Consider the following 55,194-nt stretch of genomic DNA (forward strand, 5'->3'; position numbering starts at 1 on the left):
CTGGGCCGGATCACCCTGCGCAGCGCCGAGCCGCTGCCGCTGGACGCCTACGCGGTCTCCCGCCGTACCGGCGCCTTCATCCTGATCGACCCGGCGGACGGCGCGACGCTGACCGCGGGGATGGTCGAGTTCGGCTGACCCCTCCTGCTGCGGAAGAGCCCCCGGAAACCGGGGGCTTTTTCGTATGTGCCGCGTCACAAGGTCACGGCGCGTCAATAACGCGGTAACAGCGGAGCCGGACGTGGGAGACGGGCCCATCGGCGGGGTAAGCCACCCGTTACCGGGACGAAGGTCCCGTCAGGGGGGCGCCGACAGCGTCCGGGACGGGACCCGTACCATTCCTACAGTTGAAAGCAGGACAAGCAGTGATCGCCTGCGCCATGAACGGAATCGCCGTGTACGAACCACCTTCCGCCGCCTCGTGGCGTATCGCGCTGCCGCACACCGTCGCGGCCGTGCCGGTCGCCCGTGCCCTGGTGCGCTCGGCGATGGAGGAGGCGGACCACGCGGCCGACCCCGACACCGCCGAACTGCTCACGGCGGAACTGGTCGCCAACGCCGTGGAGCACACCGCCGGCAAGGGACCGATAGAGCTGGTCGTCGAACTGGTGCCGGGGGGCTGCAAGGTCGAGGTGCACGACCCGGACCCGGCGCCGCCCGGCCATCTCACCCGTCCGGTGATCGAGGAGCCCGACCCCATGCAGGAGGGCGGGCGCGGCCTGCTGCTGATCCGCGCCCTGAGCTCGTCCTGCGGGCACCGCCCCACCGAGTCCGGCAAGGCGGTGTGGTTCAGGCTTCCTGCAGTACCGCGTCAGTGGCGGCCGGCGTAGCCGGCTCGGCGGTGGCCAGCGTGGAGTTCCGGCGTCCGTAGCCGACGTAGACCAGCAGGCCCACGGCCAGGAAGACGGCGAACTGGATCCAGGTCGTCCACCCGGTCTCGTACATCAGGTAGAGACAGAAGCCGACGCCCAGCAGCGGGGCGACCGGGTAGAGCGGCACCCGGAAGGTGCGGGCGAGGGCCGGTTCGCGGCGGCGCAGGGCGATCACCGCGATGTTCACCACGGCCATGATCGCGAGAGTGCCGATGGTACACAGGTTCATCACCGCGTCCAGCGAGGCGAAGGCCGCCGGCAGTGCGAAGACGGCCGCGACGATCAGGGTGCCCGCGACGGGCGCGGCGGTCTTCGGGGAGACCTTCTCGAAGACGCGCGGGATCAGGCCGTCCCGGGACATGGACATGAGGATGCGGGTCTGGCCGTACATCACCGCGAGGACGACCGAGGCGATGGCGACGACCGCGCCGAAGGCGATCACACCGCCGCCGATCGTGGACCCGGTGACCTGGTTGACGACGTAGGAGAGCGCGGCGGGGCGGCCCGCGACCCGGTCGCCGCCGATGGCGCCGATGGCGGCCAGCGCGACCGCGCAGTACAGCAGGGTGACCACGCCCATGCAGACGAGGATGGCGACCGGGATGTCCCGGCGCGGGTTCTTCGCCTCCTCGCCGGCCGTGGTGATCGCGTCGAAGCCGATGTAGGAGAAGAACGCGGCGGTGGTGCCCGCGCCGATGCCGCCGAGGCCCGCCGGGGAGAACGGGACGAGGTTGCCGTCCTTGAAGGCGCTGAAGCCGATCGCACAGAACGCGAGCAGGATGACCAGCTTCACGGCCGCCATCGCGGCAGTGGCCCGGGCGCTCTCCCGGACCCCGCGCACCAGCAGGACGGCGGCCATCGCGATGACGATCACGGCGGGCAGGTTCACGACACCGCCGTCGCCGGGGCCCGCGGACAGGGCGTGCGGGAGCTGGAGGCCGGTGAGGCTGTGCAGCAGCTCGTTGACGTACTGGCTCCAGCCGACCGCGACGGCCGAGATCGAGATGCCGTACTCCAGGAGCAGGCACCAGCCGACCAGGAACGCGGTGGACTCGCCGAGTCCGGCGTAGGCGAAGGAGTACGACGATCCGGAGACCGGGATCGCGCCGCCCAGCTCGGCGAAGGACAGGGCGGTGAAGACGCAGGTGACCGCGGCGAGGACGAAGGAGACGACCACGGCCGGGCCGGCCTGGGCGACCGAGTCGGAGAGGCCGACGAAGATGCCGGTGCCGACGATCGCTCCGATGCCGAAGCAGATCAGCTGGAAGAGGCCCATGGTACGGCGGAGGCCGTGGCCCTCCCGGTCGGCGCCTGATTCGGCCACCAGGAGGTGGGGGGACTTGATGCGGGGCATGCGGGTGGTGCTCGTTTCTGGTGGTGCGGGTGCGATCCGGGGTCGGTCGCGGCGGCGGCCTCGGCGAGGGGTGGTGCCGGGCCGCCGCACAGCATAGGGGCAATGAACAGGGCTGGTCAGGCGAGTGTGGCCACCAGCACGGCCTTGATGGTGTGCATCCGGTTCTCGGCCTCGTCGAAGACGACCGAGTGCTCGGACTCGAACACCTCGTCGGTGACCTCCAGTTCGGTCAGCCCGTGCCGCTCGTGGATCTCGCGGCCGACGACGGTACCGAGGTCGTGGAAGGCCGGCAGGCAGTGCAGGAACTTCACGTCGGGGTTGCCGGTGGCACGGAGCACGTCCATGGTGACGGCGTACGGTCCGAGCAGCGCGATGCGCTCGTCCCAGACCTCCTTGGGCTCGCCCATCGACACCCAGACGTCGGTGGCGACGAAGTCGGTGTCACGCACCCCGTCCTTCACGTTCTCGGTGAGCGTGATCCGGGCGCCGGACGCGCCGGCCAGCTGCTGGGCCAGCTCGACGATGGTGTCGTCCGGCCACAGCAGACGGGGCGCGACGATCCGGACGTCCATGCCGAGCAGGGCGCCGGTGACGAGGTAGGAGTTGCCCATGTTGTAGCGGGCGTCGCCGAGGTAGGCGAAGGCGAGGTCGGTGAGCGGCTTGTCGCTGTGCTCGGTCATGGTGAGCACGTCGGCGAGCATCTGGGTGGGGTGCCACTCGTCGGTGAGACCGTTGTAGACGGGCACGCCGGCGAACGCGGCCAGCTCCTCGACGACGCCCTGGCCGTGCCCGCGGTACTCGATCGCGTCGTACATGCGGCCGAGGACCCGGGCGGTGTCCTTCACCGACTCCTTGTGCCCGAGCTGCGAGCCGGCCGGGTCGAGGTAGGTGGTGGCGGCCCCCTGGTCGGCGGCGGCGACCTCGAAGGCGCAGCGGGTGCGGGTGGAGGTCTTCTCGAAGACCAGCGCGATGCTCTTCCCGCGCAGGTACTGGGTCTCGGCCCCGGCCTTCTTCGCCGCCTTCAGTTCGGCGGCCAGCTCGACCAGCCCCCGAAACTCCTCCTGGGTGAAGTCCAGCTCCTTGAGGAAGTGGCGGCCGGCGAGGGCGGTCGGGACAGTCGCCATGGGGGCGCTCCAGCGGTTGGGGTCGGCTTCGGGGACGTTGGAAGTCTATACGATGTTCCACATTTCTATACAGGGCCGTCGGGTCATCCCGCTCGGCACGTTTTCATACTGCGCCCCCTGCGCGGCCGTACATGGCTTTGAGCGCCGCGCACCGTCGGCATCGCACCGCCCGCAAGGGCGCCGAAGCCTCCGCGCGACTCGGCCGACACCGTGGGCACCACCGGTCAGCGGCCCGTCGGACCACCGCCGGATCGGACCACCACTCCGACAGCGCGCCCGCGCACCGCGTGATGCGACCGGCCGGCGGGAACGGCATCGCCCGCCGGGCGGCCTCCTCCCGGACCGCGAGGTCCCGCCACGAGGAAAGGCGTCTTATGCGGCGCTCCTCACACGGCATCCCGCTCCACCGGGCAGCTCATGCACCGCGGCCCGCCCCTCCCCCGCCCCAGTTCGCTCCCCGGGATCTCGATCACCTCGATGCCCTGCTTGCGCAGATGGGTGTTGGTGGTGGAGTTGCGTTCGTAGGCGACCACGACCCCGGGTTCGACGGCGAGGACGTTGCAGCCGTCGTCCCACTGCTCGCGCTCGGCCGCGTGCACGTCCTGGGTGGCGGTCAGGACCCTGATCTCGCTGAGGCCGAGGGCGGCGGCGACGGCCCGGTGCATGTGCTCCGGCGGGTGGTCGGTGACCTTGAGCTCCTTGTCGCCGGCGCCCGGTTCGATGGTGTACGAGCGGAGCATGCCGAGCCCGGCGTACTGGGTGAAGGTGTCGCCGTCGACCATCGTCATCACGGTGTCGAGGTGCATGAAGGCGCGCCGCTTCGGCATGTCCAGGGCGACGATGGTCTGCGCCGAGCCGGCCGCGAACAGCTTGTGCGCGAGCATCTCGACGGCCTGCGGGGTGGTGCGCTCGCTCATGCCGATCAGGACCGCGCCGTTGCCGATCACCAGGACGTCGCCGCCCTCGATGGTGGACGGGTAGGCGGCCTGCCCCTCCGACCACACGTGGAACGTTTCGCCGCGGAAGAGCGGGTGGTGCCGGTAGATCGCCTCGAAGTGCACGGTCTCGCGCTGCCGGGCGGGCCAGCGCATGGCGTTGATGGAGACGCCGTCGTAGACCCAGGCGGAGGTGTCGCGGGTGAAGAGGTGGTTGGGAAGCGGTTCGAGGAGGAAGTCGTCGAGGTCCATGACATGGAAGCGGACCGAGGTGGGCTCCTCGTGGGCGGCCAGGAACTCCCGCTTGGTCATGCCGCCGACCAGCGCCTCGGCCAGTTCGGCCGCCGGCAGTTTCCCGAAGGCGGTGCGCAGGTGGTCGGTGGCGAGGGGGCCGTACTCCTTCTCGTCGAAGACCCGGTCCAGGACGAGGGTGCGGGCGGCCTGGATCTCCAGCGCCTCTTCGAGCAGGTCGCCGAAGAGGTGGACGGCGACCCCGCGGTCGCGCAGCACGTCGGCGAAGCCGTCGTGCTCGGCCCGGGCCCGGCGCACCCAGAGGACGTCGTCGAAGAGGAGGGCGTCCTTGTTGCTCGGGGTGAGCCTTTTGAGCTCCAGATCCGGCCGGTGGAGTATGACGCGGCGCAGCCGCCCGGCCTCGGAGTCGACGTGGAATCCCATGCCTCCATCCTGACCATCGGCGACCGTGTTCACCCCCTGCTCGACCGTTTCTTGTTCTCGTCCCCTTGACGACAAACAGGGTCCAGGATTATGGTCAACTTGACTCTAAAAGCGAGGGGGCGGATCCGATGGCCGACATCACCCGGCGCCTGGGCTGGCGCCATCTGCGCGGCGCGCCGACGGCGCACGTCAGACACCACCGGGGCGAGAAGCTGCTGCACGACGGGCCGGGGCTCAGCTTCTGGTTCCGCGCGCTCACCGCGGCGATCTCCGAAATACCGGTCGACGACCGTGAACTGGCGATGACCTTCCACGCCCGTACGGCCGACTTCCAGGACGTGGCGGTCCAGGCGACCGTCACCTACCGCGTCGGAGACCCGGCCGTCGCGGCCGCCCGTCTCGACTTCTCCATCGACCCGGACACCGGTGTCTGGCGCGGCACCCCCCTCGAACAGCTCGGCACCCTGCTGACGGAGACGGCCCAGCAGCACGCGCTGGACGCGCTGGCCCGCACCCCGCTCGCGGAGGCGCTGGTCGACGGGGTGGCGGTGGTCCGGGAGCGGATCGCGGCCGGCCTGGCCGCGGAACCGCGGCTGCCCGCAACCGGCATCGAGGTGGTGGCCGTCCGCGTGATGGCCCTGCGGCCGGAGCCCGAGGTGGAGCGGGCGCTGCGCACCCCGGCCCGCGAGCAGATCCAGCAGGAGGCCGACCGGGCGACGTACGAGCGGCGCGCGGTGGCCGTCGAGCGGGAGCGGGCGATCGCCGAGAACGAGCTGGCGAGCCAGATCGAACTGGCCCGCCGCGAGGAACAGCTGGTCGAGCAGCGGGGCACCAACACGCGGCGGGAGGCGGAGGAGCACGCGGCGGCCGACGCGGTCCGGGCAGAGGCGGAGGCCACCCGCACGGTGAAGCTGGCGGAGGCGGAGGCCGCCAGGTCCGTGAAGCTGGCGGACGCGGAGGCGGCGCGCACGGTACGGCTGGCGGAGGCGGAGGCGTCGCGCTCCGCGAAGCTGGGCGAGGCGGAGGCGGCCCGGGCGGTCACGCTGGCGCGGGCCGAGGCCGCGGCGGCCCGGGAGGTCGGTGAGGCGCGGGCCGCGGCGCAGGCTGCCTGGCTGCGGGTGCACGGCGAGGCGGACGTGGCCACGCTGCACGCCCTCACCGGCGCCCGGCTCGCCGAGAACCTGCCGCGCATCGACAGCGTGACCGTGTCGCCCGACGTGCTGACCGGGCTGCTCGCCAGGCTGGGCGGGGAGCGGGAGTGAGCCTCGCGCCGCGGGCCGTGCTCGTCCACCGGACCACGGAGTACGAGGAGCTGGTGGCCCGGCACGGCACGCACGGCCAGGCCGCCTTCTTCCTCGCCTCCCGGGGCCGGGACATGGCCGAGGTCGCCGAACGCCACCGGCGCACCCGGCGGGCGCTCGCGGAGGTGACCTCGGCGGTGCCGCTGGCCTGGCGCCAGGCCCGGGTCGAGCGGGCCGACCTGGACCGCTTCCTGTTCGCGCCGGAGGACGTGGTCGTGGTGGTCGGCCAGGACGGGCTGGTGGCGAACGTGGCCAAGTACCTGGACGGCCAGCCGGTGATCGGCGTCGACACCGACCCCGGCCGCAACCCGGGGGTGCTGGTACGGCATCGCCCGGAGCAGGCACCCGTCCTGCTGGCCTCCGTCGCGGCCACGGCCACGGGCGCCGACGAGCTGACGATGGTCGAGGCGGTCGCCGACGACACCCAGCGGCTCGTGGCGCTCAACGAGATCTACTTCGGTGCCGCCGGTCATCAGACCGCCCGATACCGCCTGGGCCTCGAGAACGACGGGGGTGTCGTCGAGGCCCAGGCCTCTTCCGGAGTGCTGGTGGGCACCGGCACGGGGGCCACCGGCTGGCTGGGCTCGGTGTGGCGGGAGCGCGGCGCCCGGCTCCCGCTGCCCGCCCCCGCGGAGGACCGCCTCCTCTGGTTCGTCCGCGAGGCCTGGCCCTCGCCGGCGACCGGGACCTCCCTGGTCGCCGGCGAGCTGACGGCCTCGGCGGCCCTGACCCTCACGGTCGAGTCGGACCGCCTGATCGCCTTCGGCGACGGCATCGAGACCGACTCCCTGGAGCTGACCTGGGGCCAGACCGTACGGGTGGGGGCGTGCTCGCGGCGGCTGCGGCTGGTCGGCTGACCGGCAGGCCGGAGCCGCCGCGGTTCACAGCCGCGGGTCCACCGGCTCCGACTCCAGGGCCAGCACCCCGAACACCGCCTCGTGCACCCGCCACAGCGGCTCGCCGTCCGCGAGGCGGTCCAGGGCCTCCAGGCCGAGGGCGTACTCGCGGATCGCCAGGGACCGCTTGTGGTTGAGGAAGCGGCCCCGCAGGCGGGTGAGGTTGTCGGGGCGGGTGTACTCGGGGCCGTAGATGATCCGCAGGTACTCCCGGCCGCGGCACTTGATGCCGGGCTGGACCAGCCGGCCCTGCGGGTCGCGGACCAGCGCGTCAGCCGGTTTGACGACCATGCCCTCGCCGCCCCGGCCGGTCATCTCCAGCCACCAGTCGACGCCTGCCCGCACCGACTCCGGGTCGCCGGTGTCGACGTGCAGGCGCCGGGTGGTCTGCAGCAGGCCGGTGGGGTCGTGCTCGACCAGCCGGTCCAGGAGCGCGAGCTGCTCGTCGTGCGGGAGCGCGGCGAGGCTGCGGCCCTGGACGGCGAGGATCTGGAAGGGGGCGAGGCGCACCCCGTCCAGGCCCTCGGTGGTCCAGCAGTAGCGGCGGTAGGCGTCGGTGAACGCGGCCGCGTCGGCGGCGCGTTCACGCTGCCGGGTCAGCAGGTCGGTCACCGCCACGCTCCGGCCCGCCGCACGCTCCAGGGCGGCCAGCGCGCCCGGGAAGACCGCGCCGGAGGCGGCGCCGACGGCCGCGTACTGGGTGCGCAGCAGGCCGGAGGCCTTGAGCGACCAGGGCAGCAGTTCGGCGTCCAACAGCAGCCAGTCGGTGGCGAGTTCGTCCCAGAGGCCGGCCGCGTCGACCGAGGCGCGGATGCGGCCGAGGATCTCCTCGGTCACCGACTCGTCGGCGAAGAACGGGCGCCCGGTGCGGGTGTACAGGGAGCCGGTCGGGCCGGGGGCGACGCCGAAGCGCTTGTGCGCGACCTCCGCGTCCCGGCACACCAGCGCCACCGCTCGCGAGCCCATGTGCTTCTCCTCGCACACCACGCGGGCGACCCCGTCCGCGGCGTACTGGGCGAAGGCCTCCGCCGGGTGCTCCAGGTAGCCGTCGACGTGACTCGTGGCCGTCGGGGCCATGGTCGGCGGCAGGTACGGCAGCAGGCGGGGGTCGATCGCGAAGCGGCTCATCACCTCCAGGGCGGCCGCCGCGTTCTCCTCGCGGACCGCGATCCGGCCCTGGTGACGGGTCTCGACGGCGCGGCGCCCGTGGACGTCCGCCAGGTCCAGCGGGCGTCCGTCCTGGCCGCCCGGCGCCTCGGTGAGCAGCGGGCGGGCCGGTTCGTACCAGACCCGCTCGGCCGGTACGTCGACCAGCTCCCGCTCCGGCCAGCGCAGCGCGGTCAGCTTGCCGCCGAAGACCGCACCGGTGTCCAGGCAGATGGTGTTGTTCAGCCAGGTCGCCTCCGGGACCGGGGTGTGGCCGTAGACGACGGCCGCGCGGCCCCGGTAGTCCTCGGCCCACGGGTAGCGCACGGGCAGGCCGAACTCGTCGGTCTCGCCCGTGGTCTCGCCGTACAGGGCGTGCGAGCGGACCCGGCCGGAGGTGCGGCCGTGGTACTTCTCGGGCAGCCCGGCGTGGCAGACGACCAGCTTCCCGCCGTCGAGGACGTAGTGGCTGACCAGTCCGTCGATGAACTCCCGTACCTGCGCCCGGAACTCCTCGCTCTCGCCGGCCATCTGCTCGATGGTCTCGGCGAGTCCGTGGGTGTGCTGGACCTTGCGGCCCTTGAGGTGACGGCCGTACTTGTTCTCGTGGTTGCCGGGCACGCACAGGGCGTTGCCCGAGCCGACCATCGACATCACCCGGCGCAGTACGCCCGGGCTGTCGGGGCCGCGGTCGACGAGGTCGCCGACGAAGACGGCCGTACGGCCCTCGGGGTGCACGCCGTCCTGGTAGCCCAACTTGACGAGCAGGGACTCCAGTTCGTTCGCGCAGCCGTGGATGTCGCCGACGATGTCGAAGGGGCCGGTGAGGTGGGTGAGGTCGTTGAACCGCTTCTCGGTGACGACGGTCGCCGACTCGATCTCCTCGGTACCGCGCAGGACGTGCACCTTGCGGAAGCCCTCGCGCTCCAGGTGGCGCAGGGAGCGGCGGAGTTCGCGGATGTGGCGCTGGACGACCCGGCGGGGCATGTCGGCCCGGTCGGTGCGGGCCTTGTTGCGTTCGGCGCACACCTCCTCGGGCACGTCGAGGACGATGACGACGGGCAGCACGTCGTACCGCTTGGCCAGGTCGATCAGCTGGCGCCGGGACTCCTGCTGGACGCTGGTCGCGTCGACGACCGTGCGGCGGCCGGCGGCGAGCCGCTTGCCGGCGATGTAGTGGAGGACGTCGAAGGCGTCCTTCGTGGCGCTCTGGTCGTTCTCGTCGTCGGAGACCAGACCGCGGCAGAAGTCGGAGGAGATGACCTCGGTCGGCTTGAAGTGGCGCCGGGCGAAGGTGGACTTGCCGGAGCCGGAGGCGCCGACGAGGACGACGAGGGAGAGGTCGGTGACGGGGAGGACCCGTCCGGTGCGCTGTGTCCCGGTCATGCCGCCTTCGCCTCCTTCGCGGCGCGTTCGGTGGCCGTGCGTAGTTCGAAGACGGCCATCTGGGTGGGTGGGCCGACCTCGGGGTCGTCCGGGCCCACGGGGGTGAACTCGACGTCGTAGCCGTGGAGTTCGGCGACCCGGTGGGCCCAGGCGCGGAACTCCTCGCGGGTCCACTCGAAGCGGTGGTCGCCGTGCCGGGTGTGGCCGGCGGGGAGGGTCTCCCAGCGGACGTTGTACTCGACGTTCGGGGTGGTGACGAGGACCGTGCGCGGGCGGGCGGCGCCGAACACGGCGTACTCCAGGGCGGGCAGCCGTGGCAGGTCGAGGTGTTCGATCACCTCGCTGAGCACGGCGGCGTCGTACCCCTTCAGCCGCTTGTCGGTGTAGGCGAGCGAGCCCTGGAAGAGGTTGACGCGGGCGGCCTGCCGCTCCCCCATGCGGTCCAGCTTGAGCCGCCGGGAGGCGATGGTGAGCGCCCGCATCGACACGTCGACGCCGACGATCTCGGTGAAGGACGGGTCCTTCAGCAGCGCCTGCACCAACTGGCCCTGACCGCAGCCGAGGTCGAGGACCCGGGCGGCGCCGGAGCGCCGGAGCGCGTCGAGGATCGCCTCCCGGCGCTGCACGGCGAGCGGGGTCGGCTTCTCTTCGGTCTCCGTCTCCTCCTCGACCGCGTTGTCGATCTCCTCGACCTCGCTGTCGTCGGTCTCGGCGAGCCGCACCAGCTCCAGCCGTTCCATCGCCTGCCGGGTCAGCGACCAGCGGCGGGAGAGATAGCGGCTGGTGATGAGCTTCTGCTCGGGGTGGCCGGACAGCCAGCCCTCGCCCGCGCGCAGCAGCTTGTCGACCTCCTCGGAGGAGACCCAGTAGTGCTTGGCGTCGTCGAGGACGGGGAGCAGGACGTAGAGGTGCCGCAGCGCCTCGGAGAGGGTCAGCGCCTCGGACTCCAGGACCAGTCCGACGTACCGCGACTCGCCCCACTCCGGGAACCGGGCGTCCAGGGCGACCGGTTCGGCGGTCACCGTCCAGCCGAGCGGCTCGAAGAGGTGCCGTACCAGGCCGGGGCCGCCGCGGGCGGGCAGCGCGGGTACCTCCACGCGCAACGGCCGCGGCTGCGCCGGGGCATCGGGGCGGGCCTTGCAGACGCCGCGCATCGCGCTGGAGAAGACGTTGCCGATCGCCACGGCGAGCAGCGAGGAGGCCGCGTAGGGGCGGTCGTTGACGTACTGCGCGAGCGCCGCGTCGGGTGCGCCGCCGCGGCCCTTGCCCTTGCCGCGCCGGACCAGCGCCACCGCGTCCACCTCCAGGAGCAGCGCCGCCGTGCAGCGCTCGGCATCCGCCTCGGGGTAGAAGACGTGCGCGATGCCGTGCGAGGTGGTGAAGGTCTGCGCGTTGTCGGGGTGCTTGTGCAGCAGGAACCCGAGGTCGGTCGCGGGACGTTCGGGGGTGCCGGTGGTGGTGATCGTCAGGAACACGGTGGGTCGCCTCGAAAAGGGTCAGGAAAGGGTGCGAAAGCGCTGGTCGCGCGGTTGTTCGCGGTTCCAACGTACCTAGGGACGCGAGTGGGTGCGCGGAATTTCTCCGGGGCTGGGGGAGGAACTGCGCGACCAGCCACGACGGCGCCGCGGACGAACAACGACGCGACGCATCTCGGCTCTTCGAGCGGAACGCTCAGCCGTCGGCCCGCTTCCACGCGCCGACGCCGAGCTTGCCCGTGGTCCCGAGATCGAGGCCCGGGGTGACCGTCACGGGCGCGGCGCCCGGCTTCGCCAGGACCCGGACGTAGGGCACGTTCACGGCCGTGCCCGCCAGCGTCGTGTTGCGCCAGACCAGGCCGGAGAGGGCGGTCTCACCGGGTTTCAGGACCAGCGGGCCCGGCGGCTCGTCGAAGCCGGTTCCGGTGGCGACGGCGGCGCCGCCGTGCAGGATGCGGATGCCGTCGACGGGCTTACGGTCGTCGTCCAGCAGGCTCAGCGCCGGGTAGCCGTCGAGCGTGTAGTCCCGCTTTCCACAGTTCTCCAGGTGGAGTCCGACGACCCGCAGGCCCATCGCGGCGTCGCCGTCGTCGGCCCACAGCCGCACACCGGAGGCGGGGCAGGCGCCCGTCCGGGACGGTGCCTCGTCGGCGGGAACCTTGGTGACCTTGGCCACCTTCACCCGCGTCACCGGGGAGGCACCGGGGACGAGCACACCCAACTCGACGGTTCCGCCGGCGCTGTGGCCCGGCCGGACCCCGGGCACGGTCACCTCCTTGTTGGCCATGACCGCGCCGGTGTCCGTCGTGAAGTCGAAGAGCACGGTGTAGGTCATGGCCTGGTCGCCGTCGTTGCCGACCTGGTAGGCGGCGGAGATGCCGGAGTCGCCGGGCAGCCGGTCCGCGTGCACCGAGCCCGGGGTGGCGGACGGGGTCGGGGAGGCGGAGGGGATGGTGACCGAGGTGATCCGGACGCCGTCCACCGGGGGGTCGGTGACGGTGGCGCGGGGTGCCGGGACGGCCGCGCCGGCTCCGCCACCGGCGGCCGAGTGCTCCGTGCCACAGGCCGTGGCCAGGAGGAGGACGGCGGCGGGGGCGAGGAGACGAGGGCGGGGTCTGCGCATCCGGCCACCTCATCAGGGCGGACGCCGGACGACTGTGACGGAAGCCATAGCTCCGGTCACAGCCGTGTCACAGCCGACCGGATGCGCGACCCCGGCCGGTTACGACAGCTGCGACTGGACCTGCGTGGAGATCAGCTCCAGGTGGTCGAGGTCGGAGAGGTCGAGGATCTGGAGGTAGAAGCGGCGGGAGCCGATCTCGGCGTAGCGGCCGATCTTCTCGACGACCTCGGCGGGGGTGCCGGCCAGGCCGTTCTCCTTCAGTTCGGCGACCTCGCGGCCGATGGCGGCGGCACGGCGGGCGACCTCCTGGTCGTCCTTGCCGACGCAGACCACGAGGGCGTTGGAGTACGTCAGCTCGTCCGCCCCGCGGCCCGCCGCCTCGACGGCGGCCCGCACCCGGCCGAACTGCTGCTCGCTGTCCTCGACGGAGGCGAACGGCATGTTGAACTCGTCGGCGTACCGCGCGGTCAGCTTCGGGGTGCGGCTGGCGCCGTGGCCGCCGATCAGCACCGGGATCCGCGCCTGGGCGGGCTTGGGCAGCGCGGGCGAGCCGGTGAGGTCGTAGTAGGTGCCGTGGAAGTCGAAGGTGTCGCCGAGCTTGGTCTCCCAGAGCCCGGTGACGATCGCCAGCTGCTCCTCCAGGCGGCCGAACTTCTCCTTCGGGAAGGGGATGCCGTACGCCTTGTGCTCCTCCTCGAACCAGCCCGCGCCGAGGCCGAGTTCGACCCGGCCGCCGGACATCTGGTCGACCTGGGCGACCTGGATGGCGAGCACGCCGGGCAGCCGGAAGGTTCCTGCTGTCATCAGGGTGCCGAGGCGGATCCGCTTGGTCTCGCGGGCGAGTCCGGCGAGGGTGACCCAGGCGTCGGTGGGGCCGGGCAGGCCGTCCACGTCGCCCATCTTCAGATAGTGGTCGGAGCGAAAGAAGGCGTCGAATCCGAGGTCTTCGGTGGCCTTGGCGACGGTGAGGAGGGTGTCGTAGCTCGCGCCCTGCTGGGGCTCGGTGAAGATACGAAGGTCCATACACCTATCCTGCACGGCCGCCGCCCCGTCAACCGCATCGGCACCGCCCGTCACGGGCGTCCACCCCCGGGTGAATGTCGTCAACGGCGGGGCCTCGGGGCTGCGCGGGCCAGTGACCGGGCTGTGCGGTGATCGTTGGGTGGGGGGAGCCGGGCCGTCCGGCACCCGCGCCGGACGGTCGCCGTCGCCGCGCGTCGTTCGTGGCCCGCAGCAGACGGCGGGCCGGGGGGCCGAGGAGGCCGTCTTGTCCGAAGAGTCCGTTCCACCACAGGGTGGCCCCTCCTCCGGTCAGCCCAAGGGGCTGCTCCAGCAGATGGAGGAACTCATGGCGGCATTGAACGCGGACCTGCAGCGGCTCGCCAGGGATGAGGCCGGCCTCGGCCAGGAGGCACGTCCGAGGCCCTAGCGCTGCCGGCCGAGCCGAGCGGGGGCCGGTGCGTCGGTCGGGTGCGGGCCGGTGGGGGCCGGTCGCGCCCACGCGGCGGAGCCGCACATTGATACGGCCCCGCGCCCCTGAAGGGGCGGTCACCCCGGTGTTTTCAGGGGCGCTGCGGGTACCCCCGGCCGAAGGCCGGGGGAGGAACCGCGCGACCAGCCACGACGGCGCCGCAGACACAGACGGCAGACGGCAGACGGCAGACGGCAGACGGCACATCCCGGCTCTTCGAGCGGAACGCTCAACCGTCGCGGACCTCCTCCCTGGCCGCCAGCTTGCGGAGCATCTCCAGGACCCTGTCCCGGGACTCGTCGGCCGCGTCGATGGCCTCCATGCACTGCCAGTACGTCGCCTCGTCGGCCGCGGCGCTGGCCATGCCGACCAGCGCGATGCCGGCCTCGGCGAGGAGGCCGCCGAGACTCAGCAGGGTCTGGCGGGCGTCGTCCAGTTCGGTGAGCTGGGCGGCGCGCAGGGTGCCGGGGTCCAGGTCGGGGGTGCCCAGCACGCCGCAGCCCCGGCCCGCCAGCTCGGTCAGGCCGAGGGCCTCGCCGCGCAGCTCGGGCGGGCCGGAGACGGCCAGCCGGCTGCCGATCGCCTGGGCCAGGGCCTGGGCCTGCCACACCTCGGTCATCATCTCCGGAACGCCCGCGCCGTGCGCCAGCGCCTGTCTGCTCGCCACGATGAGCCGCATCGCGTCCATCCGTCGCCCCGTCCCCGTCGGTCCGAACTGCCCTGCCGCACTCAGTAGTTCACTACCCAGAGTGAGGGTTCCCGAGACGTGTAACCAGAGGAAGACGGAAATCTGTGGACAACAATTCGGATTCGGGCGGGGTGATGGCTACTGAGCGTTAAACCGGAGCGCCGAACTCCTTGCCCACGCCGTCCCGACAGCCCGTCAGGCGGGCGGGAACCGCTTCTCGTTGCGGTCGATCTTCGCGGCGAGCGCGGCCAGCGGGTCGATGTCCAGGACGTCGCAGAGCTGGAGGAGATAGGAGAGGACGTCGGCGACCTCGTCCGTGACCCGGTGGGCGGTGCCGGGGTCGGCCATCACCCGGGCGGACTCCTCCGGGGTCAACCACTGGAAGATCTCCACCAGTTCGGACGCCTCCACACTGAGCGCGGAGGCCAGGTTCTTGGGGGTGTGGTACTGCCGCCAGTCGCGGACGGCGGCGAACTCGGCCAGCCGGCGCTGGAGTCCCACCACGTCGAGGGGTTCATCGGTCACGCGTCCAGGTGTACCACTGTGATCGCCTCCGCTCCCTCGGCCCATGAGGCGTCGCTCACCGCGCCGACGAGCCGGATGTGGCCGCGCTCGCCCATCAGGACGGCCGTGCGCAGCAGTGCGGCGCGCTGGCCCGGGTCCAGGCTGCGGTCGAAGCCGTCGGCGAGGACGGTGAGGCCGCGCATGGCGTCGGGGACCTCGCCGGGTGCGTCGACCGCGAGGACGCCGGGTCCGGTGAAGAGGACCAGGGCGAGGGCGAGGTAGCGCAGTTCGCCGTCGCCGAGCCGCTCCAGCTCCGTGCGGTGGCCGTCGCCGCGGTCGAGGAGCGCCCGTACCGTGCCGTCGCCGAGCGGCTCGGCGAACAGGTCGACGACGGGGCCGGCACAGCCGGTGCGCACCGCGTCGACGAGCAGGCCGTGCCGGCGGCCGCATTCGGTGCGGGTGCGCCACAGGACGTCGGCGAGGTTGCCGCAGGCGCGCAGCAGCCGGCCGGAGCCGGTGCGGACGCTGGTGCGCATGTCCTCGGGCCGCGGGTCGCAGGGGAACACCGACCGCAGCGCGACGACCATCTGCTCGGCGGCGGCGAGGACCTGCCGCTGCCCGTCCGTCTTCCCGGCGACGCGCAGCGGCAGCAGGGCGGTGCCGAGGCGGTCGTCGGGGAGCGGGGCCCGGGTCACCGGTGCGGAGCCCGCGGTGTGCCAGGCGGCCTGCACGGCCGGGCGGCTCGGGTCGCGCAGCGCGGTCTCCAGGAGCACCAGGTCGCCCGCGGTCAGTCGTTCGCCGACGACGCGCAGTTCGGGCTCGGCCTGGACGGCGAGGTCGAGCCGCACCGGCCCTTCGGCACCGTCGGCCGTACACCCGATGCGGAACCCCCGGCGCCGCTGCGCGTCGGGCCGGGCCCGTTCCGGCACCAGCGCGCCCGGGTCCGGGAACACGTCCGCGAGCGCGGCCCCGCCCCCGAGCCGGGCGAGCGCCTCGTAGGCGGCGAGCGCCGCGCTCTTCCCGCTCCCGCTGCGCCCGGCGAACAGGGTGACCTGCCCGACGGGAAAGGTCGCGCCACGATGCCGGGCGAAGGCGGAGAGGCGGAGCTCGGTGACGCGGGGGCGGGGGTCACGACGCGGGGCGGGGGCAGGTGCCGGGCGGGGAGCCGGTGCGGCGGCAGACGGTGCGCCCCGGCCGCCCGCGCGGGCGCGCGGGACGGTCTCCGACGGCCCGGCGGGCGCGCCCGAGCCTGCCGGGCGGGGCCGCCCGGGGGCCGAACCGCCAGGCCCCGTCGGCGCGTTCGGCGCCACCGACGGCACCCTGTCGTCGGGCGACGGCGGCAGCGGCGGCAACGGCGACGCGGCCGACGACGGCGACGGCGACGGGGCCGACGTATCGCCCGAGGCGGAACCGGCGAAGGGCGAAGGGCGGGACGCGGACGAGGCAGAGGGCACGGCCATATGCGGACCGTAGGCCTCCGGCCGCCCGGCGAACCGTTCCGCCCACCTGCCCTTCCTTCGATCGGGGGATGTCCGGCCGTCCCGCCGATCTGCCCGGCCTCTGCGCCGGACCGGTCGTCAGCCCCCGGAGACCCCCGCGCCCTCCATCAGCCCGCCGACCTCCGTGCCGGGCGGGGTGAGGAGGAAGACGTTGCGGTCGACCCGGTGCATTCCGCTGGCCAGGCCGAAGACCACGCCCGTGCTGAAGTCGAGGACGCGTTTGGCGACCTCCGTCTCGGCGCCGGTGAGGTCGAGCAGGACCGGTATCCCGGCCATCAGCGTCTCGGCGACGTCACGCGCGTCGGCGAAGACGTTGACCCGCAGGACGACGAAACGGCGGCGCGTCTCGGTCTCCGCGTCCGGCAGCGCCCGGTGGTCCACCGCCGACGGCCAGGCGTCGCGGCCACGCAGCGGCACCACCTGGGCGAGCCCCTCCCACTGTTCATCGGTGACGTCGTAACGGCTCACCGGCTCCCCCTGACCTGACTCGCACTCGATGCCTGCACCAGCCAATTCTTACGCCAAGTCACCCGTTCGGCCCAACAGCGACACGAAGCGCGAGCGTTTCCGGGTACCCGGACAGGAAAGAAGTGATCTTGTCACTATTCAGCCGATTGCCGCGCATTGGGGGCCTCTTACCGCCCTCACACCGGACTCTTCTCCTCCTGTGACGCCGTGCTCACCGCCCGCGATTACCGTCCGGTCCGTGCGCTTGGCAGAAACACAACAGGTGACACCCGACCGGCGGACACAGTCGGCGGTGTCCGCCGCTCCGGGCGATGCCGGAGCCCCCGCCCCCTGGCACCGCGTGCTGACCCTCCTCGCCGACATCGGCCTGTTCATCGGCACCCGGTCGGTGTGGACGCAGGCGGTGACGCACCACCAGGTCCTGGCGGCCCTGATCTCCCTCTGCTACGTCTCGATCCTGGTGACCGGCGTGCTGACGCTGACAGTCCGCAGCACCCGGTCGCTGGCCCGCCTCGACCTGGTGGTCCTGGTCACGGCGGTGGCGCTGGCGCTGTGCGCGTGGGTGCTGAACCACAACGGCGGCGACGAGGGCGTCCTCACCACCCAGGCCGCCAGGGAACTCGTAGCCGGCCACCCGGTGTACGGACAGCCCTGGCCGTGGCTGTTCGGCGGCAAGGGGGTCGCCCTCACGCCGACGATAGGCGGCAGCTACGACTACACCTACGGCTATCCACCGCTGGCCCCGCTGCTGACCGTCCCGCTGCTGTGGCTCGGCCACCACGGCGCCCCCGCGACGGCGGTGTGCGCGGGCGCCCTGATCGCCGGCACGGTCGTGCTGTGGCGGATGCTCCCGGTGCCGTGGCGCTCGGCGGCGACGCTGAGCTGCCTGGGTTTCGGTTTCCTCTCCACCTACTCCCGGGTCGGCTACCCGGCCGTCATCGCCCTGGCGCTGCTGATCCCGGTGGTGGTGCGCTGGCCGCGGATCGGGCAGGGCGGGCGGCTGGGGACGGCCGGGATCGCGCGGGCCGCGTGCCTCGGGGCCGCCTGCGCGGCACAGCAACTGCCGTGGTTCGTCGCGCCGTTCCTGCTGGCCGGCATCTACGCGGTGCGGCGCGGGGAGCTCGGCGGCCGGGCCGCCGCCCTGGTGGTCCTGCGGATCACCGGGGTGGCCGTCACGGTGTGGCTGCTGATCAACACGTACTTCATCGTGTCCGAGCCCGGCCGCTGGCTGCGCGGGATCGCGCTGCCGCTCACCCAGGGTGCCGTGGTGCACGGCCAGGGCCTGGTGGACATCACGCTCTACTACACGAACGGCAGCGACCGCATCGACTGGTACTCGCACGCGAGCATGCTCCTCGCGGCGGCCCTGCTGGCCCTGTTCGTGCTCTTCGTACGCCGGCTCGGGCCGGCCGCGACCGTGCTGCCGTGGCTCGCCTTCTTCCTGGCGACCCGCTCCCAGGACGGCTACTACCTGCTGATGACCCCGTTGTGGCTGGCGGCGGCCGTCACCGCCCCGCTGTCCGAGTTCGAGCACGCCTGGCAGCCGCGTCCGGCCCTGCTGACCGGACCCCGCCGCCGTCCCGCCCTGATCGTGACGGTCGTCCTGCTGCTCGCCCCGGCGCTGGTGAGCGCGGCGCTCGCGGTGTCCGGCCGGCCGCCGCTGCGGATGGAGATCACCGCTCTGCGGCGGGACGGGCACCAGGCCGCGGTGGTGCGGGCGATGACGCTGAAGGTGGTCAACACGGGGAGCGCCCCGCTCACCCCGCACTACACGCTCACGACGGGCCAGGGCATGAGCAAGTACTGGCTGCTGGTACGGGGTCCTGCGACGATCCCCGGGCACGGCACGGCGAGCGTCGAACTCAGGCCGTCGAACGGCAGGTTCGGCATCCCCGTCAAGCCGAGCACCCGGATCCGGCTGCGCGCCTTCACCGCGGATCCGCAGACGTTGTCCAGCCGGGACGTGAAGATCAGCCGTACGGTCCGCTAGACGCTCCGCCGGAATCGCCGTGATCCGTCGACCGCGGCGCCGTCGTGGCTGGTCACGCAGTTCCTCCCCCAGCCTTCGGCCGGGGGTACCCCCAGCGCCCCTTACGGGGCGCTTCAGGCCCCCGTGCGGGTGAAGCGCAGGGTGGCGGTCACCGTGGTGGGGCCGCCCATCATGCGCATCTGGTTGACGGTGATGCCGAACTCCTCGCGAACCACCTGGAACTCGGCCTCCAGCGTGAGCCCGTCGGCGTCCGCCGAGACCAGCTTCGCGGTGGCCTGCTGCGGCCTGCTGATGCCCCGGACGGTCAGCTGGCCGTCGACCTTCACCTCGTCACCGGTGCGCCGGGCGCTGCGCACCGCGAAGGTGATCTCCGGGTGGTTGTCGGCGTCGAAGAAGTCGGCCGAGCGCAGGTGGTCGTCGCGCTTCTTGTTCTTGGTGTCCAGCGAGGTCGCGTCGATCGAGACCGTGCCGCTGGCGGTGCCGTCGGCGGCCACCTCGCCCCGGCCGGTGACGCCCGCGAAGGTGCCCTTGACGGTGACCATGCCCCAGAAGGTCTTGTGCCCGACGGCGACGGTGGAGGCGGTCGGGTCGAGCTGCCAGAGGCCGGTTGCCACGGTGACGGTCATGGCCGTACTCCGATTCCTTGGTGGTTCAAATTTGGATGACTGCGGTACGGCTGCACGCTAACCCAATATCCAAATTTGGACAACAGGTAGACTCGATGCCATGGCCGCCGCCCAGGAACACCCCGCAGAGCTGCCCGAATGTCCGTCCCACGCGGGCGGCGGGCTGCTCCCGGCCGAACTGCGCGCCTGGATGCTGCTGCTGGCCGCGACCGGTGCGGTGGAGCAGCGGCTGCGGTCGGTCGTGAAGGAGACTCTGGACGTCTCGCACGACGAGTTCCTGATCCTGTGCCTGCTGGCCGAGCAGCCCCGCGAGGGTCTGCGCATGACCCGCATCGCCGAGCTCCTGGGCCGCCCCAAGACCCGCCTCACCTACCAGATCGCCTGCCTCCAGCACGCCGGCCTCGTCACCCGCAAGGCCGCCTGCGGCGACAAGCGGGGCATCGAGGTCGCCCTCACCGACAAGGCCCGCCGCCAGATCCAGGACGCCTCCGCCGCCCTCGCCGAGACGGTCGGCCAGGCGGTCGGCCACGTCATCGGCCCGGCGCAGCGCGAGGCGCTGTGCGCGCTGATCCCGGAGTTCGCCGACGACACGCCCTGACCGTACGAATCCGGCCACTTCACCCCCGGGAGGCGCAGGTCACAGCCACGGCGAGGGCAAGGTCACAGCCCTGCCACCCGTGCACCTTTGGCGCTCTGCCCTAGCATCCGAGCATGACGGTCCTGCCTGACGACGGGCTCTCACTGGCCGCCGAGTTCCCTGACGCGACGCAAGAGCAGTGGCAACGCCTGGTCGAAGGCGTGCTGCGCAAGTCCGGCAGGGAAGTCTCGGGCGAGGCCGCCGAGGACGCCCTGTCCACGACGCTGGAGGACGGGCTGCGCACCCGTCCCCTGTACACCGCGCGCGACACCGCACCCGACCCCGGTCTGCCCGGCTTCGCGCCGTACGTGCGTGGCGGCCGTCCGGAGGGCGGCACCGCGGGCGGCTGGGACGTACGGCAGCGGCACGCGGCGGCTCCCGACGGCGCGGTCCTGGCCGACCTGGAGAACGGCGTCACCTCGCTCTGGCTGCTCGTGGGCCGGGGCGGCATCCCCGTGCCCGGACTCGCCCGCGCCCTCGACGGCGTCTACCTGGACCTGGCCCCGGTGGTCCTGGACGGCGGCCGGGACACCGAGGCGGCGGCGGCCGAGCTGTTCCGGCTGTACGACGAGAAGGGCGTCGCCCCCGAGGCGGTGCGCGGCAACCTGGGCGCCGACCCGCTGGGGTACGAGGCGCGCACCGGCACCGCCCTGCCCTTCGCTCCCGTCGCCGATCTGGCGAGGCACTGCGCCGGGGAGTTCCCGGGCCTGCGCGCGCTGACCGTGGACGCGCTGCCCTACCACGAGGCGGGCGGCTCGGCCGCACAGGAGCTGGGTGCCTCGCTGGCCACCGGGGTGGCCTACCTGCGCGAGCTGACCGAGGCCGGTCTCGGCATCGAGCAGGCCCTCGGGCAGCTGGAGTTCCGGTACGCGGCGACCGCCGACCAGTTCCTGACGACCGCCAAGCTGCGCGCGGCCCGCCGGCTGTGGGCGCGGGTCGCCGAGGTCAGCGGTGCGGCCGACGCGGGCGCGCAGGTGCAGCACGCCGTCACCTCACCGGTGATGATGAGCCGCCGCGACCCGTGGGTGAACATGCTCCGTACGACGGTCGCGACGCTGGCCGCCGGGGTGGGCGGCGCCGACTCCGTCACCGTGCTGCCGTTCGACCACGCGATCGGCCTGCCGGACGGGTTCGCCCGCCGGATCGCCCGCAACACCTCGACGATCCTCGTCGAGGAGTCCCACCTGGCCCGGGTCATCGACCCGGCGGGCGGCTCCTGGTACGTCGAGCAGCTCACCGACGAACTCGCCCACGCGGCCTGGGAGTTCTTCCGGACCGTCGAGCGCGACGGCGGCCAGGCGGCCGTCCTGCGCTCCGGCCGCCTGCGCACCGACCTCGCGACCACCTGGGCCGAGCGCTCCAAGAAGCTCGCCAAGCGCCGCGAGCCCGTCACCGGGGTCAGCGAGTTCCCGTTCCTCGCCGAGAAGCCGGTGGTGCGCGAGCCCGCCCCCGAGCCGCCGTCGGGCGGCCTCCCCCGGGTCCGCCGTGACGAGGCCTTCGAGGAGCTGCGCGCCCGCTCGGACGCCCACCTCGCGGCGACCGGCAGCCGCCCCCGGATCTACCTGGCCACGCTGGGCCCCGCCGCCGCGTACACCGCGCGCGCCGGCTTCGCCGCCAACCTCTTCCAGGCCGGCGGCATCGAACCCGTCACCGAGGGCACCTTCGAGGAGAGCGGCGCCACCGAGGCGGTGCTCTGCTCCAGCGACGCGCTCTACGCCGAACAGGCCCCACAGGCCGCCGAGTCGCTGAAGGCGGCCGGTGCCCGGCACGTGGTCCTCGCGGGCCGGGGCGAGTTCACCGGCGTCGACTCGTACGTCTTCGCGGGCTGCGACGCCGTCGCCGTGCTGTCCGAGACCCTCGACCGCATGGGAGTGTCCTGATGGGAATCCCCGACTTCTCCGGCATCGAGCTGGGCACCCCCCTCACCGCGGGCAGCGCCGACCAGTGGCGGGCCGCCGCGGGTGACCCGCCCGTGTGGGAGACCCCGGAGGGCATCGGGGTCAAGCCGCTCTACACCGGCCGTGACCTGGAGGGCCTGGACTTCCTGGGCACCTACCCGGGCATCGCGCCGTACCTGCGCGGCCCCTACCCGACGATGTACGTCAACCAGCCCTGGACCATCCGCCAGTACGCGGGCTTCTCCACCGCCGAGGAGTCCAACGCGTTCTACCGGCGCAACCTGGCGGCCGGCCAGAAGGGCCTGTCGGTCGCCTTCGACCTGCCCACGCACCGGGGCTACGACAGCGACCACCCGCGAGTGACCGGTGACGTCGGCATGGCGGGCGTGGCCATCGACTCGATTCTCGACATGCGCCAGCTCTTCGACGGCATCCCGCTGGACCGGATGACCGTGTCGATGACGATGAACGGCGCGGTGCTGCCCGTGCTGGCGCTGTACATCGTGGCGGCGGAGGAGCAGGGCGTCGCGCCCGAGAAGCTGGCCGGGACCATCCAGAACGACATCCTCAAGGAGTTCATGGTCCGCAACACCTACATCTATCCGCCGAAGCCGTCGATGCGGATCATCTCCGACATCTTCGCCTACACCTCGCAGCGGATGCCCCGCTACAACTCGATCTCCATCTCCGGCTACCACATCCAGGAGGCGGGCGCGACGGCCGACCTGGAGCTGGCGTACACGCTCGCCGACGGCGTCGAGTACATCCGGGCGGGCCGGGAGGCGGGCCTGGACGTGGACGCGTTCGCGCCCCGGCTCTCCTTCTTCTGGGCGATCGGCATGAACTTCTTCATGGAGATCGCCAAGCTGCGGGCGGCCCGGCTCCTGTGGGCGAAGCTGGTCGCGCAGTTCGAGCCGCAGAACACCAAGTCCCTCTCGCTGCGCACCCATTCGCAGACCTCGGGCTGGTCGCTGACCGCGCAGGACGTCTTCAACAACGTCACGCGCACGTGCGTCGAGGCGATGGCGGCGACCCAGGGCCACACCCAGTCGCTGCACACCAACGCCCTGGACGAGGCCCTCGCGCTCCCGACGGACTTCTCGGCGCGGATCGCCCGCAACACCCAGCTGCTCATCCAGCAGGAGTCGGGCACCACCCGGGTCATCGACCCCTGGGGCGGCAGCGCCTACGTCGAGAAGCTCACCTACGACCTCGCGCGCAAGGCCTGGGCGCACATCCAGGAGGTCGAGGCGGCGGGCGGCATGGCCAAGGCGATCGACGCCGGCATTCCCAAGCTGCGCATCGAGGAGGCCGCGGCCCGCACCCAGGCCCGGATCGACTCCGGCCGCCAGCCCGTGATCGGCGTCAACAAGTACCGGGTGGACAGCGACGAGCAGATCGAGGTCCTCAAGGTCGACAACTCCTCCGTGCGCGCCCAGCAGATCGCCAAGCTGCGGCGGCTGCGCGCGGAGCGGGACGAGACGGCGTGCCGGGACGCGCTCGACGCGCTGACCCGGGCGGCGGACGGCGACGGCAACCTGCTGGAGCTGGCCGTGCACGCGGCCCGCGCCAAGGCGACCGTCGGTGAGATCTCGGACGCCCTGGAGAAGGTGTACGGCCGGCACGCGAGCCAGATCCGTACGATCTCCGGTGTGTACCGCAACGAAGCAGGCGAGTCCCCGGACGTGGACCGCACCCGGGCCCTGGTCGACGCCTTCGACGAGGCCGAGGGGCGCCGCCCGCGCATTCTGGTCGCCAAGATGGGCCAGGACGGTCACGACCGCGGCCAGAAGGTGATCGCGACCGCCTTCGCCGACCTCGGCTTCGACGTCGACGTCGGCCCGCTCTTCCAGACCCCCCAGGAGGTCGCCCGCCAGGCGGTGGAGGCGGACGTCCACGTGGTCGGCGTGTCCTCGCTGGCGGCCGGCCACCTCACCCTCGTACCGGCGCTGCGCGAGCAGCTCGCCGAGGAGGGCCGGGCGGACATCATGATCGTGGTCGGCGGTGTCATCCCGCCCCAGGACGTGCCGGCCCTCCTGGAGATGGGTGCCACGGCCGTGTTCCCGCCCGGGACGGTGATCCCGGACGCGGCCTACGACCTGGTGAAGCGGCTGTCGGCGGAACTCGGGCACGACCTGTGATCGATGTCGACGCCTATGTGAAGGGTGTGCTCGACCAGAAGCGCGCGGTCGTCGCCCGCGCCATCACCCTCGTCGAGTCCACCCGGCCACAGCACCGGGTGCTGGCGCAGGAGTTGCTCACCGAGCTGCTCCCGCACAGCGGCCGGGCCCGGCGGATCGGCATCAGCGGGGTGCCGGGCGTGGGCAAGTCGACGTTCATCGACGCGTTCGGCACGCTGCTGACGGGACTGGGGTACCGGGTCGCGGTCCTGGCCGTGGACCCGTCGTCGACGCGGACCGGGGGATCGATCCTCGGTGACAAGACACGCATGGAGCGGCTGGCGGTCGACCCGAACGCCTTCGTCCGCCCCTCCCCCAGCGCGGGCACGCTGGGCGGGGTCGCCAAGGCGACCCGCGAGTCGATGGTGGTCATGGAGGCGGCCGGATACGACGTGGTCCTCGTCGAGACCGTCGGCGTCGGCCAGTCGGAGACCGCGGTCGCCGACATGGTCGACTCCTTCCTGCTGCTCAGCCTTGCCCGTACCGGCGACCAGCTCCAGGGCATCAAGAAGGGCGTCCTGGAGCTGGCCGACGTGATCGCCGTCAACAAGGCGGACGGCCCGCACGAGCGCGACGCCCGTTCCGCGGCGCGGGAACTGGCGGGCGCGCTGCGCCTGATGCACGGCAAGGACGCCTTCTGGACTCCCCCTGTGCTGAGCTGCAGCGCGCGGGAGTCGACCGGCCTGGAGCTGGTCTGGGAGCGCCTGGAGCAGCACCGGGCACTGCTCGACTCCACCGGGCGACTCGCCGACAAGCGGCGGGAGCAGCAGGTGGGGTGGACCTGGTCGATGGTCCGGGACGAGCTGCTCGGGCGGCTCTCCGCCCACCCCGCGGTGCGCGCGGCCGCCCCCGACCTCGAACGGCAGGTCAGGGACGGCACGTTGACGGCGACGCTGGCCGCCGAACACATCCTCAAGGCCTTCGAGGAACCTCAGGCCAACTGATCCTGGAGCGCCTCGCGGGCCCGGGCCACCCGGGAGCGGACCGTGCCGACGGGACAGTCGCTGACCTCGGCGGCCTCGGCGTACGGCAGCCCGACGAGCTGGGTGAGGACGAACGCCTCGCGCCGCTCGTCGGGCAGCGCCGCCAGCAGATCCATGAGCGCGACCCCGTCGTCGAACCCGGGCAGCCCGTGCGGCTGGGCCCGCTCGACGGCCTGTTGCCAGTCGGGGACGTCCGCCGCGCGCGGCCTGGCGGCGGCGTACCGATGGCTGTCCACGACGGCCCGGCGGGCGATCGACAGCAGCCAGGAACGGGCCGAGCCGTGGCCTTCGAAACGGTGCAGGCTGCCCAGCGCGCGCAGGAACGTGTCCTGCGCGAGGTCGTCGACCGCCTGCGGGTCGGCGCAGAGATGGGCGACGTACCGGAGGACGTCGCGGTGCAGGGCCCGTACGAACGCGTCCACGGCGGCCGTGTCCCCGGACCGGGCGGCGAGGGCCCAGGCCGTGATCGACGCGTCGCGTTTCTCCGTCGCCTCGGCGCATGCGGGCAGGACAGAAGTGATCACTCGGTGTCCTTGTGAGAAAGGTGAAGGGGGAGACGGCCCGGTGGCGCTCGCGGTGCTCAAGCGGGCGTACGGCCGCCGTGTTGGTCCGGGGCGCGCTTGGGCGGCTCCGGAACACCAGCTGTCGTCAGGCGACAGCCGTCCGCACGGGCGGACCCCTGGAAGTGATCGCGTGGACGAGGAGGAGAAGCCGCGGCGCCCGGTCCGAACGGCGGCGGCGCGGCCGGGGCCGAGGGCGCTCGGGGGTGGCCGGCAGAGCGAGCAGCAGCCGGAGCGGCGCGACGAGCCGGCCGGCGACGGCCCGGACGATGCGGAACGCTGCGCGTTCGCCGTGGCCGAGCCAGAGGCCGCACAGCAGCGCGGCGAGGAGGTGGGCGGCGAACATGCCGGTGGATGCGGTGCCGCCGGTACCGAAGCCCAGGTATTCGACGGGGTCGGTGTGGGCGGCGGCCATGTGCATCGACCCCATGTTCATGGCGGCCATGTCCCCGGCCATGTCCATGTGCATGGATCCCATGGGCGCGGTGTGGGTGCTCCACACCTGAGCCGCGGAGAAGCCGGAGTGCAGGGCCGTCTGGGCGCCGACCGCGGCGGACACGACCAGGGGCAGCCCGCGTTCGCGGCCGGACAGGGCCCAGCCGAGGGCGCCGGTGAGCGCCAGGGCGGCGGCCAGGGTCCAGGCGGGCACCCGGCTGCCGGACATCAGGACGTGGCCCAGGGCGGCGAGCAGCACGCAGACGGCCGCGAACACCGCGGACCGTATCGTGCGCGCACACCATCCTGCCGTCATGGCGCATCATCCTTGCAGCCGGTGCGGACCTGTCGGGGAGTGGTACGGCGATCCACAGCCAGTGCGCTCAACTCACAGGCGAGGTGAGGTGGTTCACAGAGTCGTTCGGCTGCGGCCCGGCGGGGGCTGGCCGCGCAGTTCCTCCCCCAGCCTTCGACCGGGGGTACCCCCAGCGCCCCTTGCGGGGCGCTGCCCAGCCGCGGGCAGGCGTGCCGCAGGGCGGCACGGGTGGGCGCGGCGGCACCCTGCCGGCGCCGGTAAGCGTCCCCATGCCCCCAGCCCACCTCAGCTCTTCGCCCACGGCCCCTCCGGCACGCCCGGCCGTACCCGCGCCCCCGTCACGTCCACCACGATCGTGCGGTCGTCGTCCAGGTCCTCCCTGACCCGGCGCAGGCGCCCGGCGGCGTCGATCCAGTACTTCAGCGGTGCGTCACCGGCGGAGATGACGTCGTAGCGGCGGCCGTCGATCCGGTCCGTGCCGAGGTGGCGTCGGCCGGACCGGGCGATCCGGCGCGCGTCGTCCGGGCGGGCGGCGGCGAGGGAGAGCGTCAGCCGCAGGGCCGTGTCCAGCGAAGCGGGCCCGTAGCGGCGGCGGATCCACGCCGTCGGCTTCAGCCGCGCGGCGTCCCGTACCGCCTCCGCCGTCGACGCCGGTCTCGCCAGCGGGCCCGCGCTGCCGTCCGCCTTGGGGCGGGCGACCTCCAGCCCGGCCCCGTCCCACGCCAGCAGCCCCCGCTCCGCCGCGTCCCCCGTGTCGAACCAGCCCACCGCCCGGTGCCGGTGCTCGTCGACCACCGCGCGGACCACGGCCGTACCGCCGGGCAGCGGTGCCCGTACCGTCACCTCGGCGGGGCTGTCCCGGTAGGCGCGGAGCGGGGTGAGGGCCATGCGCCGGGCCTCGGCCGCGGAGAGCGGGCGCGGCCCGGCGCCGCCGGCGAGGAGGAACGGCAGGGTCGCGGACACGCCCGTGACGGCGGCGAGGGCCGTCCAGGTCCAGGGGGATCGCATCCGTGCTCGTACCTTCGTCGCCGCTGTCCGCATGACATGTACCTACATGCGGACGGGCCGCGCCCGGTCTGCACCGGTGCGCGGCCCGCTCGGCATCACCCTTGCGGGGTGCGCCGTTTACTCCGTACCGAGGCTCCGGACGGCCTCGCGGATCAGGTCCGCGACCTTCTCGGGGTGCGCGAGCATGACCAGGTGGGAGGAGTCGACCTCGACCGTGGTCATGCCGGCGCGCTCGTAGCCGTAGCGCTCGACGTCCGGGTTGATGGTGCGGTCGGAGGACGACACCAGGCCCCAGGACGGCTTGGTCTTCCAGGCCGCGACCGGGGCCGCCTCGGCGAAGGCCGCGCCGGCCAGCGGGCGCTGGGAGACGGCGAGCACCCGGGCGAGGTCCGGGTCGACGTCGGCGGCGAAGATCGCGGGGAACCTGTCGGTCTCGACGGTGACGTCGGTGCCCGGCTCGTCCGAGCCCTCGACCGGGAACGGCGTGTACACCAGGGCAGAGGCGAGCTCGGAGTCCGGGAACCGGCCCTGGAGCTCGCCGAGGCTCTCGCCCTCCTCCAGGGCGTAGCCGGCCAGGTAGACCAGGGCCCGCACGTTGTCCTCGGCGCCCGCGACGGTGATGACGGCACCGCCGTAGGAGTGGCCCACCAGGACGACGGGGCCGTCGACCGCGCGGACCACCGAGGCGATGTACGCGGAGTCGCCGGTGAGGCTGCGGTTGGGCACGGCCGGGACGAGCACCTTCAGGCCGTCGGCCAGCAGTTCGGGGACGACCCGGGCGAAGCTGGACGCGTCGGCGAAGGCACCGTGCACCAGGACGACGGTGGGTGTGGAGTCGGTCATGGGAGTTCCTTGTCGGCGGGTCGGGGCAGGGCTGACGGAGGGGGCTAGCGCGGGTCGACCCCGAGGTCCGTGTCGACGTCGTAGGCGGCTTCCGCGTGGTCCGGGGCGGGGTGCGCGATGTCGGTCCCCAGGTCGAAGGCCGCCGTCCCGACGGCCTCCTCCAGCTCGGCTTCCTCGCGCTCGGCCCTGCTCCGGCGACGGTGCTCGGTGAGCTGTTCCTTGAGGTGCCTCAGGCGCGGGTGGCCGTCGGGCGCGGACGGGTCGCCGGGCGCGGACGGGGCGTCGGGCGCGGACGGGTCGTCGGTGGTCACGCCGGTCACCCCTGGCTCAGGCGGTGTGGAGGGCGGTGTGCAGGGTGCGTGCGGCCAGGGAGATGGCGGCTTCGGCGGCGTGGGTCTCGCGCAGGGCGTTGAGCATCACGAAGTCGTGGATGATGCCCTGGAAGCGGACGGCGGTGACGGGTACGCCGGCTTCGCGGAGCTTGTTGGCGTAGGCCTCGCCCTCGTCGCGCAGGACGTCGGCCTCGGCGACGATGACGAGGGCGGGGGGCAGGCCGGTGAGCTGTTCGGTGGTGGCGCGCAGCGGGGAGGCGGTGATCTGGGCGCGTTCGGCCTCGTCGGTCGTGTACTGGTCCCAGAACCAGAACATGCCGTCGCGGCGCAGGAAGTAGCCCTCGGCGAACTGGTGGTAGGAGGCGGTGTCGAAGCTCGCGTCCGTGACCGGGTAGAAGAGGACCTGCTGGAGCAGGGGCACGTCCCCGCGTTCCTTGGCCATCAGGGTGAGGGCGGCGGTCATGTTGCCGCCGACGGAGTCGCCGGCGACCGCGATGCGGGTGGGGTCGAGGTCCTTGGTCGCGCCCTGGGTGACGACCCACTGGGCGACGGCGTAGTTCTGCTCGATGGCGACGGGGTAGCGGGCCTCGGGCGAGAGGTCGTACTCGGGGAAGACGACGGCGGCGTTCGCGCCGACGGCGAGTTCGCGGACCAGGCGGTCGTGGGTGTGGGCGTTGCCGAAGACCCAGCCGGCGCCGTGGATGTAGATGATGACGGGGAGGGTGGCTGTGGTGCCGGCGGGCTTGACGATGCGGGCGCGGACGGTGCCGGTGGGGCCGCCCTGGACGGTGATCCATTCCTCGTCGACGGCCGGCTTGGCGATCTCGCCGGACTGCACCTCGTCGACGGCCTTGCGGCCCTCGGCGGGGGCGAGGTCGAAGAGGTAGGGCGGGTTGGCGGTGGCCTCGACGAAGGCCTGCGCGGCGGGCTCGAGCACCGGCGTGACGGGCGTGAAGGCTTCGGACATGCGAGTCTCCTGGGATTGCGTGAGCCACACCGGGCGTTCCGGCGCGGCCGCGGTTCACCGTAGGAGCCCGGTGTGCCGTGCAGTTGTCCCCGAGTGCACGGCCACCCGCCCCGCAGCGCACGCGCGGCCCCGGGGCGCCGGTCCTCAAGGGCGGGGCCCGGCCACGGTGATCTGCTGTCGAGATGACTGACATCCCGAACCATCGCCGTGAGGAGGGAAGCACGGCGGGCGGCGGAGCGCTGCTGAATGACGAGAGCAACGCCTCCTGTGAGGAAGGTCCCGTGTCCCAGATGTCGTCGTCCGAAATACGCCCCCCGCGCGAGACGGCCCCCGAGGCCGCCCACGGGGTGCCCGGCTGGCTGATCGCGCTGTTCGCCGTCGCCTCCGGCATGACGGTCGCCAACCTGTACTACGCCCAGCCCCTGCTGTCCGAGCTGCGCGGTGTCTTCCACATCGGCGAGGCAACCGCGGGCCTGCTGATCACGCTCACCCAGGTCGGCTACGTGATCGGCATGATCTTCCTGGTCCCGCTCGGCGACCGGCTGGAGAAGCGGAGCCTGATCACCGCCCTGCTGACGGTCACCACGCTCGCCCTGGTGGCGGCCGGTCTGGCGACCGGGTTCCCGATGCTGCTGATCGCCTCACTGATCAGCGGGGCCACCTCCGTGGTGGCGCAGATCCTCGTCCCCTTCGCCGCGAGCCTGGCGCCGGACCACGCCCGGGGCCGGGTGGTGGGCCGGGTGATGAGCGGCCTGCTCACCGGCATCCTGCTGTCCCGCACGCTCAGCAGCCTGGTCTCCGGCGTGGCAGGCTGGCGGGTCGTCTACCTCGGCTCCGCCGTCCTGATGGCCCTGCTGGGCGTGGCCCTGCGGCTGGCCCTCCCCCAGCATGCGCCGACCACCTCCGTGCCGTACCACCGCGTGCTGCGCTCCACGGCGGCGCTGGTGCGCACGCACCCCGCGCTGGTGCGCCGCGGCCTCTACCAGGCGGCCATGTTCGGGGCCTTCAGCGCCTTCTGGACCACCGTCTCCTACGTCCTGACCGGACCGCACTTCCACTACTCCGCCGTCGGGGTCGGGGTGTTCGCGCTGGTCGGCGCGGCCGGTGCGGCCGTCGCCCCGTTCGCCGGGCACTGGGCCGACCGCGGTCTGACCCGCCGGATGACCGGTGCCGCGTTCGGGGTCGCCGCGCTGGCCTTCGCCATAGCCGGGTTCGGCGGGCACAGTGTCGTCCTGATCGGGCTCGCGGCCGTCGCCCTCGACATGGCCGTCCAGACCAGCCTGATCCTCGGCCAGCACACCGTCTACCAACTCGATCCCCTTGCCCGGGCCCGCCTGAACAGCGCCTTCATCGCGATCTTCTTCATCGGTGGCGCCCTCGGCTCCCAGCTCGGCTCGATCGCCTACCGGTCCGGCGGCTGGAGCGCGGTCAGCATGTTCGGGGCCGCCCTGCCGGTGCTGGCGCTGCTGTACTGGCTGACCGAGCGCGACACGAGCGCGCCGCACTCGGCATAGGGAGCAGTGGGCCCGGTTCCTGGCGGAGCACCCCGCCGACACTCCGCCGGTCCGCGCCCGGGACGGGAGCTGCGCCTGCCTAGGATGCAGTGGAGACCGCCGCCCGGCCGAGGCGGGCGCTGCGCCACCGGGAGCGGATGATGGACCTGCGGCAGATGGAAGTCGTCGTCGCCGTGGCGGACGCGGGCGGGTTCACGGCGGCGGCGCGGCGGCTGCACGTGGTCCAGTCGGCCGTCTCCGGCACGGTCCGCGCCCTGGAACGCGAGCTGGGTACGGCGCTGTTCACCCGGACCACGCACCGGGTCCGGCTCACGCCGGCCGGTGAGGCGTTCGTCCCGGCGGCCCGGCAGGCCCTGCGCGCCGCCGAACTGGCCCGCGAGGCGGTCGACGCGGCGAAGGGGGAGCTGAGCGGCCGGGTGACGGTCGGCACGATGCAGGGGGTCTGGGCGGACCTGCACCTCGCGCTGGCCGCGCTGCGGGCGGAACACCCGCGCGTGGTCGTGCAGTTGCGGCAGGCGGCGGTCACCGACCTGCGGCAGGCGCTGCGCGAGGGCACGGTGGACCTGGCGGTGGTGGCGCTGGACCGGCAGCAGCAGCGCGGGCTGGTGAGCAGGCTGCTGTCCCGGGAGGAGATGGTCCTGGTCGCCTCGCCCCGCCGGAGCCTCACCGCGAGCGGCCCCGAGGACACCGTGGAGCTGGCGGACATCGCCGGGCTGCCGCAGGTGGAGTTCCCGCCCGGCTGGGCCATCCGGGACGCGGCCGACCGCTCGTTCCGGGCGGCCGGCGTCGAACGGGCCGCGACCTTCGAGGTCAACGACATCGTGGCCGCCTCCGAACTGGTCCGCAACGACCTCGGCGTCTGCATCATGCCGCCGACCATCGCCGGCCGGTTCCCGGACCTGACGGCCTACCGGATCGCCCGGCACGCACCGAGCTGGAAGGTGATGGTGGTCCGGCCGCCGGGCGAGCCCCCGGCGGCCGTCGCGGCGCTGCTGCGCCACATCACCTGAGCGGAAGTCGTCGGGTTCCGGGTCGTCAGAAGTCGTCGGACTCCGGGATCACGTGCATCGCGGCCTCCTCCGCCGACGCCCCCGCGCCGTCCAGACCCCGGTCGGAGGCGAACAGGTCGGAGTCGGTGACCTCGTGCGCTCCCTCGTCGGGGGCGAGGAGCCGTCCGGCGCGGCCGTCGCCGACCTCGTCGTCGAGGAGTTCGCCGTCCGTGTCCCAGGTGTCGCCGAGGCCGTCGCCGTCCGGGACGCCGATGTCCGGCACCTCCTCGGCGAGACGCTCGTCCAGGGTCTCCCCGCGCAGTCCCTCCGCCGCCGTCACGCCCGTGTGCTCCACGGCCCAGGGCCGCTCCGGCGGCGAGTAGCCCTCGTCCAGGGCCTCCTCGCCGGCCCGGTAGTCCAGGGTGTCCGAGGCGTCCAGCAGCCCGGCGTCGTCCTGCACCTCCGAACCGTCCGGCTGGTAGACCTCGTCACCCATCGCCTCGTCGGTCATGCGCGCTCCATCGTCACTCGGGCCGTCAGTTCGATCCGGCCGTCAACCGGAAAGGGTAGGAGGTCGTGGCCACGGTCGGGGGGCCGCGGTCGCGAAAGCGGGGCGGGAAGGGCGGGGCGGCCGGCGGGCATGCGGCCGCCCTGGCCGGCGCCCGCCGCCCGCCGCCACTGCGCCGGCGACATCCCGTACGTCTCGCGGAACGCCCGGCTGAAGTGGGAGGGGCTGGTGAAGCCCCAGCGGGCGGCCACGGCGGCGATCGACCGGTGGGCGGCGCCGGGCAGGGCCAGCTCCTCGTGGGCCGCCTCCAGCCGGCGCGCCCGGATCCAGGCGCCCACGGTGGTGCCCTGGCGCTGGAAGAGCCGGTGCAGGTAGCGCAGCGAGATGGCGTGCTGGTCGGCGATGTCCTGCGGGGCGAGCCCGGGTTCGCCGAGCCGGTCCCGGACGGACGCGGTGATCCGCTCCCACAGGGCCGACTCGGGCGGCCCGCCGATCCGCTCCAGGGCCACGGTCGCGAGGATGTCCACGACGGTACGGGCGAGCTGTTCGCGCCGGGCCGCGGTGGCCCGGGTGACCTCGTCGACGAGTCCGTCGAGCAGCGGCAGCAGCAGGGCCGCCGCGCCCCCGTCGGCCTCGCCCACCGCCGTGGCCGTGAGGGCGTGCAACTGCCGTTCCTCCAGGCGCAGCCGGGCGCGGGGCACCATGAAAATCCGGGCCCGCTGCCGGTCGGGGAGCACGATCCGGAACGGCCGCCGCGCGTCGTGGAAGGCCAGGTCCCCGGGGTGCAGCTCGGCGGTGCGGCCGTCCTGGAGCAGCAAAGCGGTGCCGGTCAGCTGGCGGCGGACCAGGATGTGGGTGCGGGGATCGGCGGCGGCCGTGCGGGCGCCGCGCAGGATCGTGCCGGGGCCGAAGTCCTCGGTGGCGATCTGGAGGGCGCCGAGCCGTTCGGCGGCCAGTTCACCGGTCCACGGGCGGTCGCGCTCCACGGTGACCTCGACGTCCACGAAGGTCCGGGACAGGGCGCGCTGCCAGGCGGCGAGGCGGTCGCCGGGTGCCGGGTCCCGGGTGGCGCAGGACACCGCGGTCAGCATGGCGGGCCGTCCGTCCGCACCCGGTCCAGCCAGTCCGTCGGGGACAGCCCGAAGGAGCTGCGGAAGGCCTTGCCGAACCCGGCCGCGCTGGTGAACCCCCAGCGCCGGGCGACCTGGCCCAGGCTGACCGAGCCCGGGGGCCGCGCGGCGAGTTCCCGGCGGCACTCGCGCAGCCGCAGCTCGCGGATCCACTGGCAGACGGTGGTGTCCTCGGCCTGGAACAGCCGGTGCAGATAGCGCACCGAGATGCCGTGCACCCGGGCGATGCCGGCCGGGGTCAGCCCGGGATCCGACAGGTGCCAGCGGATGTACGTCCTGATGCGCAGCAGCAGCACACCGTCGGCGCCCGGCAGCTCGGCGGGGTCCGCCCCCACCTGGTCGGCCGCCGTGGCCGCCACCAGGTCGATGACGCTCTCGGCCAGCCGCTCGGCCGTCGGCGTGGTGTACGACGCGGAGGTGTCGGCCAGCCGTTCCAGCAGCGGCCCGAGCAGCGCGGGGAGCCCGCCGCGCGGGCGTAGCGCGCGTCCGGTGAGCTGCCGTACGTCGGCCTCCGGGAGCTCCAGCAGCCTGCGCGGTACGGCGAAGATCTTCAGCCGGAAGCGGTCCGGGAAAGTGGTCCGGAAGGGGCGCAGGGTCTCGAAGAACCCGATGTCGCCGGTGCGCAACTCGGTGGAGCGGCCGTCCTGTTCGACGCGGGCGCGGCCGGTGCTCTGGACGGCCACGAAGATCTCCCGGCCGTCGCCGCGGGCGATGAACCGCGGCGCCCGGTGGACCCGGCCGGGGTCGGCCTCCACCGTGGTGATCCGCAGGTCGCCGAGGCGGTCGGTGCGCAGGGTGGCGTCGTAGGTCCGGCCCTCGGCGGCGATGTCCATCCCCACCAGGGTGTCGAACACGGCGTCGTGCCAGTACTCCAGGCTCTCGTCCGGCGGCACCGAGCGCGTGGTCAGCACCCTGGTCCGTTCGCTCGCCGCGCCGGCCGGGCGCCGGCGTCTCTCCTCGTAGGAGCCGATCGCGGTTGCCATGCCGCCAGCCTCGCCGGGCGACCGGCACCGGCGCATCAGTCGGCCGACTGGTCCTCCGGCACACCGGCCGACTGGTCCTCGGATGCACCGGCCGACCGGTGCTCGGGTGCACCGGCCGACCGGTCCTCGGCCGGGGCCGGGCCCGTCACCGCAGCCGGGCCCGCAGAAAGGCGCAACCGGTCAGCAGCGCCGCCCGGGTGGGCGCGCTGTCGGCGAGGGCGTGCAGGGCCACGAAGTCGTGGACGGTCCCGAGGAACCGCACGGACAGCGCGTCGACACCGGCCTCGGACAGCCGCCGCGCGTACTGCTCGCCCTCGTCGCGGGCCACGTCGGCCTCCGCGGTGACCACCAGGGCCGGCGGCAGCCCCGCCAGCTCCTGCGGGCGCGCCCGCAGCGGGGCCGCGGTGGGCTCGCTCCGCCGGGCCGGGTCGGCGGCGTACCGCTGCCAATAGGCGCGCAGCGCCCGGCGGGTGAGCAGGTAGCCGGTGGCGAACTGGCGTTGCGAGGGGCTGTCGCAGCGGGCGTCGGTGAGCGGGTAGTAGAGCAGCTGCGCGCTGATCCGCGGCCCGCGCCGCGCCTTCGCCAGCATGGTCACGGCGGCGGCCAGCGTGGCACCGGCGCAGTCGCCGGCGACCGCCAGCCGGCCGGGGTCCAGCGCGAGTGCGCCGGCCTGGGCGACCGCCCAGGCCAGCAGGGCGTAGCACTCCTCCAGCGCCACCGGGTAGCGGGCCTCGGGGGCGCGGCTGTACTCCGGGACGACGGCGCACACGCCGGCACCGGTGACGAGTTCGCTGATGAGCCGGGCGTGGGTCTGGGCGTCGCCGAGCGACCACCGGCCGCCGTGCAGGTACAGCAGGGCCGGGAGCGGACCGCGCGCCCCGGCCGGGCGTACCGTCCAGAAGCCGAGCAGTCGCGCGGGGCCGACCGGTGCCACGTGGAAGACCGCGTCCACGGCGAAGTCCTCGAACCGGTCGGCCTGGGTCTCCCGCAGCGCCTGCCGCGCCGCGTCCGGGCCGAGGTCGTCGAGGGCGGGCGGCACGGCGGCGGCGCTGACCAGGCGCTGCACCACGGGGTCGAGGACGACGGCGGTCCCCGGGCCTCCGGATGTCATGGGCGCTCCTCCGGCCGGCCCTCGGGCGCCGTCACCGGCCCTGTACCAGGTCACGGAGCTGGTGGCGGCTGCTGATGCCGAGCTTGGGGTACACGTTGTACAGGTGCGAGCCGACGGTACGCGGCGACAGGAAGAGCCGTTCGCCGATCTCACGGTTCGACAGGCCGCGCGCGGCCAGCTGGGCGATCTGCCGCTGCTGCGCGGTCAGTTGCTCCAGCAGCCCCGCGTCCGCCGGGGCGGGGGCCGCACCGCTGGCGCGCAGTTCGCTGCCGGCGGCGGCCGCGAGGGCACCGGCGCCGAGGCGTTCGGCGGTCTCCAGGACGGCGGTCAGCTGCCGGCGCGCCTCCAGGGTGCGGCGGCAGCGGCGCAGCCAGATGGCGTAGTTGAGGCGGACGTGGGCGCACTCCCACGGCCAGCGGTTCGCCCCGTGGTTGACGAGCGCGAGCTGGAAGTGCTGCTCGGCCTCGCGGTCCGGGGCGACCAGGGCGGTGGCGTGGTGCAGCAGCAGCGTCATCCGGGTGCTCGGGCGGTCCCCCTGCTCCGCCGCGACCCGTTCCACGAGCGGCAGCGCCTCGGCCGACCGGCCGGTGCGCTGGGCGGTGACGGCGAGTTCGGCGACGGCCCGTGCGGACAGGAAGGGGTGCAGCGGTGCGCCGTCGGCGGTGAACAGGTCGCGCAGCTGCCGCCAGGCGTCCTCCATGTCGCCGCGGGTCAAGGCGGCGAGTCCGCGGGCGCGCAGCAGGCGGGCGTGGGTGGCCCGGTTCTCGTCGAGGCAGACGGCCCGCCACACGGAGGGGGTGAACCAGGGCTCCGGCGGCAGGGTGCCGCGCAGTGCCCGTACGGTCAGGGCCTGCGTCTCCAGGTCGGCCCGCAGCCGCGGCAGGCGCAGTACCGCGGCCTCCGTCAGGGCGTCCTCGGTCACGCTCCCGGCCTCGGCGAACCGCCCGGTGGCCAGCAGGGTGTCCACGAGCGGGAGCACCGACCAGCCGCGCAGCCCGAAGGCGCGGGCGCCGCGCAGCCGCTCGTCGGCCGTCCGCGACTGTCCCAGGTCCACGTCCGCCTCGTCCGACTGGTGGGCGACGGCGGCGAGGACCGCGTGGACCCCGTGGCCCCCGTGGACCGCGGAGGCGGTCGGGGCGCCGGGCGGCGCGGTGTGGGGGCCGTCGTCCGGGGCGTCGTACGGGTGGCCGGGGCCGGGCGGGATGCGGTGCGAGCGACCGAGGGCGGCGGTGGCGGTGGCGGAGCGTGGCCCGGTGGCCGCGGTGTCCAGCGCGGCCAGGGCCCGTCGGGTGTGCGGGGTGTCCAGGCGGCCCAGTGGTTCGGCCGTGGCGGGCCGCCACCGCCCGGACGCGTCGGCCTGCCGGGCCCGGTCGAGCAGCGCGGGCAGGGCCGCCGTGTGCTCCGGCAGCCCGGACTGGGCGGCGATGCCCGCCGCCAGGGCAGCGAGGGCGAGCGCGAGGGACCGGTCGACGTCGGGGAAGTGCACCGAGGCGTCGGCCAGCAGCTCGAAGGCCTCGCGCTGGGCGGACTCGTGGGAGAGGGCGGAGGCCAGGGCGCCGGCCGCGGCGCAGCCGAACTCCGGCTCGGCGCCTTCCTGGACGAGCCGTTCGTACAGCTCGCGGACCCAGCCGGGGTCGCCCGCGGCGTGGGCCGCGGTCAGGGCCTCGGCCAGCCGGCGGGCGCGTTCCGGCGGCCGCGGGCTGAGCCGGGCCGCCTGTTCCAGGGCGCGTGCGGCCTCCACCGCGTCCCGCCGCCGCCAGGCGGAGGCCTCCAGGGCGGCGGCGACGAAGGGGTTGGCGCCCACCGTGGCGGCGGCCAGGTGCCGGGCCCTGCCCTCGGGCTGCGCGGCGACCCTGGCGAGCTCCCGGTGGGCCTGCTGGCGCTCGCCGGCCGGGCGCCCGAGGTAGGCGGCCGAGCGGGCCAGCGGATGCCTGAAGTCGAACCGGTCCTCGGCCAGCGCGATCAGCCCCGCCACCTCGGCCGGCGCCCACACCGCCAGGTCACCGGTGCCGAGGGCGGCCATGACGGTGGCGACGGTCCCGCCGGGCCCCGCGGCCGCCGCGTACAGCAGGGCCCGGCGGGTCTCGGCCGGAAGCGCGTCGACCCGTACGCCGAAGGCGTGCGCGTGCCGTACCGCTTCGGCGGGGCCCGGCGCGCCGCGGCCCAGTTCCACGATGGCCAGCGGGTTGCCCGCGGCCTCGGCGAGGATCTCCAGCCGGTGCCGGCCGGTGGGCGCGGCCGGCTGGCGGTCGAGGAGGGCCGCGGCCGAGGCGCCGTCGAGTGGGCCCAGCCGCAGGGTCTCGGTGCCGGGCGGCGGGCCGGGCAGGGCCGCCTCGTGGCGTGCGGCGAGCAGCACCGTCAGGGCCCGGCCGGCCAGCTGCCGTACGGCGGCGAACAGCGCCTCCGGGAAGGCACGGCCGCACAGGTCGGCGTCGTCCACGCACACCAGCACCGGGCCGGCCCCGGCGAGCCGGTCCAGCAGCGCCGTCACCGCGGCGTGCAGCTCCGCCTCGTCCACCGGGCCCTCCACCGGCGGTACGGCCGTCAGCGCCCGTCGCCGGTCGGCGGGCAGGGCGGCCAGCTCGTCCCGCACCGGTGGCGTCAACAGCTGGTGCAGACAGGCGTGCGCGTGCCGCGGGTCCTCGGCCCAGCCCTGCGCGGCCAGCACCAGTACACCGTCGGCGGCGGCCCGGTCCCGGACGTGCCGGAGCAGTGTCGTACGCCCGGTCCCCTCCTCGCCGAGGAGCAGCAGGGTCTGGGGAGTGCCGGGCTCGCGCCGCACGCACCTGAGGATCCGCTCGATCTCGCCGTCCCGGCCCAGGACGGCGGTCTCGTCGCCGGTCGTGGACTGCTGGGGTGGGTGGACCGTCATGCACAAACTCCCCGGGTAATGCGCGTTTTCCCTGGCCAGGGCCATCTTCGCGGAGTCCGGGGAGGCGCGCTTCTGTCACATGACCAGTCACCCGCGCCGGCGGCCGGCCATCTCGCGCGGGCCCGCGGTTCCGGTCCTGCCGCGGGCCGCTGGCAGGATTGCCGTATCAGCGGCTCGACGACCTCGACGACAAGGACGGTTCATGCACGCCGGCACCACCGACCACCTCTCCGATCCGGGCATCCTGGGACGGGCCGCCGAGCTGGGCCGTCTCGACCGGCTGCTCGGGGCGGTGGACGGCAGCGGCCCGCAGGTGCTGGTGCTGACCGGGGAGCCGGGGGCGGGCAAGAGCACCCTCGTGGACCGGGCGGCCGAGCGGGGCCGGGACCGGGGCCTCGGGATCCTGCGGGTGCGCGGCAGCGAGGGCGAGGCGGGTCTCGGGCTGTCGGGCGTGCACCAGCTGCTGCATCCGCTGCTGCCCGGCGAGGGCCTGCCCGCGGGGCAGCGGGAGGCGCTGGACCGCGCCTTCGGTCCGGAGGCGGCGGCGTACGAGCCGAAGCTCGACCAGCTGTCCCTGTGCGTCGGCGTCCTCGGGCTCATCACCGAGGCCGCCGCACGCCGGCCGCTGCTCCTGCTGGTGGACGACGCGCAGTGGCTGGACCTCGGTTCGGTGGACGTGCTGGCCTTCCTCGCCCGGCGGCTCGAGGGCAGGCCGGTGGTACTGCTGCTCGCCGCCCGCGAGGACGGCGTACCGGCCCGTTTCGACCGGGCCTTCCCGCAGATCACCCTGGGCGCGTTGAGCCGTACCGCGGCCGGGCAGCTCCTGGACGCGCAGCCGGATCCGCCGCGTGGCAAGGCACGGGCCGAGATCCTCCAGCAGGCGGCCGGCAACCCGCTGGCCCTGATCGAGCTGCCGCGCGCCCTGGCCCGGGGCCGGACCGGGGACATGGGGGCCGGCGGGGCCGGGGGCGCCACGCTGCCGCTCACCGCGCGCCTGGAGAACCTGTTCGCCGCCGACCTGCCCGGCCTGCCCGCGCCGACCCGGGCGGCCCTGCTCCTGGTGGCAGCGGCCGGCCCGGCCCGGCTGGCCGACCTCATACGGGCCGCCCCCGAGCTGGACGTCGTGGCGGCGCTGGACCCCGCGGAGCGCGCCGGCCTGGTGCGGGTGGCGGACGGCGGGGTGCTGCTGCGGCACCCGCTGGTGCGCTCGGCCGTCTACCACGCGGCTTCCTTCCACGAGCGCCGGCAGGCCCATCTCGCCCTGGCCGCCGCGCTGGCCGGGGAGCCGGACCGCCGGGCCTGGCATCTGGCCGCCGCCGCGACCGGCCAGGACGCGGAGGTCGCCGACGCCCTGGCGGAGAGCGCCGAACGGGCCCGGGGCCGGGGCGGCTACGCGGCGGCCGCCACCGCGCTGGAGCGTGCCGCCGAGCTGACCCCGGCGCCGGACCTGCGGGCCCGGCGTCTGCTGACGGCCGCGCAGGCGGCGATGTTCGCCGGTCATCCGCAGTGGGTCGGCGAGCTGAGCGGCCGCGTCGGGGGGATGACCGAGGACCCCCGGCTGCGTGCCGAGGCCTCGCTGCTGGGCGGCTGGGCCCTCGGCGTGACCCTCCGTCACGAGGAGGCGCTGGCACTGCTGTTCGGGGTCGCGGAAGCCACCGCGACCTCCGCTCCGGGCCTCGCCCTCGGCGCTCTGGGCACCGCCGCCACCTCCGTCTACAACTCCGGCGCGCCCTACTACCGCGCCGAACTCGACCGGATCAGCGGCCTGATCGACGGGGACGACGACCCCGCCGGCCGTGCCTGGGCCCGGGCGGTCGTCGACCCCGTTCACGAACGGCTCCGTCTGACAGAGCACTTGGCGGCGGGACTGGCCGCCCTGGCGCAGGAGGAGTCGCTCGGCGACCTCACCGCTCTGGGCGGCACGGCCTGGATCCTGGACGAGACCGAGCAGGCGGTGCGCATCCTCGGGCGGACCATGGACGTCCTGCGGCGGGCGGGCAGCGCGGGCACGAACGCGACCGTGACCCAGGCGCTCGCCCTCGCCCTGTTCGAGAACGGCTCGTGGACGGCGGCCGAGGAGGCGGCGCACGAGGCGTTCTGGATGGCGACGGAGGCGGGGGCGGACAACGTGACCGTGGGCGCCGGCATCCTGCGGGCCACTCTGCGCGCGCTCCAGGGCGACCCCGCGACCGCCCGGGCCGAGGCGGCGCACGCCGTACGGGGCGTGGACCTGCGCAGATCGCTGAGCCTGCAGGTCCGCCATCGGCACGCCATCGGCATGGCGGCGTTCGTGGCCGGCGACCACGCGGACGCCTACGAGCAGTTGCGTGCGACCTTCACCCGGGACTTCGGCCCGGCGCCCGTCCACTACCACGCCTCGCTCTACTACCTGGGCGACCTGGCGGCCGCGGCGGTGCGCGCCGGGCGGGCGGACGACGCGCGCACGGTGTCCGACGCCGTGCGGCAGGACCTGAAGCCGGACCCGTCCCCGCGCCTGGCCGCTGTACTGCACCGGGCCACCGCCCTGCTGACCGACACGGACGACGCCGAGCGGCACTTCCGCGCCGCCCTCGAGGACCCGGCCACCGACTGCTGGCCGTTCGAGAAGGCCCTCGCCCACCTCGACTTCGGCGAGTGGCTGCGCCGGCGCCGCCGCAGCGCCGAGGCCCGCCCGCACCTGGCCGCGGCCCTGGAGTGCTTCCAGCGCCTGGACGCCCGCCCGTGGACCGAGCGGGCGACGGCGGAGCTGCGGGCCGCCGGGGCGGCGACCGGCCCGGCGCCCGCCGGTGAACTCACCCCGCAGGAACGCCAAATCGCCGAACTGGCCGCCCAGGGCCTGACCAACCGCGACATCGCGGCCCGCCTCTACCTCTCCCCCCGTACGGTCGGCTACCACCTGCACAAGATCTTCCCCAAGCTCGGCATCACGGCCAGAGCCCAGCTCCGGGACGCCCTCACGGAGGGGGGCATGGGCTGACCTATCCCTGCGGCCGGTCGCACAGGGCGTGGTCGACGAGGAGGCCCGTGGCGCGGTTGAGGGCGGCGAGGTCCGGCGGGGCGGTCGTGGTGGTGAGGGAGACGGTCACCGCGCGGCTGCCGTCCGCGCTCACCGCGGGGCGGGTGTTGACGCCCGCCCCGTCGCCCTCGTGGGTGTAGTAGTAACCGCCGCAGGAGAGCGGGATGGTGCGCAGCCCGAGGCCGTAGGTGCCCTCGGGCATCTCGGCGACGTCCTCCGGGTCGTCGGTCCGCTCGACGGTCTGCCGCATCTCGCGCCACTGTTCGGCGGGGATCAGCCGGCCGCCGGCCAGGGCGCGGAAGAAGGTGTTCAGGTCGGCGGTGGTGCTCACCACGCCGGAGTCGGCGGTGTGCTGGAAGCTGTGCTCGGTGACGTCGAGGCGGGTGCCGTCCGCGGTCGTCAGGTACGCGCGCACGAACGGCTCCGGCAGATACGGGTCGAGCCCGGGGACCGAGGTGTTGCGCAGGCCCAGCCTCGCGATCACCCGGTGCGCGACCAGGTCCTGCCAGCTCGCGCCGCCGGCCTTCTCGGCGATCATCCCGGCGACCAGGTAGTTGGTGTTCGAGTACGCCCATCGGGTGGCCCCGCCGGGCTGCGGCACGAACAGCGGCCGGTGCTTCATCGCCACCGCCACCAGGTCGGCGGCCGGGGTGGTGTCGTAGCGGTTCTCGTCGAAGTGGTTGATCAGCCGGTCCTGGATCTCCGGGTCGTCGACGTAGTCGTACAGGCCGCTGGTCTGGCGGAGCAGGTCGCGTACGGTGATCCGGCCGCCGTCGTTTCCGTTGCCGTCGACGACCCCCGGCAGCCAGTGCTCGACGGTGTCGTCCAGCGACAGCCGCTTCTCCGCGGCGAGTTGGAGGACCACGGTGGCGGTGAACGTCTTCGTCGTGCTCGCCACGCGGAAGTGCGCGTTCCACGGCACCGGTGCCGGGGAGCCGGCGGTCCGGGTGCCGATGCGTGCCATGAGCGGCGCCCCGTCCGCCCGGTCGACCCGGGCGAGCACGTTCACATCGCCTCCCCCCGCCTGCCGTACGGCCGCGAGGTCCTGCCGGAGGGTGGCCACGCCGTAGGAGTGCCGCGCGGCCGGGTGGTGTCCGGCGGTGACGGCGGTCGCGGTCATGGGTGAGGCCAGTGCGAGCAGGGCTGCGGTCAGCAGGGCGGCCCCGGCCCTCTTCGACGACGGCATCTGCATGTTCGAATCCCCCGTTGCTTCTGGGTGTCCCGGTCGGTGACGCCCCCCAGCCAACCCGAACCGGAAGCGCGTGGGGAGGGGATCTCCCACCGGATGAGGGGTGTACGTAGCCCCCCTGCCGGACCGTTCCGGGTCAGCGGCGCCGCTGCTCGGCTCGGTGCTCGAAGTCGCCGTGCCTGTTGTCGGCGGGGTCGACGGTCACCCCGGGTGGCAGACTCTTTCGTGACGCCGTACCCCCGTGACGAATGACTGGAGCCGCCCATGAGCGGACGGAACTGCCAGGTCTGCGCCGCCCCGCTGCCGGATCGCGGCCGTGTCCGGACTTCCGTCTACTGCTCGGCGGCCTGCCGCCGACGCGCCTACCGGCAGCGCCACACCGCGGTCGACCAGCCGGCGTCGAGCCGTACGAGTTCCTCACCGAGGTCGAGCTGCGTCCGGCCACCGGCGGTGGCACGCACGTGACCATGACGGCCGACGCCATGCACGACGAGGAGTGGACCGGGCGGCCGGCCGCCGGGCGGGCGATCGAGAGGGACAACCTCGCCGGGGTGGCCGGGTCCTGACCGATCGGCTCCGGATGCCGCTCGGACCCGTCGGTGGCGAGGGGGCCGCGGACGGGTTCGGGCAAGCGCCCTGTGCCCGGCGCGCGGCCACGTCGGGCACAGGCGTGTCCGCGGTGGATCCGCACGTGCTCGCCGTGGCCGCCTCTGGACGGTGCAAGGCATTCATGATCAGCTCGGGGCATGAGTTCCTTGATACGTCACGTGACCGTCGACGCCGCCGACCCGTTCGCTCTCGCGGGCTTCTGGGCCCGGGCCCTGGACGGCTCACTGGCTGACGACGACTTTCCCGGGGACCCGGCGGCCACGGTCACGAGTGCCGCCGGCACCCTGCTGTTCGTCAGGGTCGACGACCGCAAGGAGGCGAAGAACCGCGTGCATCTCGATCTCCAGCCCCAGGACCGCACCCGGGACGAGGAGGTCGAGCGCCTGCTCTCGCTCGGGGCCACGCTGCAGGGAGACCACCGAAGGCCCGACGGAACCGGGTGGGTGACGCTGTACGACCCCGAGGGCAACGAATTCTGTGTGGAACGCAGCGCGGCGGAACGCGCGAACCCCTGATGTCCCGTCGGCTGGTCTCGGGGTCGTCCGGACGCTGGGCGGGTGGGCCCTGTTCAGCCGGCATCCGGTCCGGACGGCGGAAGGCTCCCCGGGACCCCTACCGGCCTCCCGCCGGCGTCGGGGACGGGCAGGGCGGCGTCCGGCGCGGCCGGTTCCGGCCTGGGGAGGGGACGAGGGCGGCCGAAGCGGCGCATCGCGGGGACCTCGACGAGGGTGTGCAGAACCCAGGCCAGGCACCAGGAGACCACGTACGCGGTGACGCCGAGGGTGATGGCGACGGGCGTGCTCCACTGGCGCTTCGCGCCGAGCGCGACATGGCCGAAGTTGAGGATCTGCCAGTGCACCAGGTAGAAGGCGAAGGAGAGTTCGCCCAGCCGCACCACGGGACGGCTGCGGAACGGTGAGGACAGTCCCTTCATGTCGGCCGTGGCCGCGGCGGCGACGACCAGGGCGATCGGGGCTCCGGTGGCCGCGACGAAACTCCACGGCTCGGGCACGTTCGAGGCGAGGAGGTAGCCGCAGAACAGCAGGCCGAGCGCCGGGTAGAGGCCGAGGCGGATCCACTTCTCCTCCAGGACGATACAGGCCATCACCATGCCCAGCACGAAGTCCAGGGCGCGCACCGGCGGGAACATCTGGATGAACCACACGTGCCGGGCCGGAATGGTGTAGAACATCGGCCGGTCCGGGAGGAGTTCGGCGACGAACGGCACCACCCACATGGCCGCCGCCAGACCCGCCGCCCACCACCACAGGCGCTGCGGGCGGATCCGCCCCACCAGCTTGTACAGCAGCGGGAAGCAGAGGTAGAAGACCACCTCGCAGGCCATCGACCAGCTGACGAAGTCCATGCTGAAGGTGATGTCCATCGGCGGGAACCACGGATGGATCAGGAAGAGGTTCGGGATCGCGCTGTGGGCCGCGATCGGGATGCCCAGCGCCAGCATGGTCACGGCGGCCAGGGCCCAGGCGACCACGTGGTTGGGGTAGATCTTCGCGGTGCGGCGGCGGTAGAAGCGGCGCAGCGGCTCACCGGGCTTGGCGACCATCGTCAGGATGAAGCCGCTGAGCACGAAGAAGAACCCCACCTGCATGGGCCCGGCGCGGCCGACGAGCCGGCTGTACCACTCCCCTACCTCGGTGTCGCGGAAGGGGAACTGGTAGGCGAAGTGGAAGAGGAAGACGATCGAGGCGGCGACGAAGCGCATGCCGTCGAGGGCGGGCAGCCACAGGGTGCGCGGGCCGCTGCGCGAGAAGGCCATCGGGATCAGCTCCGTTCGAGGGCGGGTTGCGGGGCGGGCCGGCCGGGCGCCGGGGCGGGGCGCGGGACGAGCACGACGCGGCCCCGGTGCACCCGGTCCTCGATCAGCCGGTGGCCGGTGGCGGCCTGGTCGAGCGGGAGGCGGGCGTGCACGGCGGGGCGCAGGGTGCCGTCGCCGAGGCGCCGGGTGAGCTCGGCGAGTCCGGCGCGGTACTGGTCGGGGCGGGCGGTGCGCCAGGCCGAGAGGGAGAAGCCGGTGACGGCCTTGAGGGCGATGAGGTCCATGACGGAGACGCGCGGGATGTCGGTGCCGCCGCCGGCCGAACCGTAGAACACCAGGCGCCCGGCCGGGGCGAGAGCCCGCACGCCCGCGAGCAGGACGTCGCCGCCGATGCTGTCGAGGACGACGTCGGCGCCGCGGCCGCCGGTCGCCTCGCGGACCGCGTCGGGCCAGTCGGGGCGCGTGGGGTCGATGACCGTGTCGGCACCGAGGCCGGCCGCGAACTCCCTTTTGGCGGGCGTGCTCGCGGCGGCGAGGACCTGTCCGGCGCCGGCGGCCCGGGCCAGCTGGACGGCGAGGTGGCCGATGCCGCCCGCCGCCGCGTGCACCAGGACGCTCTCGCCCTCGCGCAGGCCCGCGGTGGCCAGGACGCCCACGGCGATGGGGCCCGCGCCGGGCAGGACGGTCGCCTCGGCGGCGTCCAGCTCCGCGGGCACCGGCACCAGGGAGTCGGCCCGGGCCACCATGTGGTCGGCGTAGGCGCCCTCCATCAGGAAGGCTCCCACCCGGTCGCCGACGCGGACGCCGGCGGTGCCCGGGCCGAGCTCGGCCACGGTGCCCACGACGTCACCGCCGAGCAGCAGCGGCAGGGTCGGGTGCCACATGGGGGCGGGGAAGGTGTCGGCGCGCATCTGGGTCTGGGCGAAGCCCACGCCGACGGCCTCGGCGGTGATGAGGACCTCGCCCGGGCCGGGTCGGGGGATCGGCAGTTCGCGGGGGCGCAGGACGTCGGGGCCGCCGTATGCGTCGAGCGGTACGGCGAGCATCCTGCGGGGGACGGCGGTCATGGCGTGTCTCCGGACGTTCCGACGAGGCCGAGAGGGGAAGTGGAGGGGAAAGAGGGCTGGTTCACCACGGCACGGGGCCCTGGGCCGACTGGAAGGTCCCGGTCGGGCCGTCGTCCGGCAGCAGGGCCAGCCGCAGGACGGCCTCCGCGGCGTCCGCGGGCGAGCCCGGACCGGAGTGGCCGTTGAGGTCGGTGGCGACATAGCCCGGTTCCACGGCGTTGACCTTGATGCCGTCGGGGCGCAGGGCGTGGGCGTACTGCAGCGTGACGGCGTTCAGGGCGGCCTTGGACGTGCCGTACGCCAGCAGCTGGTAGGGCGCGAGGCGTTCGGGCTGCTGGGCGTTGACGGTCTGGGAGCCGAGGCTGCTGGAGAGGTTGACGACGCGCGGGGCCGGAGAGCGGCGCAGCAGCGGGAGCAGTGCGGTGGTGACGGTGACCACGCCGAAGACGTTGACCTCGTAGGTGCGGCGCAGGTGGTCGGCGGTGGCCTCGGGGACGGGGATGCCCGCGTCGAGCAGCACGCCCGCGTTGTTGACGAGGAGGTCGAGCCTTCCGGCCGTCTCCTCGACGGCGGCCGCGGCGGCCTTCGCGGAGTCGGGGTCGGTGACGTCGAGCCGGACGTACCGGACGTCGGCGCCCTCGTCCGTGAGGGCGGCGGCCGCGGCCCGTCCGCGTTCCCTGTCGCGGGCGGCGAGGAAGACCGTGGTGCCGAGGGCGCCGAGGCGGCGGACGGTGTGCAGGCCGATGCCCTTGTTGGCGCCGGTGACCAGGGCGACGGAGGGGATACGGGCAGCCGGGGTCATCGGGTTCCTCCCACCCGGGTCGCGGGCGGCTGTTCGAGGTGGACGGTGTCGTGGGCCTCGACGAGTTCGGCGATGCGCCCGCGGTCGGCGGGGCCCGGCCCGGCGAGCAGGTCGGCCAGGCCCTCGAACATCAGCTCGGCGCCGCCGGGTGTGGTGACGAAGAGCATCCGGCCCTCGGCGTCGCCGACGTTGCGGAAGCCGTGTCCGATGCCGCGGGGGGCGTAGACGACGCCTCCGGGAGCGGTGCGATGGAGGCTCTCGCCGACCTGGATGTCGTAGCAGCCCTCCAGGACGTAGAAGGCCTTGTCCGTGTGGCGGTGGTAGTGGAAGGGCGGGCCGCTGCCGGGAGGTGTGGTGACCTCGAAGAGGGAGAACAGGCCGCGGGTGTCGGCGCCGCGCAGCAGGAACCTGCCGCGTTCGACGGTCCACTCGACGCAGGGGGTCTCCTCTGTCACCACGAACTTGGGAGATGCGGGCAGGGAGTTGTGGGTGGCGGTCATGATGCTCCCGCAAGACTTCGAACTTCGTCGAACATTACGATGATGTTGGAACACTGCGGCGAGGCGGAGTTATGCTCGCGTCCATGAGCGATGTGGTGTTCCATCCGCCGGTGGAGGAGCTGGTCCTGACGAAGGTGCTCGCCGCCCTCGCCGAACCGGCCCGGTTGGCGATCGTGCGTGCCATCGCCCGTACCGGGGAGACCGGGGTGTCGTGCACCCAGATCCAGCAGGACGCGGGGATCGAGATCGGCAAGTCGACGATGTCGCACCACCAGCGCGTGCTGCGGGAGTCCGGGGTGACCCGCACCCGCATCGAAGGCTCCCGGCGGATGCTGACCCTGCGCCGCACCGACCTGGAACGCCGCTTCCCCGGCCTGCTCGACGCGGTGCTCACCGACAGCGACACGGTCGTCGGGGCGGCCGCCCTCTGAGGCACGCGGGCGGCCGGTCACGGGGACTCCAGCCGCAGCGCCGCGTAGGCGCGGGCGGCCGGTTCCCAGCGCAGCACCGCGTGACCGGCCGCCGCGTGGACGTCCCGCCAGTAGCGCTGCAACGGCTCGCTCTCCTGCTGCGCCCGGGTACCGGACGAGCGCAGCAGCCCGTCCACGGCCGCCACCAGGAGGTCGACCGCCAGCGCGTGGTCCCGCTGCGCGCGGGCCGTCGCGGCGGCGTCGGGACGGCCCTCGTCGGCGTCGGCGGCGGCCCGCGTCAGCAGCAGCCGCGCGGCGTCCGTCTCCCCCGCCGCCCGGGCCAGCGCCAGCTCCTCGGTGGCGGTGGTCTCCCCTGACATGCCGAGTCCGCCGGCCCGGGCCGCGCGCCGGGCGGCCTGGCTCGCGGTCCAGGCCGTCAGGGCACCGTCCAGCGCGCCGAGCGCGGGCGCCGCGAAGGACAGTCCGCTCACGCTCTTCAGCGGCACCCGGTGGCAGTGCGCGTCCGACGCCTCGGCCCGCCCGGCCAGCAGGGTCTCCCGGGCGAAGCTGTGCCCGTACGGCACGAAGACCGGCTCGGCCAGCACCAGCGTGTCGCTGCCGGTGCCGCGCATGCCGACGGTGAACCAGGTGCGCTCGATCTCGTAGGCGGAGCGCGGGACCAGCAGGAAGCGCACCTCCCGGCGGTCGCCGTCCACCGGGACCGGGCAGCACAGCAGGGCGTGGTCCGCGTGGTCGATGCCGCTGACGAACGCCCAGCGACCGCTCAGCAGCCAGCCGCCGGCGACCGCCGTGGCCTCGCCGCCGGGCAGCAGTGCGCCGACCACCAGGGCGTCCGGGTTCCCGGCCCACACCGCACGCTGCCCGGCCTCCGGCAGAAAGCCGGCCATCCGGCCGAGCGAGGCGGCGATCGACGCCACCCAGGCGGCGGAGGGGTCCGCCACGGCGACCTCGGCCGTGGTGTCGAGGAACCGTCGGAACGTGCCCTGTGTGCCGCCCCAGCGGGCCGGCACGAAGTGACGCGCGAAGCCGGCCTCGCGCACGGCGTGCACCACCTCCGGCGTCGGCCGCCGGTCGGCCTCCGCCTTGTCTGCGTGGTCCGCGGCGAGAGCGACGAGACGCTCCGCTGGGTTGGGGCCGGGCATGCGGCACACCTCCTTGTGAGGACGGGGCGCCAGCGTGTGCGTCCGGGCTCGAAGCGGGCTCGACCGCCGCTAGGGCCCGGTGGACGGGATGCGAGCCCCACCCCGTTTCGAGCCGCTCTCAAGGGTGGGGCCGCAGCCTGACCTGGCCCGGGGACCGCCCGGCGCCGGCGAGTGAAAGGAAGACGACGCGATGCCCTTGTCCGACCTCAGGCGCACAGGAGGTGTGCGGTGACCCGGCGTGTGGTGCTCACCGGCATCGGGGTGCGTGCACCGGGCGGTTCCGGAACGAAGGAGTTCTGGGACCTGCTGACCGCGGGCCGTACGGCCACCCGGCGCATCTCCTTCTTCGACCCGTCCCCGTTCCGCTCGCAGGTCGCCGGTGAAGTCGACTTCGATGCCCGTGCCGAGGGGTTCACGCCCCGCGAACTGCGGCGCATGGACCGCGCCACCCAGTTCGCGGTCGCCTGTACCCGTGACGCCCTCGCCGACAGCGGTCTGGAGCCGGGCTCGGCGCAGCCCGGCCACCCCGAGCCGCACCGCGTCGGCGTCAGCCTGGGCAGCGCCGTCGCCTCCGCGACCAGCCTGGAGCGCGAGTACCTGGTGATGTCCGGGGGCGGCCAGGAGTGGGTCGTCGACCCGGGCTATCTGTCGCCCCACATGTTCGACTACCTCAGCCCGGGCGTGATGCCCGCGGAGATCGCCTGGGCGGCGGGCGCCGAAGGCCCGGTGACGATGGTCTCCGACGGCTGCACCTCGGGCCTCGACGCGGTGGGGTACGCGGCCCAGCTGATCCGCGAGGGCAGCGTGGACGTGATGGTCGCGGGCGCCGCCGACACCCCCATCTCGCCGATCGTCGTGGCCTGCTTCGACGCGATCAAGGCGACCACGACCCGCAACGACGACCCCGAACACGCCTCGCGCCCCTTCGACGGCTCCCGCAACGGCTTCGTGCTCGCCGAGGGCGCCGCCATGTTCGTCCTGGAGGAGTACGAGTCCGCCCGGGCCCGCGGCGCGCACGTCTACGCCGAGATCACCGGCTATGCGACGCGCTCGAACGCGTACCACATGACCGGTCTGAAGAAGGACGGCCGGGAGATGGCCGAGGCGATCCGGGTGGCCCTCGGGCAGGCCCGTACCGACGCCACCTCCGTCGACTACGTCAACGCGCACGGCTCGGGAACCAAGCAGAACGACCGGCACGAGACGGCCGCCTTCAAGCGGAGCCTCGGGCAGCACGCGTACGACGTGCCGGTCAGTTCCATCAAGTCGATGGTCGGCCACTCGCTGGGCGCCATCGGGTCGATCGAGATCGCCGCCTGCGCCCTGGCGATCGAGCACGGCGTCGTCCCGCCGACGGCGAACCTGCACACCGCCGACCCCGAGTGCGACCTCGACTACGTCCCGCTCACCGCGCGGGAGCGGCGGCTGGACACGGTGCTGACCGTGGGCAGCGGCTTCGGCGGCTTCCAGAGCGCCATGGTGCTGCAGCGTCCGGAAGGAGCCCGCGCATGACCGCGACCACCGTCGAGGTCCCCGCCGTCCGCGCCCCGGCCACCCGGGCCGTCGTCACCGGCCTCGGGGTCACCGCCCCCAACGGGCTGGGCACGGAGGCGTACTGGAAGGCCGTGCTGGCGGGCGTCAACGGGATCAGGGAGCTCGGCCGGTTCGACACCAGCCGGTTCCCGTCCCGGCTGGCCGGCGAGATCACCGACTTCCGGGCCGAGGACCACCTGCCCGGGCGGCTGCTCCCGCAGACGGATCTGTCGACCCGGCTGGCGCTCGCCGCCTCCGACTGGGCGCTGGCCGACGCGGACGTGACGCCGGAGACGCTCACCGACTACGCCAAGGGCGTGGTGACGTCGAACGCCACCGGCGGGTTCGCGTTCACCCACCAGGAGTTCCGCAAGCTGTGGACCCGTGGGCCCGAACACGTCAGCGTCTACGAGTCGTTCGCCTGGTTCTACGCGGTCAACACCGGGCAGATCTCGATCCGCAACACCATGCGCGGGCCGAGCGCCGCCCTGGTCGGCGAGCAGGCCGGAGGTCTCGACGCTCTCGGACACGCGCGGCGCACCGTACGGCAGGGCACCGACCTGGTCGTCGCGGGCGGCGTCGACTCGGCGCTCGACCCGTGGGGCTACGCCTCGCAACTCGCGGGCGGCCGGGTGACCACGGTCGCGGATCGGGACCGGGCGTATCTGCCGTTCGACGCGCGGGCCGCCGGCTACGTGCCGGGCGAGGGCGGGGCGATCCTGGTCGTGGAGAACCCGGAGACCGCCCGGGAGCGCGGGGTGGGGCGGGTGTACGGCGAGATCGCGGGCTACGCGGCCACGTTCGACCCGGCACCGGGCTCCGGCCGGCCGCCGCGGCTGCGCCGGGCCGTCGAACTCGCCCTCGCGGACGCGGGGGTGACGCCCGGCGAGGTCGACGCGGTGTTCGCCGACGCGGCCGGCATCCCCGAACTCGACCTGGCCGAGGCCGAGGCGCTGGCCGGCGTCTTCGGCCCCGGCTGCGTCCCGGTCACCGCTCCCAAGTCGCTCACCGGGCGCCTGTACGCGGGAGGCGGTCCGCTCGACGTGGTGGCGGCCCTGCTCGCCATCCGCGACGGAGTGCTGCCCGCGACCGCCGGGACCACCGAGGTACCCGAGCGCTACGGCCTCGACCTGGTCCTCGGCGAGCCCCGCGAACTGCCCGTCCGCACCGCCCTGGTGCTCGCGCGGGGCCGCTGGGGCTTCAACGCGGCCCTCGTGGTCCGCGCGACCGGGCTCTGAGCACGCCCGCGCACCGCGACGGGTCCGCCCGCCCGTCGTTCCTGCCCGCACGTGACATCTCACCACCCATGACACGAAGGCGAGTTCACATCGTGAAGATCATGACCCTGGACGATCTGCGCCGCATCCTGCGCGAGTGCGCCGGCTTCGACGAGGGCCTGGCGGACGACGCGGCCGCGCTCGACGCGGCCTTCGAGGACCTGGGCTACGACTCCCTCGCCCTGATGGAGAGCGCGGCCCGCATCCAGAAGGAGTTCGGCGTGGTCATACCCGACGACGAGATCACCGAGGTGGAGACCCCGCGGGCGCTCCTCGGCCTGGTCAACGGCAGCCTGACCGCGGCCGCCTGAGCGGGCCGGCGAGGAGAGAACGCCATGACGGAGCAACGTCTTCACCACACCGAGCACACCCTGACCGTGGACGCGCCGGCCGCCGAGCTCTACGGCCTGGCGGCCGACGTCACCCGCTGGCCCGCCCTGTTCGGGCCGAGCGTGCACGTGCAGCACCAGTTGCGCGAGGAGCGGGCCGAGCGGTTCGAGCTGTGGGCCGTCGTCAACGGCGAGGTCGGCAGCTGGGTCTCGCAGCGGACCCTGGACCCCGACCGGCTGCGCGTGACCTTCGCCCAGGTCCGCAGCCGGGCCCCGATCGCCTCGATGCGCGGCGAGTGGCTGTTCCGCAGGCTGTCGCCGACGCGCACGGAGATCGTGCTCCGGCACACCTTCTCCGCCGTCGACGACGACCCGCAGTCCGTGGCGTGGATCCTGCAGGGACTGGACCGCAACAGCCCCGAGGAGCTGGCCGCGCTGGCCCGGCTCGCGCTGTACGGGCACCCGGTGGACGACCTCGTGTTCTCCTTCACGGACACCGTCCGCCTCACCGGGCCGGCGGCGGACGCCTACACGTTCGTCCACCGGGCCGACCGGTGGGCCCGGCTGCTGCCGCACGTGGGCCGGGTCCGGCTCGCCGAGCCCTCACCGGGGGTGCAGGAGCTGGAGATGGACACGGTGACCTCGGACGGCTCGGCGCACACCACGCGCTCGCTGCGGGTGTGCCGGACCGGCGAGTGGATCGCGTACAAGCAGCTGATCACGCCTCGGCTGCTGCTGGGGCACAGCGGCCTGTGGACCTTCGCCGACGGGCCCGGCGGCCCGGTGGTGACCGCCCGTCACACCGTGGCGCTCGACCCGGAGGCCGTGTCCGAGGTGCTCGGTGAGCACGCCACGCTCGCCGAGGCCCGGGAGTACCTGCGCGACGCCCTGGGGCGCAACAGCCGTACGACGATCGAGCACGCCGACGCGTTCGCGGCGGGCCGCCGCAAGCGGGCCGTGGCGCGTACCGCCTGAGGCGGCCCCTGCCGGGAAGGCGAAGGCCCGGTGGTCCGAAGGAGGACCGCCGGGCCTTCGCCGTGTGCGCTCGCGCACGGGTCACAGCAGGTGCGCGCCGCCGTCCACGGACAGGACCGCGCCGGTCGTGTAGGGCGACTCGATCAGCCCGTGCACGGACGCGGCGACGTCCTCGGGGGTGCCCACCCGGCGCAGCGGGGTGTTCTCCCGCACGTGCTCGGCGATCGCCGTGAAGTCCTTGGTCCACGGCGTCTCGATGAGCCCGGGCGCCACGGCGTTGACCCGGACCTGCGGTCCCGCGGTGTTGGCCAGCAGCCGGGTCATGTGCTCGATCGCGGCCTTGCTCACGGCGTACGGGACGGAGCTGCCCGCGGGCCTGCTGCCCGCCACGGAGGAGATGTTGACGACCACACCGTCGGCGGACTCACGCAGGTGCGGCATGGCTGCCACCGTGGTCGTCCAGGTGCCGATGACGTTCAGGTCGAGGATCTCGCGCCAGACGCCCGCGTGGGCCGCCTCCAGGTCCGAGTGCGGGATCACCCTGGTGGTGCCCGCGTTGTTGACCAGGATGTCGAGCCGGCCGTACCCGGCGACCGCCTCGGCGACCAGCCGGCGCGCCTCGCCCTCGTCCGAGATGTCGGCCTGGATGTACGTCGCCTCGGGCAGCGATCCGGCGAACCGGCGCCCGGCGTCCGCGGAACGCGCCGAGTTGATCACCACGCGGATCCCCGCGGCGGCCAGCCGTACGGCCACCGCGGCGCCGATGCCGGAGGTGGATCCCGTCACGAGGGCCACGCGCTTGTCGTCGGTCATGCTGTGAACTCCTTCGGGTGGATGCGGGGTGGATACGCCGGAGCGCACCGCCGGACCGGATCGCGGCCCGGCGGTGCGCTCGGGAGGAGGCCCCCCGGTCGGGGGGCGCGGCGGCCGGGCGCCGGGGATGGACGACCGGCCGCTCGTCGTGGGGGTCAGCGGGACGTGCTGTGGACGGCGACCCGGCGCACGCCCAGGCGGATGCCCTGGCCGTGCACGGACGCGGCCATGGTGGTCAGCCCGACGGCGAGCTGGCGCGGGGCGGCCGCGCGTTCCTCGCCGGGCAGCTCCCACAGCACGAAGGCTCCGTCGAACTGCTGGTGGCCCAGGTCGCCCACGGTGAGCGTGTGCCGCCCGTCGACCACCCAGCGGACGGTGCCCGCCGCCGGGTCGTGGGTCAGGGCGCAGTGGTGCGGGCGGCCGGGCCGTACGTCGCACAGCGGCACGGCGACGGAGAACGCGCGCTCGTCGCGGCCCGCCCGGGGCAGCCGTTCGTACAGCGCGTACACGGCGCTGCCGGTGAGGCAGAAGTCGAAGACCATGCCGGTCTCGCGGTCGAAGGTCATCAGTGCCCCCGCTCCGCGCCCGACGTCCCCGGCCGGATCCGCGGCGGCGCCCGACGCGGGTGCGCCCCAGGTGCCGTAGGCGCGTACCGCGAGCTCGGCCTCGACGGTCAGGGTCCGCTCCGGCGAGACGTCGAAGCCGGCGAAGCCGGTGGACGCGGTCGTCTCCAGGTAGGCGGTCCAGCGCAGGAAGGCGTCCGGCGGTTCGGGGCCCTCGGACGGGGTGAACGCCGGTTCCCCGGTGCCCGGATGGACGCTCCTCGGCACGATCACCACACCGTCCTCGCCGCGCCCGACGACTCCGTCGCCGCCCGCCCCGATGTGGGTGTCGCGCAGCCGCCAGGACGCGCCGGGGCCGGTGTGGTCCAGCCC

Annotated in this window: 50 protein-coding genes (2 of these 50 only partly in view); 19 read left to right on the forward strand and 31 right to left on the reverse strand. The window is 73.9% G+C overall.

Translation table 11 applies throughout. The features are described 5' to 3' along the window. Both ACFY6U_RS04030 and ACFY6U_RS04035 read left to right on the forward strand, forming a co-directional pair. On the forward strand, positions 1 to 138 hold the end of the coding sequence (locus ACFY6U_RS04030; protein ID WP_390034946.1) for a sulfate adenylyltransferase subunit 1. It extends 1,074 nt beyond the left edge of the window; the window shows 138 of its 1,212 coding nt (coding positions 1,075–1,212); its start codon lies off the left edge, out of view; the stop codon is at positions 136 to 138. Positions 139 to 380: 242 nt separating this feature from the next. After that, entirely contained in the window at positions 381 to 830 is a 450-nt protein-coding gene (locus ACFY6U_RS04035; RefSeq protein WP_390034947.1) for an ATP-binding protein, read from the forward strand. Here the strand turns inward: ACFY6U_RS04035 and ACFY6U_RS04040 are convergent. The 3 genes from ACFY6U_RS04040 to ACFY6U_RS04050 form a co-directional block, all read right to left on the reverse strand. Continuing rightward, a complete protein-coding gene (locus tag ACFY6U_RS04040) occupies positions 790 to 2,226 on the reverse strand; it encodes an amino acid permease (protein ID WP_390034948.1) in 1,437 nt (478 codons plus the stop codon). The genes ACFY6U_RS04035 and ACFY6U_RS04040 overlap by 41 nt on opposite strands. A gap of 116 nt (positions 2,227 to 2,342) precedes the next feature. Further along, on the reverse strand, positions 2,343 to 3,350 hold the full coding sequence (argF, locus tag ACFY6U_RS04045; protein WP_390034949.1) for an ornithine carbamoyltransferase: 1,008 nt from the start codon (positions 3,348 to 3,350) through the stop codon (positions 2,343 to 2,345). Between the two features lie 386 nt (positions 3,351 to 3,736). Then, positions 3,737 to 4,960: an arginine deiminase gene (locus tag ACFY6U_RS04050; protein ID WP_390034950.1), complete on the reverse strand. Its 1,224-nt coding sequence runs from the start codon at positions 4,958 to 4,960 to the stop codon at positions 3,737 to 3,739. A 128-nt stretch (positions 4,961 to 5,088) separates the two neighbouring features. Here ACFY6U_RS04050 and ACFY6U_RS04055 point away from each other — a divergent pair, with 128 nt between their 5' ends. Further along, positions 5,089 to 6,222, forward strand: a complete 1,134-nt coding sequence (locus ACFY6U_RS04055) for an SPFH domain-containing protein (protein ID WP_390034951.1) — start codon at positions 5,089 to 5,091, stop codon at positions 6,220 to 6,222. Next, complete coding sequence (locus ACFY6U_RS04060) at positions 6,219 to 7,118, forward strand: hypothetical protein (protein WP_390034952.1); 900 nt, start codon at positions 6,219 to 6,221, stop codon at positions 7,116 to 7,118. Before ACFY6U_RS04055 ends, ACFY6U_RS04060 begins: the two co-directional genes overlap by 4 nt. A 24-nt stretch (positions 7,119 to 7,142) precedes the next feature. Here the strand turns inward: ACFY6U_RS04060 and ACFY6U_RS04065 are convergent, their stop codons facing one another. The 4 genes from ACFY6U_RS04065 to ACFY6U_RS04080 all read right to left on the reverse strand — a co-directional run bounded on the left by ACFY6U_RS04065 (position 7,143) and on the right by ACFY6U_RS04080 (position 13,310). Continuing rightward, positions 7,143 to 9,689, reverse strand: a complete 2,547-nt coding sequence (locus ACFY6U_RS04065) for a polynucleotide kinase-phosphatase (RefSeq protein WP_390034953.1) — start codon at positions 9,687 to 9,689, stop codon at positions 7,143 to 7,145. Beyond that, on the reverse strand, positions 9,686 to 11,164 hold the full coding sequence (locus ACFY6U_RS04070; protein ID WP_390034954.1) for a 3' terminal RNA ribose 2'-O-methyltransferase Hen1: 1,479 nt from the start codon (positions 11,162 to 11,164) through the stop codon (positions 9,686 to 9,688). The genes ACFY6U_RS04065 and ACFY6U_RS04070 overlap by 4 nt, the downstream gene beginning before the upstream one ends. A 196-nt stretch (positions 11,165 to 11,360) precedes the next feature. Next, positions 11,361 to 12,287: a DUF4232 domain-containing protein gene (locus ACFY6U_RS04075; RefSeq protein ID WP_390034955.1), complete on the reverse strand. Its 927-nt coding sequence runs from the start codon at positions 12,285 to 12,287 to the stop codon at positions 11,361 to 11,363. A 99-nt stretch (positions 12,288 to 12,386) separates the two neighbouring features. Continuing rightward, positions 12,387 to 13,310 (reverse strand): LLM class F420-dependent oxidoreductase, encoded by a 924-nt coding sequence (locus ACFY6U_RS04080; protein ID WP_390034956.1) that lies wholly within the window; start codon positions 13,308 to 13,310, stop codon positions 12,387 to 12,389. 244 nt (positions 13,311 to 13,554) lie between these two features. Here ACFY6U_RS04080 and ACFY6U_RS04085 point away from each other — a divergent pair, with 244 nt between their 5' ends. Continuing rightward, entirely contained in the window at positions 13,555 to 13,716 is a 162-nt protein-coding gene (locus ACFY6U_RS04085) for a hypothetical protein (protein WP_390034957.1), read from the forward strand. Between the two features lie 271 nt (positions 13,717 to 13,987). On the opposite strand, the gene ACFY6U_RS04090 is transcribed toward ACFY6U_RS04085, so the two are convergent. The 4 genes from ACFY6U_RS04090 to ACFY6U_RS04105 all read right to left on the reverse strand — a co-directional run bounded on the left by ACFY6U_RS04090 (position 13,988) and on the right by ACFY6U_RS04105 (position 16,917). Next, positions 13,988 to 14,446 (reverse strand): DUF6099 family protein, encoded by a 459-nt coding sequence (locus ACFY6U_RS04090; protein ID WP_351501272.1) that lies wholly within the window; start codon positions 14,444 to 14,446, stop codon positions 13,988 to 13,990. Between the two features lie 195 nt (positions 14,447 to 14,641). Then, positions 14,642 to 15,016 (reverse strand): nucleotide pyrophosphohydrolase, encoded by a 375-nt coding sequence (locus tag ACFY6U_RS04095; RefSeq protein ID WP_390034958.1) that lies wholly within the window; start codon positions 15,014 to 15,016, stop codon positions 14,642 to 14,644. Then, on the reverse strand, positions 14,968 to 16,410 hold the full coding sequence (locus tag ACFY6U_RS04100) for an ATP-binding protein (protein WP_390034959.1): 1,443 nt from the start codon (positions 16,408 to 16,410) through the stop codon (positions 14,968 to 14,970). The genes ACFY6U_RS04095 and ACFY6U_RS04100 overlap by 49 nt, the downstream gene beginning before the upstream one ends. A gap of 117 nt (positions 16,411 to 16,527) precedes the next feature. Further along, a complete protein-coding gene (locus ACFY6U_RS04105; RefSeq protein ID WP_093498570.1) occupies positions 16,528 to 16,917 on the reverse strand; it encodes a cell division protein SepF in 390 nt (129 codons plus the stop codon). Positions 16,918 to 17,209: 292 nt separating this feature from the next. Here ACFY6U_RS04105 and ACFY6U_RS04110 point away from each other — a divergent pair, with 292 nt between their 5' ends. Further along, the gene (locus ACFY6U_RS04110; RefSeq protein WP_390034960.1) at positions 17,210 to 18,907 is read left to right on the forward strand and encodes a hypothetical protein; all 1,698 of its coding nucleotides are present in this window, start codon (positions 17,210 to 17,212) and stop codon (positions 18,905 to 18,907) included. A 113-nt stretch (positions 18,908 to 19,020) separates the two neighbouring features. On the opposite strand, the gene ACFY6U_RS04115 is transcribed toward ACFY6U_RS04110, so the two are convergent. Further along, entirely contained in the window at positions 19,021 to 19,533 is a 513-nt protein-coding gene (locus tag ACFY6U_RS04115; RefSeq protein WP_390034961.1) for a YceI family protein, read from the reverse strand. Positions 19,534 to 19,633: 100 nt separating this feature from the next. Here ACFY6U_RS04115 and ACFY6U_RS04120 point away from each other — a divergent pair, with 100 nt between their 5' ends. The 4 genes from ACFY6U_RS04120 (at position 19,634) to meaB (ending at position 25,192) form a co-directional block, all read left to right on the forward strand. Beyond that, on the forward strand, positions 19,634 to 20,131 hold the full coding sequence (locus tag ACFY6U_RS04120; protein WP_390034962.1) for a MarR family winged helix-turn-helix transcriptional regulator: 498 nt from the start codon (positions 19,634 to 19,636) through the stop codon (positions 20,129 to 20,131). Between the two features lie 113 nt (positions 20,132 to 20,244). Beyond that, positions 20,245 to 22,050 carry a methylmalonyl-CoA mutase family protein gene (locus tag ACFY6U_RS04125; protein WP_390034963.1) on the forward strand — a complete coding sequence of 602 codons (1,806 nt, stop codon included), beginning with the start codon at positions 20,245 to 20,247 and terminating at the stop codon, positions 22,048 to 22,050. Beyond that, complete coding sequence (scpA, locus tag ACFY6U_RS04130) at positions 22,050 to 24,209, forward strand: methylmalonyl-CoA mutase (protein ID WP_390034964.1); 2,160 nt, start codon at positions 22,050 to 22,052, stop codon at positions 24,207 to 24,209. Before ACFY6U_RS04125 ends, scpA begins: the two co-directional genes overlap by 1 nt. Further along, complete coding sequence (meaB, locus tag ACFY6U_RS04135; RefSeq protein WP_390034965.1) at positions 24,206 to 25,192, forward strand: methylmalonyl Co-A mutase-associated GTPase MeaB; 987 nt, start codon at positions 24,206 to 24,208, stop codon at positions 25,190 to 25,192. Before scpA ends, meaB begins: the two co-directional genes overlap by 4 nt. Here the strand turns inward: meaB and ACFY6U_RS04140 are convergent. The 6 genes from ACFY6U_RS04140 to ACFY6U_RS04165 all read right to left on the reverse strand — a co-directional run bounded on the left by ACFY6U_RS04140 (position 25,180) and on the right by ACFY6U_RS04165 (position 29,692). Beyond that, positions 25,180 to 25,755, reverse strand: coding sequence for a sigma-70 family RNA polymerase sigma factor (locus ACFY6U_RS04140; protein WP_390034966.1), 576 nt, complete (start codon positions 25,753 to 25,755; stop codon positions 25,180 to 25,182). The genes meaB and ACFY6U_RS04140 overlap by 13 nt on opposite strands. 124 nt (positions 25,756 to 25,879) lie before the next feature. Continuing rightward, complete coding sequence (locus ACFY6U_RS04145) at positions 25,880 to 26,542, reverse strand: hypothetical protein (RefSeq protein ID WP_390034967.1); 663 nt, start codon at positions 26,540 to 26,542, stop codon at positions 25,880 to 25,882. A 285-nt stretch (positions 26,543 to 26,827) separates the two neighbouring features. Continuing rightward, entirely contained in the window at positions 26,828 to 27,550 is a 723-nt protein-coding gene (locus tag ACFY6U_RS04150; RefSeq protein ID WP_390034968.1) for a hypothetical protein, read from the reverse strand. Between the two features lie 117 nt (positions 27,551 to 27,667). Next, positions 27,668 to 28,393, reverse strand: coding sequence for an alpha/beta fold hydrolase (locus ACFY6U_RS04155; protein WP_390034969.1), 726 nt, complete (start codon positions 28,391 to 28,393; stop codon positions 27,668 to 27,670). A gap of 44 nt (positions 28,394 to 28,437) precedes the next feature. Next, positions 28,438 to 28,704, reverse strand: a complete 267-nt coding sequence (locus ACFY6U_RS04160; RefSeq protein WP_390034970.1) for a hypothetical protein — start codon at positions 28,702 to 28,704, stop codon at positions 28,438 to 28,440. Between the two features lie 16 nt (positions 28,705 to 28,720). Continuing rightward, entirely contained in the window at positions 28,721 to 29,692 is a 972-nt protein-coding gene (locus tag ACFY6U_RS04165) for an alpha/beta hydrolase (RefSeq protein WP_390034971.1), read from the reverse strand. A gap of 290 nt (positions 29,693 to 29,982) precedes the next feature. On the opposite strand from ACFY6U_RS04165, the gene ACFY6U_RS04170 reads away from it, so the two are divergent. Further along, on the forward strand, positions 29,983 to 31,206 hold the full coding sequence (locus ACFY6U_RS04170; RefSeq protein WP_390035200.1) for an MFS transporter: 1,224 nt from the start codon (positions 29,983 to 29,985) through the stop codon (positions 31,204 to 31,206). A gap of 140 nt (positions 31,207 to 31,346) precedes the next feature. Further along, a complete protein-coding gene (locus tag ACFY6U_RS04175) occupies positions 31,347 to 32,216 on the forward strand; it encodes a LysR family transcriptional regulator (protein ID WP_390035201.1) in 870 nt (289 codons plus the stop codon). Between the two features lie 25 nt (positions 32,217 to 32,241). Here ACFY6U_RS04175 and ACFY6U_RS04180 read toward each other — a convergent pair whose 3' ends face one another. From ACFY6U_RS04180 to ACFY6U_RS04200, 5 genes are all read right to left on the reverse strand, one after another. After that, positions 32,242 to 32,706: a DUF5709 domain-containing protein gene (locus ACFY6U_RS04180; RefSeq protein WP_351502712.1), complete on the reverse strand. Its 465-nt coding sequence runs from the start codon at positions 32,704 to 32,706 to the stop codon at positions 32,242 to 32,244. Next, positions 32,703 to 33,794: a helix-turn-helix domain-containing protein gene (locus ACFY6U_RS04185; protein ID WP_390034972.1), complete on the reverse strand. Its 1,092-nt coding sequence runs from the start codon at positions 33,792 to 33,794 to the stop codon at positions 32,703 to 32,705. Before ACFY6U_RS04185 ends, ACFY6U_RS04180 begins: the two co-directional genes overlap by 4 nt. Further along, positions 33,788 to 34,816, reverse strand: coding sequence for a helix-turn-helix domain-containing protein (locus ACFY6U_RS04190; protein WP_390034973.1), 1,029 nt, complete (start codon positions 34,814 to 34,816; stop codon positions 33,788 to 33,790). The genes ACFY6U_RS04185 and ACFY6U_RS04190 overlap by 7 nt, the downstream gene beginning before the upstream one ends. A 145-nt stretch (positions 34,817 to 34,961) precedes the next feature. Then, positions 34,962 to 35,927, reverse strand: coding sequence for an alpha/beta hydrolase (locus ACFY6U_RS04195; RefSeq protein WP_351502715.1), 966 nt, complete (start codon positions 35,925 to 35,927; stop codon positions 34,962 to 34,964). 31 nt (positions 35,928 to 35,958) lie between these two features. Continuing rightward, positions 35,959 to 38,799, reverse strand: a complete 2,841-nt coding sequence (locus tag ACFY6U_RS04200) for an AAA family ATPase (RefSeq protein WP_390034974.1) — start codon at positions 38,797 to 38,799, stop codon at positions 35,959 to 35,961. A 202-nt stretch (positions 38,800 to 39,001) separates the two neighbouring features. Here ACFY6U_RS04200 and ACFY6U_RS04205 point away from each other — a divergent pair, with 202 nt between their 5' ends. Next, positions 39,002 to 41,776, forward strand: a complete 2,775-nt coding sequence (locus ACFY6U_RS04205; RefSeq protein WP_390034975.1) for an AAA family ATPase — start codon at positions 39,002 to 39,004, stop codon at positions 41,774 to 41,776. Between the two features lies 1 nt (position 41,777). On the opposite strand, the gene ACFY6U_RS04210 is transcribed toward ACFY6U_RS04205, so the two are convergent. Next, positions 41,778 to 43,007: a serine hydrolase domain-containing protein gene (locus ACFY6U_RS04210; RefSeq protein WP_390034976.1), complete on the reverse strand. Its 1,230-nt coding sequence runs from the start codon at positions 43,005 to 43,007 to the stop codon at positions 41,778 to 41,780. A gap of 743 nt (positions 43,008 to 43,750) precedes the next feature. Between ACFY6U_RS04210 and ACFY6U_RS04215 the strand changes: the two genes are divergently transcribed. Then, positions 43,751 to 44,128: a VOC family protein gene (locus ACFY6U_RS04215; protein ID WP_390034977.1), complete on the forward strand. Its 378-nt coding sequence runs from the start codon at positions 43,751 to 43,753 to the stop codon at positions 44,126 to 44,128. 53 nt (positions 44,129 to 44,181) lie between these two features. Here the strand turns inward: ACFY6U_RS04215 and ACFY6U_RS04220 are convergent, their stop codons facing one another. The 4 genes from ACFY6U_RS04220 to ACFY6U_RS04235 form a co-directional block, all read right to left on the reverse strand. Next, positions 44,182 to 45,390 (reverse strand): acyltransferase family protein, encoded by a 1,209-nt coding sequence (locus tag ACFY6U_RS04220; protein WP_390034978.1) that lies wholly within the window; start codon positions 45,388 to 45,390, stop codon positions 44,182 to 44,184. 5 nt (positions 45,391 to 45,395) lie between these two features. Then, positions 45,396 to 46,457 (reverse strand): zinc-binding alcohol dehydrogenase family protein, encoded by a 1,062-nt coding sequence (locus ACFY6U_RS04225; protein ID WP_390034979.1) that lies wholly within the window; start codon positions 46,455 to 46,457, stop codon positions 45,396 to 45,398. A gap of 61 nt (positions 46,458 to 46,518) precedes the next feature. Further along, the gene (locus tag ACFY6U_RS04230) at positions 46,519 to 47,259 is read right to left on the reverse strand and encodes an SDR family oxidoreductase (RefSeq protein WP_390034980.1); all 741 of its coding nucleotides are present in this window, start codon (positions 47,257 to 47,259) and stop codon (positions 46,519 to 46,521) included. Then, entirely contained in the window at positions 47,256 to 47,759 is a 504-nt protein-coding gene (locus tag ACFY6U_RS04235; protein WP_390034981.1) for a cupin domain-containing protein, read from the reverse strand. Before ACFY6U_RS04235 ends, ACFY6U_RS04230 begins: the two co-directional genes overlap by 4 nt. A gap of 83 nt (positions 47,760 to 47,842) precedes the next feature. Between ACFY6U_RS04235 and ACFY6U_RS04240 the strand changes: the two genes are divergently transcribed. Then, on the forward strand, positions 47,843 to 48,190 hold the full coding sequence (locus ACFY6U_RS04240; RefSeq protein WP_390034982.1) for an ArsR/SmtB family transcription factor: 348 nt from the start codon (positions 47,843 to 47,845) through the stop codon (positions 48,188 to 48,190). Between the two features lie 17 nt (positions 48,191 to 48,207). On the opposite strand, the gene ACFY6U_RS04245 is transcribed toward ACFY6U_RS04240, so the two are convergent. Then, entirely contained in the window at positions 48,208 to 49,332 is a 1,125-nt protein-coding gene (locus ACFY6U_RS04245) for a hydrolase (RefSeq protein ID WP_390034983.1), read from the reverse strand. Between the two features lie 228 nt (positions 49,333 to 49,560). Between ACFY6U_RS04245 and ACFY6U_RS04250 the strand changes: the two genes are divergently transcribed. The 4 genes from ACFY6U_RS04250 to ACFY6U_RS04265 all read left to right on the forward strand — a co-directional run bounded on the left by ACFY6U_RS04250 (position 49,561) and on the right by ACFY6U_RS04265 (position 53,446). Beyond that, positions 49,561 to 50,844, forward strand: coding sequence for a beta-ketoacyl-[acyl-carrier-protein] synthase family protein (locus ACFY6U_RS04250; RefSeq protein ID WP_390034984.1), 1,284 nt, complete (start codon positions 49,561 to 49,563; stop codon positions 50,842 to 50,844). Continuing rightward, positions 50,841 to 52,103 (forward strand): ketosynthase chain-length factor, encoded by a 1,263-nt coding sequence (locus ACFY6U_RS04255; protein WP_390034985.1) that lies wholly within the window; start codon positions 50,841 to 50,843, stop codon positions 52,101 to 52,103. The genes ACFY6U_RS04250 and ACFY6U_RS04255 overlap by 4 nt, the downstream gene beginning before the upstream one ends. An 89-nt stretch (positions 52,104 to 52,192) precedes the next feature. Next, the gene (locus tag ACFY6U_RS04260; RefSeq protein WP_390035202.1) at positions 52,193 to 52,453 is read left to right on the forward strand and encodes an acyl carrier protein; all 261 of its coding nucleotides are present in this window, start codon (positions 52,193 to 52,195) and stop codon (positions 52,451 to 52,453) included. Between the two features lie 24 nt (positions 52,454 to 52,477). After that, positions 52,478 to 53,446, forward strand: coding sequence for an aromatase/cyclase (locus ACFY6U_RS04265; RefSeq protein ID WP_390034986.1), 969 nt, complete (start codon positions 52,478 to 52,480; stop codon positions 53,444 to 53,446). 81 nt (positions 53,447 to 53,527) lie between these two features. Here ACFY6U_RS04265 and ACFY6U_RS04270 read toward each other — a convergent pair whose 3' ends face one another. Both ACFY6U_RS04270 and ACFY6U_RS04275 read right to left on the reverse strand, forming a co-directional pair. Next, complete coding sequence (locus ACFY6U_RS04270) at positions 53,528 to 54,259, reverse strand: SDR family NAD(P)-dependent oxidoreductase (RefSeq protein WP_390034987.1); 732 nt, start codon at positions 54,257 to 54,259, stop codon at positions 53,528 to 53,530. A gap of 155 nt (positions 54,260 to 54,414) precedes the next feature. Further along, a protein-coding gene (locus tag ACFY6U_RS04275; protein ID WP_390034988.1) for a DUF6081 family protein crosses the window boundary here: on the reverse strand, positions 54,415 to 55,194 show its 3' portion. The gene runs 57 nt beyond the window's last position; only the last 780 of its 837 coding nucleotides appear in the window; the start codon falls outside the window, past its right edge; the stop codon is at positions 54,415 to 54,417.

It is taken from the genome of Streptomyces sp. NPDC013157 (assembly GCF_042899865.1).
Classification (GTDB): domain Bacteria; phylum Actinomycetota; class Actinomycetes; order Streptomycetales; family Streptomycetaceae; genus Streptomyces.

What these genes read in the sequence shown, in the direction of transcription:
- ACFY6U_RS04255 (WP_390034985.1), top strand. Translation starts at nt 50,841, where the DNA reads ATGACCGCGACCACCGTCGAGGTCCCCGCCGTCCGCGCCCCGGCCACC.
- ACFY6U_RS04165 (WP_390034971.1), bottom strand. Translation starts at nt 29,692, where the DNA reads ATGTCCGAAGCCTTCACGCCCGTCACGCCGGTGCTCGAGCCCGCCGCG.
- ACFY6U_RS04215 (WP_390034977.1), top strand. Translation starts at nt 43,751, where the DNA reads ATGAGTTCCTTGATACGTCACGTGACCGTCGACGCCGCCGACCCGTTC.
- ACFY6U_RS04040 (WP_390034948.1), bottom strand. Translation starts at nt 2,226, where the DNA reads ATGCCCCGCATCAAGTCCCCCCACCTCCTGGTGGCCGAATCAGGCGCC.
- ACFY6U_RS04185 (WP_390034972.1), bottom strand. Translation starts at nt 33,794, where the DNA reads ATGCTGACCGCGGTGTCCTGCGCCACCCGGGACCCGGCACCCGGCGAC.
- ACFY6U_RS04240 (WP_390034982.1), top strand. Translation starts at nt 47,843, where the DNA reads ATGAGCGATGTGGTGTTCCATCCGCCGGTGGAGGAGCTGGTCCTGACG.
- ACFY6U_RS04195 (WP_351502715.1), bottom strand. Translation starts at nt 35,927, where the DNA reads ATGACATCCGGAGGCCCGGGGACCGCCGTCGTCCTCGACCCCGTGGTG.
- ACFY6U_RS04200 (WP_390034974.1), bottom strand. Translation starts at nt 38,799, where the DNA reads ATGACGGTCCACCCACCCCAGCAGTCCACGACCGGCGACGAGACCGCC.
- ACFY6U_RS04270 (WP_390034987.1), bottom strand. Translation starts at nt 54,259, where the DNA reads ATGACCGACGACAAGCGCGTGGCCCTCGTGACGGGATCCACCTCCGGC.
- ACFY6U_RS04055 (WP_390034951.1), top strand. Translation starts at nt 5,089, where the DNA reads ATGGCCGACATCACCCGGCGCCTGGGCTGGCGCCATCTGCGCGGCGCG.
- ACFY6U_RS04035 (WP_390034947.1), top strand. Translation starts at nt 381, where the DNA reads ATGAACGGAATCGCCGTGTACGAACCACCTTCCGCCGCCTCGTGGCGT.
- ACFY6U_RS04125 (WP_390034963.1), top strand. Translation starts at nt 20,245, where the DNA reads ATGACGGTCCTGCCTGACGACGGGCTCTCACTGGCCGCCGAGTTCCCT.
- ACFY6U_RS04180 (WP_351502712.1), bottom strand. Translation starts at nt 32,706, where the DNA reads ATGACCGACGAGGCGATGGGTGACGAGGTCTACCAGCCGGACGGTTCG.
- scpA (WP_390034964.1), top strand. Translation starts at nt 22,050, where the DNA reads ATGGGAATCCCCGACTTCTCCGGCATCGAGCTGGGCACCCCCCTCACC.
- ACFY6U_RS04095 (WP_390034958.1), bottom strand. Translation starts at nt 15,016, where the DNA reads ATGGGCCGAGGGAGCGGAGGCGATCACAGTGGTACACCTGGACGCGTG.
- ACFY6U_RS04210 (WP_390034976.1), bottom strand. Translation starts at nt 43,007, where the DNA reads ATGCAGATGCCGTCGTCGAAGAGGGCCGGGGCCGCCCTGCTGACCGCA.
- argF (WP_390034949.1), bottom strand. Translation starts at nt 3,350, where the DNA reads ATGGCGACTGTCCCGACCGCCCTCGCCGGCCGCCACTTCCTCAAGGAG.
- ACFY6U_RS04080 (WP_390034956.1), bottom strand. Translation starts at nt 13,310, where the DNA reads ATGGACCTTCGTATCTTCACCGAGCCCCAGCAGGGCGCGAGCTACGAC.
- ACFY6U_RS04170 (WP_390035200.1), top strand. Translation starts at nt 29,983, where the DNA reads ATGTCGTCGTCCGAAATACGCCCCCCGCGCGAGACGGCCCCCGAGGCC.
- ACFY6U_RS04115 (WP_390034961.1), bottom strand. Translation starts at nt 19,533, where the DNA reads ATGACCGTCACCGTGGCAACCGGCCTCTGGCAGCTCGACCCGACCGCC.
- ACFY6U_RS04050 (WP_390034950.1), bottom strand. Translation starts at nt 4,960, where the DNA reads ATGGGATTCCACGTCGACTCCGAGGCCGGGCGGCTGCGCCGCGTCATA.
- ACFY6U_RS04175 (WP_390035201.1), top strand. Translation starts at nt 31,347, where the DNA reads ATGGACCTGCGGCAGATGGAAGTCGTCGTCGCCGTGGCGGACGCGGGC.
- ACFY6U_RS04190 (WP_390034973.1), bottom strand. Translation starts at nt 34,816, where the DNA reads ATGGCAACCGCGATCGGCTCCTACGAGGAGAGACGCCGGCGCCCGGCC.
- ACFY6U_RS04235 (WP_390034981.1), bottom strand. Translation starts at nt 47,759, where the DNA reads ATGACCGCCACCCACAACTCCCTGCCCGCATCTCCCAAGTTCGTGGTG.
- ACFY6U_RS04120 (WP_390034962.1), top strand. Translation starts at nt 19,634, where the DNA reads ATGGCCGCCGCCCAGGAACACCCCGCAGAGCTGCCCGAATGTCCGTCC.
- ACFY6U_RS04245 (WP_390034983.1), bottom strand. Translation starts at nt 49,332, where the DNA reads ATGCCCGGCCCCAACCCAGCGGAGCGTCTCGTCGCTCTCGCCGCGGAC.
- ACFY6U_RS04075 (WP_390034955.1), bottom strand. Translation starts at nt 12,287, where the DNA reads ATGCGCAGACCCCGCCCTCGTCTCCTCGCCCCCGCCGCCGTCCTCCTC.
- ACFY6U_RS04205 (WP_390034975.1), top strand. Translation starts at nt 39,002, where the DNA reads ATGCACGCCGGCACCACCGACCACCTCTCCGATCCGGGCATCCTGGGA.
- ACFY6U_RS04265 (WP_390034986.1), top strand. Translation starts at nt 52,478, where the DNA reads ATGACGGAGCAACGTCTTCACCACACCGAGCACACCCTGACCGTGGAC.
- ACFY6U_RS04065 (WP_390034953.1), bottom strand. Translation starts at nt 9,689, where the DNA reads ATGACCGGGACACAGCGCACCGGACGGGTCCTCCCCGTCACCGACCTC.
- ACFY6U_RS04225 (WP_390034979.1), bottom strand. Translation starts at nt 46,457, where the DNA reads ATGACCGCCGTCCCCCGCAGGATGCTCGCCGTACCGCTCGACGCATAC.
- ACFY6U_RS04090 (WP_351501272.1), bottom strand. Translation starts at nt 14,446, where the DNA reads ATGGACGCGATGCGGCTCATCGTGGCGAGCAGACAGGCGCTGGCGCAC.
- ACFY6U_RS04100 (WP_390034959.1), bottom strand. Translation starts at nt 16,410, where the DNA reads ATGGCCGTGCCCTCTGCCTCGTCCGCGTCCCGCCCTTCGCCCTTCGCC.
- ACFY6U_RS04220 (WP_390034978.1), bottom strand. Translation starts at nt 45,390, where the DNA reads ATGGCCTTCTCGCGCAGCGGCCCGCGCACCCTGTGGCTGCCCGCCCTC.
- ACFY6U_RS04230 (WP_390034980.1), bottom strand. Translation starts at nt 47,259, where the DNA reads ATGACCCCGGCTGCCCGTATCCCCTCCGTCGCCCTGGTCACCGGCGCC.
- ACFY6U_RS04145 (WP_390034967.1), bottom strand. Translation starts at nt 26,542, where the DNA reads ATGACGGCAGGATGGTGTGCGCGCACGATACGGTCCGCGGTGTTCGCG.
- ACFY6U_RS04155 (WP_390034969.1), bottom strand. Translation starts at nt 28,393, where the DNA reads ATGACCGACTCCACACCCACCGTCGTCCTGGTGCACGGTGCCTTCGCC.
- ACFY6U_RS04150 (WP_390034968.1), bottom strand. Translation starts at nt 27,550, where the DNA reads ATGCGATCCCCCTGGACCTGGACGGCCCTCGCCGCCGTCACGGGCGTG.